This is a genomic window from Cellulomonas sp. EB106-03-03-XG116 (assembly GCF_058792015.1).
The window spans coordinates 1-57671 of record NZ_JBYTEP010000008.1 but is presented as its reverse complement, the minus strand read 5'-3'; the positions used below and the strand labels follow the sequence as shown (position 1 = coordinate 57671).

Genomic DNA, 57671 nt, shown 5'->3' with positions numbered 1-57671 from the left:
CGACGTACTCGTTCCCGTCGGGCCACACCGTCGGCACCGCGACGTTCCTGCTCACGGCGGGGTACCTGATCTGGATCCGGAGCCCGCACGTGCGCTCGCTGGTGCTCTGGGCGCTGGCGACCGGCGCGGGCATCCTGCTCGTCGCGGGCAGCCGGCTGTACCTCGGCTACCACTTCCTCACCGACGTGACCGCGGGCTTCGCGCTCGCGGTCGCCGTGCTGGGCCTGGTCGTCGTGGTCGACCGGCGCCGGGCGGTCCGCGCCGCGCGCATGACGGCCGGCGCCGGGGGCGACGACGCGGGGGCCACGCCGGCGGGCTGAACCCGCCGGCGCGCGCCCGAGCGGCGCCCGTCCCGTCCGCGCCCCCCGCGCCCGCCCCGTGCTCAGCCGGGCAGCTCCGCGCGCCGCCGCAGCCGCCCGTCCGCGCCCAGCTCGACCACCGTGTCCAGCCCGATCCGCTCCAGGAACGGCCGGTCGTGGCTCACCACGAGCAGCGCCCCCCGGTACGCGTCGAGCGCCTCCGCGAGCTGCGCGACGCTCGCGAGGTCGAGGTTGTTGGTCGGCTCGTCGAGGACCAGCAGCTGCGCCGGCGGGTCCGCGAGCAGCAGCCGCGCGAGCGCGACGCGGAACCGCTCGCCGCCGGACAGGGTGCGGACCGGCCGGTCGACGGCGTCGCCGCGCAGCAGCAGCCGGGCGAGCTGGTTCCGCAGCGTCCCCGGCGGCGTCCCCGGTGCGGCGGCCTGCACCGCCGTGAGCGCGCCGGCCTCGTCGTCCAGCCCGTCGAGGCGCTGCGGCAGGTACCCGACCGCCCCGGTGAGCAGCCGACCGTGCGGCCGGCCGGGCAGCGGGGCCGTCCCGCGGACCAGCTGCTCCAGCAGGGTCGTCTTGCCCGTGCCGTTCGCGCCGACGAGGGCGACGCGCTCCGGCCCCTGGACGACCACCGTGCTTCCGCCGTCGACGTCGGCGAGCTCGGCGATCCGCCGGCCGCGCGGCACGCCGGGGTCCGGCAGCGCGAGGTGGATGTGCTCGTCGTCGCGCACGCGGGCGTCGGCGGCGTCCACGGCGGTCTGCGCCGCGCGGACCCGGTCGTCGAGCGTGGACCGCAGCGCGCCCGCGGAGTTCTGCGCCCGGCTGGCCCGGTTGCCCGCGAGGATCTTCGGGATGCCGCCGTCCCGCTGGGTCGCGCGGGCGGTGCGGGCCCGCCGGGCGAGCGTCGTCTCGGCCTCGGCGCGCTGCCGCCGCTCGGCCCGCAGCGCCTGCTGGGCGGAGCGCGCGGCCTGCTCGGCGGCGGCCTGCTCCGCCTCCCGGTGCTCCTGCCAGGCGCTGTAGGTCCCGCCGAACGTCTCCAGGGTCCCGTCGTGCAGCTCGGCGATCCGGTCGACGTGCTCGAGCAGCTCCAGGTCGTGGCTGACGACGACGAGCGTCCCCGGCCAGGTGTCGACGAGCTCGGCGAGCCGGGCGCGGGTGGGCCGGTCGAGGTTGTTGGTCGGCTCGTCGAGCAGCGTGACCGCGGTGCGGCGCAGGCGCAGGCCGGTGACCGCGATCAGCACGGCCTCGCCGCCGGACACCTCGGCCACCCGCCGGGTGAGGTCGGCGGCCGAGAAGCCGATCCCGTGCAGCGCCTCGTCCGCGCGGGCCTCCACGTCCCAGTCCTCGCCGACGGCGTCGAAGTGCCGCTGGTCGACCTCCCCGGACTCGATGGCGCGCAGCGCGGCGAGGGTGCGGTCGATGCCGAGCAGCTCCGCGACGGTGGTGTCCCGCGCGAGCGTGAGCGTCTGGGGCAGGTACCCGACGTCGCCGACGACCTCGACCGCGCCGGAGGTGGGGGCGAGCAGGCCGGCGACGAGGCGGAGCAGCGTGGACTTGCCCGAGCCGTTGCGGCCGACGAGGCCGGTGCGCCCGGCGGTGAACGTGCCGTCGAGGCGGTCGAGGGCGACCGTGCCGTCGGGCCACTCCAGGGTGACGCCGCGCAGGGTGACGGTGGGGGAGGGGGACATGGGCGTGCTCTTCTCTCTCCCGGCCCGTGGGCGGGGAGGGCTGGTCGGCGTGGGCGACCGGCCGGGGCGCGCGCTGCGCGACGGCCACGCGCGGGGCGTGCCGGGGCGGGCGGCCGGGCGGTCGCGCACCGGGTCGGGTGCGGCGCCGGACGTGCGGGGGCTCGTCGCGGCGCGGTCGACGCCCGTGGCGGGCGGACCGGCGCTGCGCGTCGGACGACGGGGCGAGCCACCGGCGGTCCGGTGGCTAGGCTCTGTCGACCTCGATCGTCTCCACGGGGCGACCGTAGCACCGGCCCCCGCGGCGGGCCCAGGCCTTTTCCGCGCCCCGCGCCCCGACGCGGCCGGCCCGGCCGGCCGGCTGATGCGGGGTCAGCGCGGCGGCCCGGCCGGCGTCGCCCGCCCCCGCCACCAGGCCGCCCTGCGCCCCGCCGCCCGCCACGGCGCCTGCTCCGGCCAGTGCAGCACCACGGACCGCCACCCGCGGGCGAGCCGCCGGCCCATCCCGCGCGGTGACCGCAGCGGCCGGGCGGAGATCGACACCGCCAGGCCGGCGTCGTACCGGACCGACCCCGGCGGCAGGTGGAAGCTCAGGTCCAGGTCGTCGTGCACGTCGGCCTCCCGGTGCACCGCGTGGCGGGCGGACCGCCACGCGGTGGCGCGCACCGCGCACGCCGACCCGAACACCGGGGGACCGCCGAGGGCGAGCCCCGCGAGCACGAAGTACGCGCGCATGTAGAGCAGGTGCACCAGCGCGCTCCCCAGCCCGCCGACCGCGCCGAGCCGGAACCGCCCCGGCCCCGTCACCGCGACGCACCCGGGGTCGTCCGCGAGGAGGGCCTCGACCCGCGCGAGCCAGCCCGGCGGCAGCACGGTGTCGGCGTCCACCCGCGCGATGACGTCGCCGGTGGCGGCGTCGTACCCGGCGGCGGCCGCCGGCCAGATGCCGCGCTCGGCCTCGTGCACCACCCGGGCGCCGGCGGCCGCGGCGACCCGCGCGGTGGCGTCCCCGCTCGCGTTGTCCACGACGACCACCTCGTCGGGCAGCCGGGTCTGGGCCGCGAGGGACGCGAGGCAGCGCGGGAGCCGGTCCTCCTCGTCCCACGCGGGGACGACGACCGAGATGCGCAGCGGGGGGCGGCCGGTCACCGGCGCGGCCCTGTCGGATCAGCGAGCACGCCCCATCCCCGCACGACCGGGGCCGCGCGGCAACCGGGGCGCGGACCGGGACGGCGACCGGTGCCGTCGAGGCGGGCGAGGGGGGCAACCTGCTCGGGGCCGACGGCGGCCCGTCCCCGCCCGGGTGGGCGTCAGGCAGGCCGGTCCGGCGGACCGGGCGCGCGAGCCGCCGCCTGCCCGCCCGGCTCCCGCCCGCCCGGCTCCGGCCCACCCGGTGACCACCCGCCGCGGGACCGTCCCCGCGCGGCGGCCGCCGCGTCCAGCGCCCGTCCCAGCAGCGCCACCAGGTCGCCGCGCGGGACGGTGGCGGCGCGCAGCCGCGGCGGCACCAGGCCGGCCCGCAGCGCCCCCGCCCCGGCCCCGGCAAGCCCCAGCCCGAGCAGGACGGGCCACGTCGCCTGCCACAGCGTGACGGTGTCGAGGGCGGGCACCGACAGCACCGGCACCCACCGGCCGGCCAGGTACCAGGTCGCGACGGTCCCCCCGAGGCAGAGCACGACCCAGGACACCAGGCCCACGTCGGCGCCCACCGGCCCGGGCCGGACGTGCCGGCGCAGGATCGTGGCGGTGCGGACCAGGATCAGCGTCGAGACCGTCGCGACGAACGGCAGGGCCACGGTGATCACGGCCAGCTCCGGGCCGTCGGCGAGGGCGCGCTTGGCGGCGTACTTCGCCACCGCGCCGCTGCCGAACGGCGCGCCGACCACGGCGAGGGCGAGCACGGCGGCGCCCGCGAGGACCAGCCCGCGCAGCCGCCCGCCCCCGTGCCGCTGCCAGATCTGCACGGACAGCACGAGGCCGCCCTTGGCCATCCCGTGGTGCACCGCGTAGACGACGGCCGACAGCGCGCACGCCCGCGCCAGCCCCGGGATCGCGAGCGCCACCCCCACCAGCACCGTGATGAAGCCCATCTGGCCGACGGTGCTGTAGCCGAGCGACACCTCGGCGTCGTCGTTCAGCACCCCCGGCACGACGGCGAGCAGGCCGCCGGCCAGCCCGACGACCACCAGGGCGGTGCCCCAGCCGGGCAGGGCGACCTCGCCGAGCGGCAGCAGGCGCAGCAGCCCGACCAGCCCGACCTTGACGACGGTGCCGCTCAGCACCGCGCCGACCGGGATCGCCACCGTCGACTCGAGCAGCGGCAACCAGCCGTGCAGCGGGAACGTGGCGGCGCGGATGCCGAACGCGACGAGGGTGAGCGCCACGACCGGCACCAGGACGGGCGACGCCGCGACCACCGCGGGCGCGTCGACCAGCCGCCCGCCGCCCGCCGACAGGACCAGCGCCGCGGCGGCGGCGAGCGCGGCGTCCGAGGCGACGGCCAGCGCCAGGTGCACCCGGGCGGCCGACCGCGCGGCGCCGCCCGCCGGGAGCCGCGCCATCAGCGCGACCGCGACCGTGGTGAGCAGGCACCCGGCGACCAGCGCGAGCACGTCTGCGGCGAGCAGCGCGAGGGCGTTGCCGGTGCAGCAGAGCAGCAGCAGCGCCGTCAGCCGGACGGCGCCGGCGGTCCCCGCCCGCGCGGTGACGACCAGCGCCGCCGCGTACAGCACCGTCGCGACCAGCACCAGGGGGCGCGACAGCGCGTCGACCAGCACCAGCCCGTCCGGGCCCGCGCCGGACACGGTCCCGGTGCCCAGCACGGCCAGCACCGCGAGCGGGAGCAGCGCGATCGGCGCAGCGGCGGCCGTGGTCCGGCGCCGGTCGCCGGCCCGCCCCAGCAGCACGGCGGCGAGCACGGCCGGCAGCGCCAGGGCGCCCAGCCAGAGCAGGTCGGTCGTCACGGCGGCAGCCTGGCAGGGGCGGTCGCAGCCGCGGTCGCGGGCCCTGGCTGGGTAGGTGGCGGCCCAGCCGGTCGGACGTCGCGCTGACCGGACGCCCCGCCGATCGTGCCCTGGACGTCTCCGCGCAGGTGGGAGGACCCTGGGCCCACCGCCCGCACGGGCCGGTGACGGGACCGCGGCCGGGAGGGGGCGGCGCATGAGCGAGGGGATCCGGGCGGACGCGCCCGCGGGGCGGCGCGCGTCGTGGCTGCCCCTGGTCTGCCTGTTCCTGGCGCAGGTGCTGATGGCCTTCAACCTGGCCTCGTTGCCGGTGTCCATCGGCGGCATGGTCGCCGACTTCGGGGTCCCCCCGACCGCCGTGAGCGGCGCGATCGTGACCTACGGCCTGTCGGTCGCCGCCCTGGTGATGACCGGGGCGAAGGTCGGGCAGCGGCTCGGCTGGGTCCGCGCGTTCCGGGCCGTGGTCAGCACGTTCGCGGTGTCGAGCCTGCTCATGCTGCTCGCGCCCTCCGTCGGCTGGGTCATCGCGGCGCAGGCGCTCGCGGGCGCGTCCGCCGCCGTCATCGTGCCCTCGCTGGTCGCGCTCATCGCCCAGAGCTACGTCGGCGACCAGCGGGCCACCGCCATCGGGTCCCTCGGCTCGGCGCGCGCGCTCGCGGGGGTCGCCGCGTTCCTGCTCGGCGGGGTGCTGGGCACCCTCGTCGGCTGGCGCCCCGTGTTCGGCGTCGCCCTGGCGCTGGCCGTGGCGGTGCTGGTGCTGAGCACCCGGCTGCACCCGGTCCCCGGCGACCCGGCGGTCCGGGTCGACGCGGTCGGGGCGGTGCTCGTCGGGGCCGGGGTGGTCCTGGTGTCCGTCGGCTTCCAGAACCTCGACGCGTGGGGCCTGCTGCTCGCCGCGCCGGGTGCGCCGTTCGACGTGGCGGGGGTCTCGCCGGCCCCGGTCCTCGTCGTCCTCGGCGTCGTGCTCGGGCAGGCGTTCGTGCGGTGGACCCGCCGCCGGGTCGCGGCCGGGCGGACCCCGCTCGTCGACCTGTCGGTGCTCGGCGCGCCGCAGGAGCGCGCGGCGGTCTACGCGATGTTCACGGTGGTCGCGCTCGAGGCGGCGCTGAACTTCACCGTGCCGCTCTACATCCAGATCGTGCAGGGGCGCACCCCGCTCGACACCGCCCTGGCGATGATGCCGTTCAACCTCACGGTGCTCGTCGTCGCCACGCTCGTGGTCCGGCTGTACGGCCGGTTCCCGCCGCGCACGATCGCGCTCGCCGGCTTCGGGCTCACCACCGCCGCGCTGACCTGGCTGTCGCTGGTCGTGACGAACAACTGGGAGACGCTGCCGACCGTCCTCGGGCTGGTGGTGTTCGGGGTCGGCCAGGGCGCGCTGGTGACGATCGTGTTCAACGTGCTGGTCACCGCCGCGCCGCGGGAGCAGGCCGGGGACGTCGGCGCGATCCGCGGCACCACGCAGAACCTCGCGTCGGCGGTCGGCACCGCCCTGGTCGGCGCGCTGCTCGTGACGATCCTCGGAATCGGGGTCGGGCGCGCCGTGCTCGCGCACCCGGAGCTGCCGCCCTCGCTGGTCGCGCAGGTCGACCTCGACTCCGTCGACTTCGTCAGCAACGACGACCTCCGCGAGGCGCTGCGGTCCCGGACCGACGCCGACCCCGCGCAGGTCGACGCGGCCGTGGCGGTCAACGAGCAGGTCCGGCTGGACACGCTGCGGGTCGGGCTGCTGGTGCTCGCCGGCCTGAGCGCCGTCGCCGCGCTGCCGGCGAGCCGCCTCCCGCGCTACCGCCCCGGGGAGGACGAGGGCCGGGCGGGCTGATCGGTACGTCCGATCGGGCGAAAACCGCGCAAATCGGACATGCCTGCCCGGGCGCTGGGCTATCAACGGAGCCTCGGGTCGTGAGGCCGGGCGCCGTCGGCCGCCCGGGACGGCCCCCGACCCGGAGGTGGCGATGTCCGTCCCCACGACCGTCCGCGGCCCGGTCCCCGGCGCGCCGGCAGCGGGCGCGGGCGGCGGTCGGCTGCCGGGCCTCGACGGCCTGCGCGGCGTCGCCGCGCTCGTCGTCCTGGTGCACCACTCGCTGCTGCTGACGCCGGCGCTGATGGCGGTGCACGACGACCCGGCCGCCCCGCGGAGCGCGCTCGTCCAGGTCGTGTCGGCGACGCCGCTGCACCTGCTCTGGGAGGGCGAGGTCGCGGTGCAGGTGTTCTTCGTGCTGAGCGGGTTCGTGCTCACGGTCGCCGCGACCCGCCCGTCGCACCGGTGGGGCCCGTACTACCCGCAGCGGCTGCTCCGGCTGTACCTGCCGGTGTGGGCCGCTGTGGTGCTCGCGGTGGCCCTGCGGATCGCGGTGCCCGTCGGCGACCCGTCGGGGCTCAGCCCGTGGCTCGCGTTCCACGGCGACGTCGGTCGGGCCGGGGTCCTCGGCGACCTGCTCCTGCTCGCCGGGCCGGCCGGCTCGACGATGACCGCGCTGTGGTCGCTGCGCTGGGAGGTGCTGTTCTCCCTGCTCCTGCCGCTGTTCGTGCTCGCGGCGACCCGGCTGCGGCACTGGGCGCCGCTGGTCCTCGGGGCGCTCGCGGCCGTCGCCTGGGTGGGTGCCGCGACCGGTCCGGTCGACCAGCCCTACGCGCTCGGCGCGCTCTACCAGCTGCCGCTGTTCGCGCTCGGCTGCGTGCTGGCCGTCGGCCGGGACCGGGTCGCCGCGGTCACCGCGCGCTGGGGCCGGGTCGCCTGGGCGGGCGTGCTCGTCGCGGCGGTGCTGCTCACGACGAGCTACTGGCTGCTGGACCTCGGCGGTGAGCGGGCGGACGTGCCGCTCGGCGCGGTCGCGCTGACCCGGGTCCTCCAGGCGGCGGGCGCGGGGCTGCTCGTGCTCGCGGCGCTCGGGCCGCTCGCCCGGCCGCTGAGCCGGCCGGCGGTGCGCTGGCTCGGCACCCGGTCGTTCAGCCTGTACCTGGTGCACGAGCCGGTCGTCGTCGCGGTCGGCTACCTGACGGGCTGGACCTCGCCCGCGGTGCTGCTGCTCACCGTGCCGGCTGCGCTGCTGCTGGCCGAGGGGTTCTTCCGCGTGGTCGAGCGGCCGTCGCACCGGCTGGCCCGCGCGGTCGGCGGGCGGCTCGCGCGCCGCGCGGAGCCGGTGCGCTGACGGCGCCGAGCCGCCCGGGCCCCGCGCCCGCCGCGCCACGCCGCGCGCCCGGCCCGCGCCGGGCGTCGAGGTCGGTAGTTCCCGCCGAGTTCGGTGCCTGCAACCACCGACCTCGCGACGAACCACCGACCTCGGCACCGCGGTCGGGCCTCTGCCCCGGCGGTCGACCGCCGTGCCCGGCGTCGGGGCGGCGGCGGCCGGGTCCCCGGGCAGCGGGACGACCGTGCCGACCGGGAGCCAGTCCGCCGCGGGCAGGTGGCCGTCGACGGGGGTGTCGGCCCGGTCCGGCTGCCGGCGCGGCGCGCGCACGACGTCGATCCCCGCGACGACGCCGGTGCCGCCCCCGGCGACCGCCCGGCGGGCGGCGGCGAGCACCGGCAGCGCGGCGGCCGCGAGCGCGGCGACCGGGCCGGCGAGCAGGGCGGCGAACCCCGGGACCCACAGTGCCAGGAGCGCACCAGGGACAAGGGGCGCGCGTGCCGAGCGGCTCTCAGGAAGTCCCCATCTCCTGGACGCCCGGCGTTCATCTGCGGCGGCCACACTCGGTGCGGACGACACGCGCGAGAGGGGTGCGGCGGATGCAGGCGGTACGGGACGTGGGCACGCGGTACTCGTGGGTCCAGGTGGAGCACCCGGTGTACGTCGTCGACTTCCTGGCCTCGGCGGGCGCACCCGCGGAGCGCTGGCGGCTGGTCGACGGCGGCGACGTGCTCGAGGTGCTCGAGTGGGTCGGCCGGCACCAGCGCGGCCGGGCCGTCGCGGTCAGCCTGGAGGTCGAGGACGTGGGCGGCTTCTCGCTCGTGCAGCTCACGCCGGCCGAGGGGCTGCGGCAGGTCGCCGGCTGGTGATCCCGCCGCGCGGGTCGGGCGCCGGTCAGGTGCCCGTCAGCGCGCGCAGCAGCGGCGGGCCGAGCAGCAGCCCGAGCAGGAACGCCCAGCCCGCCGTGAGCCGGCGCTCCGGCGCGGTGAGCCCGCGGCGGTCCCAGGCCGGCGTCGGCTCCAGCGCGAGGTAGGCGATCGCGACCGGCCACGCGTGCACGCCCAGCCAGAACCACGCCCAGCGCGTCGCGAGCCGCGGCTCGGGTCCGGCGATCAGGGTGAGCGGCAGCGCGACGAGGGCACCGAGCCCCAGGTACAGCTGCCACGCCGGGCTCGAGCGCGTGGGGAGCTCCTCGACCTGCCGCACCTCGACGTCCCGCGGTGACGCGGCCGCCGCGGCGAGCAGCCGGCGGCCCTCGTCGACCGGCTCGTCCGAGATCGAGTCGAACCGGTAGGTCGCGCGCCCGGGCCGGCCGTCGCCGGTCCACGCCACCCCGACCCCGCCGATCGTCGGGACGGTCGGTCGCTCGATGGTCATCGTCGCGACCTCGCCCGCGGCCAGCGCCGCCTCCAGCTGGTCCGCCGTGCGGTCGACCGGGCGCAGCGTCGCCTGCACGGCGCCCGCGGCGAGCACCGCGAGCAGCACCAGCCGCACCACCAGGTGCAGGCGCGACGACGGCCGCACCGGGCGCCCGGCCGGGAGCGTGGCGGCGGGGACGAGGACGCTGGTCACGGTGCTCAGCGCGAGGCGAGCAGCGCGGTGAGCGGCGTGCCGAGCAGCAGGCCGATCAGCAAGCCCCACCCGCCCGTGAGCCGGCGCCCGGGCGCGCGGGCCGGCTCGCGCCGCCACGCCGCCGTCGGCTCCAGCAGCAGGTAGACGACCGCCGCCGGCCAGACGTAGGCGACGAGCCAGAACCACGCCCACCGGGTCGCCAGCCGGGGCTCTGGGCTCGCGATGATCGTCACGGTCAGCGCGACGAGCACTCCGAGCGCGAGGAGGGCGTCCGGGGCGTCGTACGAGCCGAGGCCCGACCGGTCGGCGCCCGCGGGCCGCAGCAGCGCGTAGGCGACCGAGGCCAGCACCACGACGAGCAGGACCAGGCGCGCCGCGAGGTGCGCGGTCGACGACGGCGGCACGAGGCGCGGACCCGGTGCGGCCGGAGGTGGCGGTGGCGGGGCGGTGGGCAGGCTCATCACCGCCACGCTAGGCCAGCGACCCGCCGCCGCGTGCGGCTTCCGCGGCCCGGATCCGGCTCCGCTCCGCCGGCCCGATCCCCGGGTCGGTCGAGCGCGTCAGGCGTCCGCGCCTGCGCCCGGCTCGGCCTCCGACCACGACCCGGCGACGTTCACCGCCGAGCGGGCCGACCGGGCGGTGCGCGCCGGGGTCGCCTCCGTGCTGGGCGGGGTGACCGGCGTGGTGGTCTGGGTCGACTGAGGCGTCAGACCAGGCCGACGCGCGCGAACCCCTCGACCAGACCCTCGGCCTGCGGCCCGGCCACGACCAGGTCGGCGACGGCCAGCACCCGCGGGTCTGCCCCCTCGATGGCGACACCGGTCCCGGCGTGCTCGAGCATCTCCAGGTCGTTGAGCCCGTCCCCGAACGCGATCACGTGCTCGCGCGGGACGCCGAAGTGCGCCGTGACCGCCTCGATGCCGAGCGCCTTGTGCACGCCGACCAGGTAGATCTCGCCCGCGGACTCGCCCATCGCGGCGATCGAGCTGGGCAGGATGCCGAGGCGGTCCCCGAGCTCCGCGCCGAGCTCCGGCCACGGGACCGCCGCGCCGAAGTAGGTGATCTTGGCGAACGAGCAGGAGCCGAGGTCCTCGCGCGTCTCCAGCGCCTTGAGGATCTCGAGCGGGCTCGCGGCGCCGTCGGTGCCGCCGTCGGCGCGGCCGAAGTGGCCGCCGAGCAGCTCCCCGAGCCGGCGGTCGACGCCGGGCCGGCCGTACAGCGCGCCGGGCGCCTCCAGGAGGTAGGCGGCGTCGTGCCGGTCCAGCACCTCGACGGCCCGCGCCGCGAGGTCGGGCGGGAACCGCTGGTCGCGCAGCACCACGCCGTCGACCTCGACGTAGCCGCCGGCCGACGCCACGACCCCGTCGAACCCCGCCGCGCGGACCCGCTCCGGGAGCATCGACATCGGGCGGCCGGTGCACAGCAGGACGCGGTGCCCGTTGGCCCGGGCGGCGCGCACGACCCGCTCGTGCCCCGGGGGGACCTCGCCGTGGTGCGCGTAGGTCCCGTCGACGTCGAGGAACACGTACCGGGGGGCCGAGGGCGCGGGAGTCACGCCCCCATCCTCCCGCACCCACCGCGGGCTACGGGTGTATGGCAAAAACCTACAGGGTGTAGGTTGTAGGTCGTGACGCGCGCCGGACTGACCCCCGCCCTCGTCGTCGCCGACGCCGCGGCGCTGGCCGACGAGGCCGGTTTCGACGCGCTCACGCTGTCCGCCGTCGCCCGGCGGCTGGGGGTGCAGACCGCCAGCCTGTACGCGCACGTCCGGGACCGCGGCGCGCTGCTCGACGGCGTCACCGCCCTCGCGATGGCCGAGGTGGCGGCGCGGATCGCCACGGGGATCGCCGGGCGGTCGGGCCGGGACGCGCTGCGCGGGTACGCCGACGCGTTCCGCGACTACGCGCGCGAGCACCCCGGCCGCTGGGCGGCGATGCAGCGCCGCGCGGGCCCGGCCGCCGTCGCCGCGCCGTCGGCGGTGGACGTCGTCGCGCTCACCGACGCCCTGCTGCGCGGCTACGCCGTCCCGGCCGACCAGCGTGTGCACGTCATCCGGCTGCTCGGCAGCACCATCAACGGCTTCGTCCAGCTCGAGCGCATCGGCAGCTTCGACCACAGCGCGCCCGCCCCGGCGGACTCCTGGGGCCGGACGGTCGACGCGCTCGACTCCCTGCTGCGGGCCTGGCCCGCCCCCGACACCGAGGACACCCCCGCATGATCGACGTCCCCCCGACCGACCTCGCCGCGCTGGTCCGCGGCGCCGCCTGGACCGAGCGCACCGCGCGCGGGCTGCGGCCGCACCGGCTGCCCGCGTGGGTGGGCCGGCAGCTCGGCGACCCGCAGCTGGCGGCGATGGAGGCGCAGCCCTCCGGCGTCCGGCTGGCGTTCGCGACCGAGGCCACCGCCGTCGAGGTCGTCCTGCACCCGACCCGCCTGGCCTACCGGCAGGTCGAGCGCCCGCGCGGCGCCGTCGACCTGGTCGTGGACGGGGCCGTGCTCGCGAGCGAGCCGCTGACCGGCGGCGACGCGATCGAGACCGACCTCGCGACGGGGGCGTCCGCGCTGCTCCCCGGCGCGCCGCAGACCGTCGTGCTCGCCGGCCTGCCCGCGGGGGACACGACGGTCGAGGTGTGGCTGCCGCACAACGAGTCGGTCGAGGTCGTGGCCCTGCGGGCCGACGCGCCGGTCCGCCCCGCGCCCGACGACCGCCCGGTGTGGGTGCACCACGGCTCGTCGATCAGCCAGGGCTCCAACGCGGCGACCCCGGCCGGCACCTGGCCGGGGGTCGCGGCGCGGCTCGGCGGGGTCGACCTGCGGAACGTGGGCCTGGGCGGCAGCGCGCTCGTCGACCCGGCGACCGCCCGCGTGATCCGCGACGCGCCGGCCGACCTGATCAGCGTGGCGCTCGGCATCAACGTCGTGAACCTCGACGGCATGCGGCGGCGGACGTTCGAGGCGGCGGTGCACGGGTTCCTCGACACCGTGCGCGACGGCCACCCCGACACCCCGCTGGTGCTCGTCACGCCGATCTTCTGCGGGATCCACGAGGACACCCCCGGGCCCGGGGCGTTCGACCCGGCCGAGCTCGCCGCGGGCCGGGTGCGGTTCGTGGCGACGGGCGGGGACGACCTGTCGAACGGCCGGCTCACCCTGCGGGTGGTCCGGGACGCCCTGGCCGCCGTGGCGGGGCGCCGGACGGACGACCCGCACCTGCACCTGCTGGACGGGCTGTCGCTGTACGGCGAGGCGGACGCCGCGGCGCACCCGCTGCCCGACGAGCTGCACCCGGACGCCGCGACGCACCGGCTGATCGGCGAGCGGTTCGCCGCGACGGCGTTCGCGGCGGGCGGGCCGCTCGGGGCGCCGCGGGGCTGACGCCGGCCGGGGCCCCGGCGGGACATCCGGTCGCCGAACCGGCCACGCGGGCGCGCTCCGGTCGGTAGCGTCGACGCCGGGCCGCCCGCACCGGAGGCGCCCCGCCCCCCGGGGCGGCACCGGGACGACCCGACGGAGGACCGTGAGCGCGATCAAGCCCTGGCACGTCACGCTCGCGGTGGTGGTCGTGCTGACGGTCTCCGCCGTCGTGTGGTTCGCCGTGAGCCTGGTCCGGGCCGCGCGCCGGCGCTGACCCGCAGGTCTCAGACCCGGAACGCCGCGATCTGCGTCGCCAGGTCGCGCGACGCGTCCGCCACCCGCGCCATGTCGCCGTCGACGCGCGCCAGCGTGCCCGCGCTGAGCTCCGCCGCGGCCGCGACCGACCCCAGCCCCGCCGCGATCTCGCCGGCCCCGGTGGCCGCCTCGGCGACGCCGCGGGACATCTCGGACGTGGTCGCCGTCTGCTCCTCGACCGCGGAGGCGATCGTCAGCTGGTAGTCGTTGATCCGGCCGATGATGCGCGAGATGCCGTCGATCGCGTCGACCGCCCCGGTCGTGTCGCCCTGGATCGCCTCGACCCGGCGGGCGATGTCCTCGGTGGCGCGGGCGGTCTCGGTCGCGAGCTCCTTGACCTCGCCCGCGACGACCGCGAAGCCCTTGCCGGCCTCCCCGGCGCGCGCGGCCTCGATGGTGGCGTTGAGCGCGAGGAGGTTGGTCTGCTCGGCGATGGACGTGATCACCTTGACGACGTCCCCGATCTCCTGGGAGGAGGCGCCGAGGCGGGCCACGGTCGCGTTCGTCGCGCTCACCTCGGACATCGCCTCCGTGGCCACCTTCGCGGCCTGCGTCGCGTTCTGCGCGATCTCGCGGATGCTCGCGCCCATCTGCTCGGCGCCCGCCGCGACCGCCTGCACGTTCCGGGACACCTGCTCCGCGGACGCGGAGACGGCGCCGACCTGCGCGCTGGTCTCCCGCGCCGCGGCGGCGCCCTCGGCCGCGGCGCCGCGCAGCGAGCCGACGGTGGCGTCCGAGCCCTGCGCGGTGCGGGCGACCTGGCCGACCAGCGCCGACACCGCGGCCACCGCGTCGTCGAGCGCCTTGCCCGCACGGGAGATCTCGCCGCCCGCGTCCAGGCCGGTGCGGCGCGTCAGGTCGCCCTGCGCGAGCGCGGCCGCGACCTCGGAGATGCGGCCGGCCGGCCCCGCGATGTCCCGGGTGACCTTGCGCCCGGCGTACGCCGCGAACGCCGCGGACAGCACCCCGAGCCCCACGAGCACCGCGCGGCCCTGCTCCTGCTCGGCCTGCTGCCGCGCCTGCAGGTCCTGCACCCGCTCCTCGGCCGAGGCCTGGATCTGGTCCGCCAGCGTCAGCACCTCGTCGTACGACGCGCCGGCGGCGCCCTCGTTGATGGAGGTCAGCGCGGCCGCGTAGTCCGCGGGGTCGCCGGTCGCGAGCAGGGCGACCACCTCGTCGTCGCCCGCGAAGAAGGAGTCCCAGGCGCCCGCGAGCCCGTCGAACGCCCGCTGCTCCTCGGCCGTCGCTCCGGTGGTGTCGAGGTCCGCGAGCCACGCGCGCACGTCCGCCCCGGTCGCGAGCAGGCTGCTGCGGTTGTACGCCGAGTCGGCCAGCGCCGCCTCCGGTCCCTGGGCCGCCGCGTCCGCGACCACCAGGCCCTGCCACCCGGTGGCGTCGGCGATCTGGAACCGCGCCTCCTCGGCCAGCCGCAGCACCCGGTCGGCGTCTGCGATCCGCTCGGCGTAGGACCGCTGCACCTGCGCGGTGACGACGCCCAGCGCGATCGCGACGACGATGAGCGAGGTCAGCAGCCCGAAGACCGCCGCCATGCGCGCGCCGATGGACTGCCGGTTCCAGCTGCTGGTCACGGGACCGCCGTTTCGGGTGGGGGGTGGGTCGGACGCCGCCTCCCATCGGCAGCGGCGCGGTGCGCGGGAGAGGTCCGCCCGGGTGAACCCCGCCGCCCCCGGCGACGTAGCGTGGGGAGCCGTGCCCTCAGAACGCGGATTCGGTCCCCGGTTCGTCGCGCCGGTGCTGATCGGCCCCGTCCTGAACCCCATCAACACCACGATGATCTCGGTCGCGCTGGTGCCGATCTCCCGGGACCTGGGCATCCCGACGTCCCGCGCGATCTGGCTGGTCGCCGGCCTGTACCTCGCGAGCGCGGTCGCCCAGCCCGTGATGGGCCGGTTCGCGGACCTGCTCGGCCCGCGCCGGGTCTACACGGCCGGCCTGGTCGGCGTGCTGGTCGCCGGGGTCCTGCCGCTGCTGTGGTCCGGGTTCGGCGGCGTGCTCGCGGCGCGGGTGCTCATCGGGCTCGGCACGTCCACCGCGTACCCGTCGGCGATGACGCTGATCAGCGACCAGTCCCGCCGGGCGGGCCGGCCGACGCCGCCCGCGCTGCTGTCCGGCCTGTCGATCGCGAGCCTCACCACGTCCGCGGTCGGGCCGGTGCTCGGGGGCGTGCTGATCGCGGCGTTCGACTGGCGGGCGATCTTCCTGGTCAACGTGCCGCTCGCCCTCGTCGCCCTGGCGATGACGGCGGCCTGGGTGCCGCGCGACGACGAGCGGCCGCGGCGGGAGGCGCCGGGGCCGCGCGCCGGCGTCGACGTGCTCGGCATCGTGCTGTTCGCGACCGGCCTCGCGGCGCTGCTGGTGTTCCTGCTGGAGCTCGCCCGCCCGCTGTGGTGGCTGCTCGCCGCCGCGGTGCTGCTGCTGGTGGCGTTCGTGCTCTGGGAGCGGGGACGGGCGGCGCCGTTCGTCGACGTGCGGATGCTCGCGCGCAACGGCGCGCTGACCCGGACCTACGCGCGGATGTTCCTCGTGTACCTCGCCGCGTACTCCGTGGTCTACGGGTACTCCCAGTGGCTCCAGGGCGCGGCCGGCTACGACCCCGACGCCGCCGGGCTGCTCCAGCTGCCGACGGCGGTGCTCGCCGGGCTGGCGTCCGTCGCCGTCGCGCGGAACACCCGGCTCCGGCCGCCGCTGGTCGTCGCCGGGGCGCTGGCGGTGACCGGCGGCACGCTGCTGCTCGTGCTGACCTCGGCGTCGCCGGTGTGGCTGCTGCTCGTGGTGGCCGCGGTGTTCGGGGTGCCGCAGGGGCTGGCGTCGGTGTCGAACCAGGCGGCGCTGTACCGGCAGGCGCCGCCGGACCAGATCGGCACCGCCTCCGGGCTGTCCCGGACCTCGGTGTACCTCGCCGCGATCGGGTCGTCCGCAGTGATCGGGCTCGTGTTCGGGGAGCAGCCGACCGACGCGGGGCTGCGCGCGATCGGCTGGCTGGTGCTCGCCGCGGGCGCGGGCGCGACGGTCCTGGCGGCGGTGGACCGGGCGCTGGGGCCGCGCCGGGGGTGAGCGCGCGGCGTGAGGACCTCACGCGCCGGCGTCGTGCCGGGCGAGCACCCGCAGCCCCGCCGCGACCTCGGAGCCAAGGTCCGTCGACGGGTCCAGGAGCCACTGCGCCTGCGCGCCGTCCCACAGCGCCACCAGCTGCCGGCCGAACCGCTCCGGGTCCACGTCGGGGTGCGCCCACCCGGCCGCCTGGAGCTCGCGCAGGATCTGCGCGTAGCTCGCGACGGTGCGCCGGGTGCGCTCGGCGAGCCAGGCGTGCGCGGGGTGGCCGGGGTCGAGGCCCTCGGCGCACATGCTGGCGAACAGCCGGACGACGTGCGGGTCGGAGTGCTGGGCGCGGATCGCCGCCGCGAGGGTGGCCTCCGGGTCCGGCACCTCGGCGAGCCCCGGCGTACCGGGCTCGGGGCGCAGGCGGGCGTCCGCGTGCTCGAGCGCCGCGACCAGCAGGTGGTCCCGGGACGGGAACAGGTGCAGCACCTGGGCCTCGGTGAGCTGCGCGCGCCGGGCGACCTCCGCCATCGTCAGGCTCCGGTGACCCGCCTCGACGACCAGCTCGTGGGCGACGCGGCCGAGGGTCTCGACGCGGCCGCGCGTCTTGCCGTACGGGCCGCGCCGGGGGCGGGTCTCGGTGGGCATGCCGACACCCTAGCGAGGCCCCGACCTCCCCTCGACAGCGAAAAACAAGCAGGCTAGATTTTCGACCCGCCACGGCGCCGCGCACCCCGCGCACCGCCCCCGGAGCGAGGAGCCCGCCGGTGATCGAGGTCGCGGTCGTCGAGGACGAGGACGTCGCCGTGCAGCGCCTGACCGCCGCGCTGCGCCGGTACCAGGCCGAGCGCGGCGTCCCGCTGCACGTCAGGCGGTACACGGACGGCACGGGGCTGGTCGCCGGGTACCGACCGGGGACGGACCTGCTGCTCCTGGACGTCGGGATGCCCGGGCTCGACGGCCTCGCCGCGGCCGAGCTGGTCCGCCGCCGGGACCCCGACGTCGCGATCGTGTTCGTCACGAACGCCGCGGCGCAGGCGGTCCGGGGCTACGCGGTCGGGGCGCTCGGCTTCCTGCTCAAGCCCGTGCCGTACGACGCGCTGGCGCGCGAGATCGACCGGGCCGTGGAGCGCGCGCGGTCCCGCGCGGACGCCACGGTCGACCTCGTGGCCGAGGACGGCCCGCTGCGGCTGAGCACCGCCGACGTCGTCTGCCTGGAGGCCTCCCGGCGCCGGGTCGTGGTCGACACGCTCGACGGCCGGTACGCCGTCGCCGGGCCGCTCAAGCAGCGCGAGCGCGACCTCGCCCCGCACGGGTTCTTCCGCTGCCACCACGGCTACCTGGTCAACCTGCGGCACGTCGTGGCCGTCCGGCAGGCCACCTGCCGGCTGGTGACCGGGCGCGAGGTGCCGGTGAGCCGGCCGCACCGCGCCGCGTTCCTCGCCGCCCTCACGGACCGGCTGGCGGCGCGGGGCGCCTGACGCGCGACAGGTTGTGCGCCGCGCGACGCGAGTTGTTCCCCGGCCCCGGGCCGGACCCGGTCCCGGTGCTTCGATCGCCGCGCACCCCCAGGGCGTCGCAGTCGACGACCCGTGAGAGATGAGGTCATCGATGTCCACGAAGCAGCCCAGGCGGCTGTCGACACCCGTCGCGGTCGGCGCGTACGTCCTGTGCGCCGCGCTCGCCGGCGGGCTCGTCGTCGGCAACGCCTACGCCACCACGTACTCCGACCTGATCTCGGTCTACCTCGACCAGCCCACCCAGAAGGTGGTCTCGGCCGACGGCACCGACGCCGAGTACTTCACCTCCGGCTTCACGTCCGACGACGACCGGCAGGCGCACCTGGCCGACGTCGGCACCCGGATCTCCGCCGGCGGCATCACCCTGCTGGAGAACGACGGTTCCCTGCCGCTCGCCGGCGACGCGCGGATCAGCGTGTTCGGCCAGGACGCGGTCGACCCCGTCTACGGCGGCGGCGGTGCCGGCTCCGTCGACACGTCGAAGGCCGTGACCCTGGAGCAGTCGTTCGCGGACGCCGGGTTCGAGGTGAACCCGACGCTGTGGGACTTCTACGAGTCGGGCCCCGGCCAGGACTACCGCAAGACCACGCCCGACGTGTACGGCGAGGGCGCGTTCGCGGTGAACGAGGTCCCGCAGGGCGTCTACACCGACGAGGTCCGGGCGTCCTACGCGGACTACGCCGACGCCGCGGTCGTCGTGCTCGGCCGCTCCGGCGGCGAGAGCAAGGACCTGATCGCGACCGGCGGCGCCGGCGACGGCACCTACCTCCAGCTCACCGCGGAGGAGCGGGACCTGCTCGCGGCCGTCACCGACGAGTTCGACACCGTGGTCGTCCTGCTGAACACGCAGAACCCGGTCGAGCTCGGCTTCCTCGAGGAGTACCCGGTCAGCGCGGCGCTCTGGGTCGGCTCCTTCGGCCAGACCGGCGCGGCCGCGGTGGGGCAGGTGCTCTCCGGCGAGGTGAACCCGTCGGGCGCGCTCGTCGACACCTACGCCTACGACTCGACGAGCGCCCCGAGCATCGCGAACCTGGGCTCGTACGACCTCACGAACTCCGAGGTCGACCGCGGGGACAAGTACATGGTCTACGCCGAGGGCGTGTACGTCGGGTACCGGTACTACGAGACCCGGTACGAGGACACGGTCCTCGGTGCCGCGGGCGTCGGCGACTTCGACTACGCCACCGCCGTGCAGTACCCGTTCGGCTACGGGGGGTCGTACACGACCTTCGACTGGTCCGACTACGCCGTGACCGAGGGCGACGACGCGTTCGAGGTCGCCGTCACGGTCACCAACTCCGGCGACGCCGCGGGCCGGGACGTCGTGCAGGTCTACCTGCAGCAGCCGTACACGGACGAGGACCGCGCGCACGGCGTCGAGAAGCCCGCCGTCGAGCTGGCCGGGTACGCCAAGACCGCGTCGCTGGAGCCGGGCGCGTCCGAGACGGTCACCGTCGAGGTCCCGCGCGAGCTGATGAAGTCCTACGACGCCGACGGCGCGGGCACCTACGTCGTCGACGCGGGTGACCACTACCTCGCCGCCGGCACGGACGCCCACGTCGCGCTGAACAACATCCTCGCCGCCAAGGGCTTCACGACGGCCGACGGCATGGACGCGGACGGCGACGCGGCGTTCGCCTGGTCGACGACCGTCGACGCGCGCGACGCCACCACCTACGCGGTGTCCGCCGAGACCGGCGCGCCCGTGACCAACCAGTTCGACGACGTCGACCTGCGGACCTACGACGAGGGCTTCACCTACCTGAGCCGCTCCGACTGGACCGGCACCTGGCCGACGACCTACGCCGACGGCGCCTGGGCGGCCCCCGACGCGCTGCTCGCGGACCTGGAGATCCCGGACGTCGAGGACCCGGACGCCGAGCTGCCGGCCACCGGGACCGTGAGCGAGGAGTACGGCGAGCTGTCCGCCGCCACCCTGGTGGGCGAGCCCTACGACTCCCCGTCGTGGGACGCGCTGCTCGACCAGATGACGGTGACCGAGCTCGACGCGCTCACCCGGATCGGCGGCTACGCCACCAAGCGCGTCGACTCGATCCAGCTCCCCGCGACCGTCGACAAGGACGGCCCCGCCGGCATCTCCGACACCCTCGTCGGCGGCCAGGGCGGCATGGGCTACCCGCCGGCGGTCGTCCTGGCGTCGTCCTGGGACGACGCGCTCGCGGAGGAGTTCGGCGCGGCGATCGGCGAGGACTCCCTCGACCTCGGCGTCGCGGGCTGGTACGGCCCGGCGGCCAACATCCACCGCTCGCCGTACAGCGGCCGGAACTTCGAGTACTACTCGGAGGACCCGGTCCTGTCGGGCGCGATGAGCGCGGCGGTCGTCGAGGGCGCGCAGTCGAAGGGCGTCCTCGTCTTCATGAAGCACTTCGCGCTCAACGACCAGGAGACCGACCGCATCGGCCTGGCCACGTTCGCCGACGAGCAGGCCGTCCGCCAGCTCTACCTGGCGCCGTTCGAGATGGCGGTCCGGGACGGCGGCGCCCGCGGCATGATGGCGTCGATGAACCGCCTCGGGGCGACCTGGAGCGGCGCGCACGCCGGCCTGATGACCGGCGCGCTGCGCGACGAGTGGGGCTTCGAGGGCGTCGTCGTCACCGACCAGGCCTCGTTCGAGGTGTTCGCCTACGAGGACCTGCGCGCGGGCCTCGACGCCGGCACCGACCTGTGGCTCAACACCGACGCGACGCTGTGGAAGCTGACCGACGACCAGATGACCCCGTCGGTCGTCGCCGACATGCGGCGCGCCGCGCACCACATCGCCTACGCGGTGACCGCGTCCAACGCGATGAACGGCCTCGCGGCCGACAGCCGGCTCGTCGCCGTGACGCCGCCGTGGAAGTGGGCGCTGTACGCGGCCGACGTCCTCGTCGGGCTGCTGCTGGTCGGCGCGGTCGTGCTGGTGACCCGGAGGCTCGTGCGGCAGCGTCGCTCCGGCGGCGGGACGCCGGGTGCGCCGCGGCCGGCGACCCGCGTGGACGAGGGCGCGCCGGTGAGCTGACCCGGCTCACCGCCGGCGACGGCAGCGGGTCGAGGTCGGCACCCCCGGGTGCCGACCTCGACCCGTCCCTGCTGAGATCGCGCCGGGGCTACCGGAGCGGCACCCGCAGCACCCGGTCGTCCCCCGCGCGCGGGGTGCCGCGGCCGTCGGTGTTGCCGGTGACCACCCAGAGCGACCCGTCGGGCGCCGCGACCGCGTCCCGCAGCCGCCCGTAGGTGCCCGCGAACAGGTCGACGGCCGTGCCCGGCGCCGCGGTCGGCACCGCGCGCAGCACCGAGCCCTTGAGGTTCGCCACGTACAGGGTCCCGTCGAGGAAGGCGACGCCGCTGGGGCTCGCGGCGTCGGGGGTCCACTGCTGGACCGGGTCGACATATCCCTCGCGCCCGGCGATCCCCTCGACCACCGGCCAGCCGTAGTTGGCGCCCGGGGTGATCACGTTGAGCTCGTCCCAGGTGTCCTGGCCGAACTCGGTCGCGTACAGCGCGCCGTCGTCCGACCACGCCAGGCCCTGGACGTTGCGGTGCCCGAGGCTCCACACCGGGGAGCCCGGGAACGGGTTGTCCCCGGGGACGGCGCCGTCCGGGGTGACCCGGAGGATCTTGCCCGCGAGCGACCCGGGGTCCTGCGCCGCGTCCCGCCGGCCGGCGTCGCCGGTGCCGACGTAGAGCATCCCGTCGGGCCCGAACGCGATCCGGCCGCCGTCGTGGTTCGCCGCGGCGGGGATGCCGTCGAGCACCGGTTCGCGCGGCCCGAGCCCCAGCGCACCGGGGTCGCCCTCGACCGGGAACCGGTCGACGCGGTTGCCGTCGGCGGTGGTCGCGTAGGCGTAGAGGTACCCGTCGGCGACGGCCAGGCCCAGGAGGCCGCCCTCGCCGGACGGGGCCACGTCGGGCACGGTCCCGACGACGCGGGTCCCGCCGTCGCCGGTCGGCTCGAGCACCTCGGCGCGCTCCCGCGTGCTGATCAGGGGGGTGTCGCCGAGGAAGGCCACCGACCACGGGACGTCGAGCCCCGTGAGCACGTCCTCGGGCGCCGCGGTCGGGGTGGCGACCGCGCCCGGCGGCGCGGGGGTGGCCGGGTCGGTGGGCTCGGCGGCAGGCGGCGGGGTGCACGCCGCCGCGAGGACCACCGCGAGCAGGGCGGCGGCCGCGGCGAGCCGTGTGCGGGTCATCGGGCCTCCCGTCGTCGGGGCGGTGCGGTCGGCTGCGGGCGGTGCGGGGGCCTGCGGTCGCCGCCCCGGCCATCGTCCCCGCCGCGCCCGGGACGCGCGCGCGGACGGGCTGCACGGGAGACGTGGAGATCCCGGGCAGGGCCGCCGGCCCCGCGCGGGACCGGGACCTAGGGGACGGGGGAGGGCGGCCGACCCGTGCGACCCTGGTGCGGACACTTCGAGGGGGGCACACCCGAAGGAGTCAGCCTGATGACGACTCGCCCGACGACGACACGCGCCCGCTCGCGCCGCACCCCGTCCGGCCTCGCCCGGGGGCTGCGCGCGGCGCTCGTCGCCTGCCTCGTCGCCCTGCCGCTCGCCGCGTGCGGCGGCGCGGACGCACCCGGTGACGACGGCGACCAGGTCGGGTACGGCGGTGGAGCCGAGGGCGTGGTGGCCCCGGCGCTCGCGGACGTCACCGCACCCGCGGCGGCCGACGCGACCGGCGGCATCCCGATCAGTCAGGCCGGCGTCGGGGTGGCGGGCACCGGCGACGTCGTCGTCGACGTGTACGCCGACCCGTGGTGCCCCTGGTGCCAGCGGTTCGACGAGCAGTACTCGGACGCGCTCATGGACCTGGTCGACCAGGGCGGTGTCACCGTCGTGCACCGGCCGCTCGCGTTCCTGGACGCCCGGTTCGGCGGCACGTACTCGACCCGCGTCGTCAACGCGCTGGCCGTCGTCGCCGACGAGTCCCCCGAGCACTACGTCCAGGTGCTGCACGCGCTGATGGCCGCCCAGCCGCCGACCGACCGGCCCGCGGGCCTGCCCGACGAGGAGATCGCCCGGATCGCCGTCGAGGCCGGCGTGCCGGCGGGCGTCGCGGAGCGGTTCACCGCGGTGCGGCCGACCCCGTACGAGGTGACGACCGCGGGCGGCGGCACCGAGGAGCGGACGGCGACGTCCCGGGTGTTCGCGCCGTGGGTCGCCGCCGCGACGCACCAGGCCGCGCTCGACCTGGCGGAGGTCCGGGTGCCGACGATCCTGGTCGACGGCGTGCCGGTCGACGACTGGACGGAACCGGGCAGCCTCACGGACCTGGTCGCCGCGGCCGTCGCGGCGCGCGGGTGACGGCGGGTCCCGCACCCGGTCAGCACCCCGTGCTGCGGCCGTCAGCCGTGGGTCACTCGGTGGCGCTGCGCCTGGCGGACGCCGTCGTCGTGCGCGGCGGACCGTGCAGCTGCGCGTCGACGACGGCCTGCAGCTCGCCGGCCGACGGCAGCGCGGCCCGGGCGTCCGCCGGGAGGCCCTGGTAGTCGGCCACGGCGACCGGAGCGCTCGTGGAGGCCAGGGCGTACTTCACGGCCGACTCGTCGCGACCCGTGCACAGCAGGATCCCGACGGTGGGTCGGTGGATCTCGGGGCGGCGCACGAGGTCGTCGACGGCCGCGACGTAGGCACCGAGCTGCCCCAGGTGGGCAGGGGAGAAGTCCCCGACCTTGAGCTCGACCACGACGTAGCGCAGCTGCTCCACGTGGAACAGCAGCAGGTCGATGACGAACTCCCCGCCGTCGCCGATCCTGAGGTGGTACTGCCGGCCGATGAGCGCCATCCCGCGTCCGAGCTCCATCAGGGTCTCCTGCAGCCGGTCGATCAGCGCCTGCTCGACGTCGCGCTCCCGGCGGGTGGGCACCAGGCCGAGGTGCTCGAAGACGTACGGGTCCTTCACCAGCTCGCGCGCGAGGTCGGAGTCGACCGGGTCGAGGGTGTCGGCGAAGTTCGCCGGCGCGGCCCCGACGGCGGCGCGGGTGCCGACGGCGATGTGGTGCAGCAGCACGCTGCGCGACCAGCCCTCGTCGACGGCTCGAGCGGCGTACCAGTCGCGGTCGTCCCGGGTCTTCAGGCGGTCGAGCAGCACGGTGACGTGCCCCCACGGCAATCGTCCAACAGCTTGTTGGACGAACTCGGACTCGGTGGGCCACGCCTTGGCGGCTCTCCGCATGTAGAGGAGGTTCGCGCGCGACCAACCGCGCTGCTCGGGAAACTCCCGCTTGAGGTCGGCGGCGAGCCGCTCCACGACACGCGAGCCCCACCCGCGGACGTCCTGACGGTCCAGGATGTCGCGGCCGATCGACCAGTACAGCCGCATCACCTCGGTGTTGGCGGCCCGGGCCGCGCGGAGCTGCGTCTGGCGGACCCGGAGCTTGAGGTCGGCCAGGAGGTCCGCATACCCCGACGGCTCGACATCGGTCCCGGTGCTGTCGCTCACACACCCGATCCTGCACGTCGCGATCCGCCACCTAGGTCGCGGTGGGATGGCCGAGAGGGTGCCTCCGTCGCACCGGTCCGGTCCTGGCGTCAGGACGCCGGGCTCGCGAGGTGGCGGGTCGGCAGGCCGTCGAGCCGCCGGTACAGCCACGCGGTGGTCGCGAACCCGACCGGGTAGGCGAGGGCCAGCCCGACGAGGCACACCATCGACCCGGCCGACCCGAGCAGCGCGACGGCGAGCACCAGCAGGATCGTCGTCCCCAGGTGGCGGCTCGCGAGCCGGGCGCTCTCCCGGATCGCCGCGACCGGCCCGAACCCGCGGTCGAAGGACAGGTACACCGCGTACTGCCCGAGCAGGGCGATCACCAGGCCGGGCAGGTAGAGCAGCAGCAGACCGACCCCGGTCAGGAGCGCGAGCAGCAGCGCGGTGGCGACGGGGCGACCGAGCCCGCGCGGCGTCCAGAACTCGCGAGCGCCGAAGGGCCGGCCGTCCACCAGGGCGAGGCCGAACCGCGCCCCGAGCACCTGGACCAGCACCGTGACCGCCTGCAGCGCGACGACCGCGGTGAGCAGCCCGACGAGCGTCGCGGGCGTGACGGCCCAGCTCGTCCCGATCACCTCCGCGCCGGTCCGGGAGCCTGCGGCCTGCGCCTCGACCTGGGCGCGGAGGTCGTCGACCAGCACGGCCAGCACCGGGACGTAGACCGCCGCCACCCCCGCGATCAGCAGGACGACGGGTACCGCGAACAGGCCGATCGCCGCGCCGAGGCGCGCGCGGACGGCCTCCCAGCCGAACCGCAGGGCGTCGCCGACGCCGGGCTCGGGCGGCGGGCCCCACGGCGGGACGGGCGCGGTCGGATCGCTCGGCACCGGTGCTCCTCGGGGTCGTGTCCGCCCCGCGCGGGCGGCCCGCCCCGGACGCTACCGCGCCCCGGGAGCCCGCCCGGTCAGCCCAGCAGCCCCACCACGTACCCGACGAACAGCAGCAGCGCGAAGACCACCACCACCCCGACCAGCGCGTACACCAGCCAGTTCGTGCGGCGGCTCGGCAGGTCGGGCTCCTGGAACGCCGCGCCGGACGTGCTGGACTCGCCGGGCGGGGTGTCGCCGGGGGCGACGCCGCCGCCGGGCTCCAGGCCGGGCGTGTTCTCCGGGTCCGGGTCGGGGGTGCTCGTCATGCGGCCACGCTAGGCACGGGTGCCGCGACCGGCGACCGGGGAGCCCCGCCGCAGGTCGCGGGGCCGCCCTCGCGCGGCGCGAGGGGCGCGCCTAGCGTGGGTCGCACGCGGGCGTCGCGTGACGAGGGGGTCATCATGTCGAGCAGCGAGACCGGGGGCACCACCGGGACCCCGGACAAGGACTACAACCTCATCTGGTTCGCGGAGGCGTGCCTGAGCAACGTCCTGCGGCTGGAGCAGTATGCGGAGGACGCGGACCGGGCGGGGGACACGGAGCTCGCGGAGTTCTTCCGGCGGGCGCAGCACGAGAGCCGCAAGGGCGCCGAGCAGTCGAAGGCGATGCTCGCGCGCCGGCTGCAGGGCTGACGCCCGGCGGTCGTCAGGCGGTGAGGCCCCGGGTCCGGATCGCCTCCGCGACCTCCTGCACGAACCGGTCCATCCGGACCAGCACGTCGCGGTCCCACGGGTCGACGGCCTCGGAGTACAGGTTGAGCGCGATCGTGGTGTCGGCGTCGACCTGCGCCGGCAGGGCGGCGGCGGACCGGAAGCCGGCGTCGGCCGCGGCCGTGCGCCACGCGGGCCAGCGCGTCTCCGCCAGCACGTCCGGCACCAGCTCGCCGCGGAGCTGCTGGATCGCCAGCACGCACGGCCCCTCCGCCGTCTCGACCTCGGTGCGGTCGCAGCGGGCGGCGCGCTCGCTGCTGCTCGCGACCTGGTCGAGGAGCTGGTGGTCGCGGAGGATGATGCTGCACGCGGTCGGGACCCCGACGCGGACGGTGGCCTCCGCCGCGTAGGCGTCCAGGACCGCGGACAGCGGGTCGAGCTCGGCCGACGCGCTCATCGGGTGCCTCCTCCGGCATCTGGGGGAGACGCACTGTCTCACACCCCCGGGCCCAGGTGTGAACCGGCCGGTCAGGCCCGCTCGATGGCGAACGCGGTGAGGAACCCGAGCGCCGTGATCAGGCCGGTGAGCAGGTGCGCCCGCTCGAACGCCTCGGGGATCATCGTGTCCGCCAGCATGGCCAGGATCGCCCCGGCGGCGACCGCGGTGATCGCCGCGACCGTCCCCGCCGACGCGTCCCGCAGGAGCAGCGACCCGACGAGCGCGGCGAGGCCGCTCCCCACGGCGATGCCGGACCACACCCCGAACACGTACCCGGCGCCGCGGCCCGCGCGCTTCATCCCGGCGGCGCTCGACAGCCCCTCCGGCACGTTCGAGATGAACACCGCGGCCAGCACCCCGACCCCGACGCCCTGCCCGCCGAGCACCGTCAGCCCGAGCACCACCGACTCCGGGACGCCGTCGAGCAGCGCCCCGATCGCGATCGCCGCGCCGCTGCCGGCGGTGTCCTGCTCCGACGGCTGCTGGTCGCCGGACCGCTTGCGGTGCCGGGCGCCGCGCCGGGCGAGCGCGAGGTTCGCGGCGACGTACGCCACCGCCCCGCCGAGGAACCCGCCGACCGTGGGCAGCAGGCCGCCGGCGCGCTCCGCCTCGTCCACCAGCTCGAACGCCAGCGCCGAGATCAGCACGCCGGCGCCGAACGCCATGATGCTGGCGACTACCCGCTGAGGGACGCGGACGAACCACGCGACCAGGGCGCCCAGCACCAGCGCGGCGCCGCCCACCAGGCCACAGACGCCGGCCTCGAGCCAGACGGGCACGGTCAGGCCTCCCGGGCCGGGCGCGCGGCGGGACGGGGCTCGGCGGGACGGGGCACGGCGGCCTCCGGTGGTCGGCGGCGCCCCGGGCGACCGCAGGGCGCCGCCACGCTAGGCCCGCGCCGGGCGGACGGCGACCGGAGCGCTACAGCGCGCTGCTCAGCTCGTACCGGTCGCCGCGGTACGCGGACACCGTGTACTCCAGCAGCCGCCCCCGCCACGTCGAGGTCCGCACGAGGTGCAGCACCGGCGACCCCTCGGGGAGGTCGAGGTGCACGGCGTCCCCGGGGTCGACCAGGCGCGCGGTGATGATCTGCCGGCCGCCGTCGAACACGATGCTGTACCGCTCCGCGAGCACGGAGTAGAGCGAGCGGTCGGTGAGGTCGACGTCGGCGAGACCGGGGACGACGTCGGCGTTGAGGTGCACCCGCTCCAGGGCGACGGGCTGGTCGTCGGCGGTGCGCAGCCGGACGATCTTCAGCACGGGGTGGCCGCGCGGCACGTCCAGCACGCTGCTCAGCCAGTCGTCCGCCGGCAGCAGGCCGCCGCCGAGCGTGCGCGCCCCGGAGGAGTAGCCGCGCTGCTGCATGTCGTGCGTGAACGACGTGAGCTGGATGGGCAGCCGGATCGTCGGCTCGTTCACGAAGGACCCGCGGCCCGGGACCCGGCGGATGCGGCCCTCGTCGACGAGCTCGGACAGCGCGCGCCGGGCGGTCATCCGGGAGACGTCGAGCCCGTCGGCGAGCTCGCGCTCGGAGGGGACGGGGTCGCCCGGCGCGAGGTCGCGGTCGATGTGGTCGACCAGCACCGACTTCAGCCACGCGTACTTCGCCACCGACGGCGGCGGCGCGCCGACGACCTCGCGGGTCAGAGGGGTCACGGCTGTCCTTCCGGTGCGGCCGGCGGCTGCTCCCGCCGGCGTCGCCCATTGTGCAGGTCGGGGGCGCGCCCGCGGGCGGCTCGCGCTCAGATCGACGGCACGAGGGCGCGGAACCGCTCCTGCAGCCGGGCGTTGTGGTCCGCGGGGGCGCCCGTGTTCGCGCTGCGCCACGTCGGCAGGTCGGGCTCGGCGTCGAGGGCCGCGACCAGCACGAGGTTCCAGCACAGGGCGTTGGCCAGCGAGGACAGGGGCGCGGTGCGCGGGTCGTCCGGCGGCCAGGCCGCGTCCCCGGGCGGCGCGCCGGTGTCCAGCACGACGTCGGCGAGGTCGGCGAGGCGGCGCCCCGCGCGCAGCGGCGCCGCGGCGGACGCGGCGACCGAGGTCACGGCGACGACCCGGGCCCCGGCGGTGCGGGCGGCCTGCGCGATCTCGACCGGGTACGGGTTGATGCCGGAGCTGGAGAACACCACCAGCCCGTCGCCGGCCCGGATGCCGGCCTCGGCCGCGACCCGCGCGCCCAGCCCGGGCCGGCGCTCGGCGTCGGTGGACGCGGCGGCGCCGTTGAGCGGCAGGACGTCCGGGTGCCACAGCGGGTTGACGAACGGCAGCCCGCCCGCGCGGAAGAACGTCTCCAGCACCCCGGCGAGCGAGTGCCCCGCCCCCGCGGTGTGCAGCACGCGCCCGGCGCGGGCGACCTCGACGACCACGCCGGCGGCGGCGCGGACCGCCTCGGCGTTCTCGGCGGCGACCCGGCGCAGATGCGCGTCGACCAGGGCCCCGTAGCCGGCGACGGCGTCGCTCACCGGGCCACCGCCCCGGCGAGGAGGTCCGCCAGCCCGTCCGCCGTGGCGGACCGGAGGTCGGCGGCGAGCCCCGCGCCCAGCGCCGTCGCGAGCGCGCGCAGCACGTCGAGGTGCGCCTCGGCGTCGGCGGTCGCGAACGCCAGCACCAGGTCGACGGGGTCGTTGGCGGGGTGCCCGAACACGACGGGCTCGCCCAGCCGGACCAGGGAGACGCCGGTGCCGGTGGCGCCCTCCTCGGGCCGGGCGTGGGCGAGCGCGAGCCCGGGCGCGAGCACGATGTACGGCCCGCGCTCCCGCACCGACGCCACGCAGGCCTCGGTGTACCCGGGCCCCGCGACGCCGAGGTCGACCAGCAGGTCGCCCGCGAGCCGGACCGCGGCGGACCAGTCGTGCGCGGACGCCACGTGCCGGGCGCGGGTCGGCGCGGCGGTCACAGCCACCCCGCCTCCTCCAGCGCGGGCCGCAGCCGCCGCTCCAGGGCCTGGTCGTCGACGAAGTCGTCCACCACGACGTTGACGGTGGCGACGCCCGCGAGGTCGTCCATGTGCATGCCCTGGCCGACCAGGACGTCGGGGGACTGGCTCTTGGCGGTGGACAGGTCCGTGTTGTCGACCCGCGCCTCGACGCCGAGGCGCTGCAGCACGGTCTCGCAGGTCATCCGCAGGATGAGGCTGGTGCCCATGCCGAGACCGCAGACGGCGAGCACGGTCAGGGGGACGGGGCGGTCGGGCATCGGGTGCTCCTCGGGTCGGGGGTGGCGGGGTCGTCGGGTCACCCGTCAGGGGCGGACCAGGTCGTCGTCGGCGGGGGCGGCGGGCGCCGCCGCGGCGGCGAGCCGCTCGGCGCGGGCTGCGCGCCGGCCCAGGACGGCGAGCACGACGACGGAGGCGGCGAGCACGGCGCCGGCGACGACCCAGACCCCGGCCGCGCCCAGCGGCTCCAGCACGCCGCCCACGGCGACCAGCACCGCGGACACGACGTACCAGTCCGGGTCGGCGAGGGTCGCGAGCTCGGGCGCCGTGCCGGAGAACACGCCCCAGAACACCCACTGCCCGACGGCGAGGACGACCCCGTTCAGCACGCCGCCGAACACGGCGCCCCGCCAGCCGGCGACCGCGTTGCCGAACACGCCGCCGGCGCCGCCGCCGAAGAACAGCATGATCATCGGCGGTACCAGCACGAACCAGCCGGCGGCGGCGAAGACCCCGAGCAGGACCAGGAACGTGGCGGTCGAGGCGAGGAAGCCCACCATGACCGCGGTGGTCGCCTTCGGGAAGATCACCGGGATGTCGAGCGCGGGGCGTGAGCCCGGCAGCAGCTTGTCCGAGATGCCCTTGAAGGACGGCACGATCTCGGCCAGGAACATCCGGACGCCGAACAGCAGGATCGCGATGCCGCCCGCGAACCGCAGCGCCTGCATGACGCCCCAGGCGAAGGGGGCGAGGTCGTCGCCCGCGACGGCGGCGACCGTCTCCGGGTCGGCGAACGCCAGCGCGACGAGCATGATGACGCCGACGACGAGGGCCGTGGCGACGTTCATGTCCTTGAGGAACGCGACGCCGCGGGGCATCCGGAGCTTCTCGGTGTCGTGCTTCACCGGGTCGCCCAGCCGGAGCGCCTTCGCGCCGTACCCGGTCGCGAGCGCGAGGGTCGAGGTGGTGTGGGCGAGGCCGAACTGGTCGTGGCCCATCACCCGGCGCATGAGCGGGGCGATCCACAGCGGCTGCAGCGTGAAGTAGCAGGCGAGCACGACGGAGCCGGCGCCGACGAGCGTCCAGCGGTCGAGGTCGCCGAACGCCTCGACGAAGCAGGCGGCGACGACGATGCTCATCCAGAGCATGAGGTGGCCGGTCAGGTAGACGTACCGGGCGGACCGGAACAGCCGCACGAGCACCAGGTGCAGCACGAAGCCGCCCGCGATGATGAGCGGCGCCGCGGCGCCGGGGCCGGCGAGGAAGTCGTCGAGCGTGGTCGTCGCCGCGGGGGGTTCGACCCCGACGGCGCTGGACACCACCGCCTGGAAGCTGGCGAGCCCGCCGACGAAGACGTCGATCCCGATCGTCATGATGACCACGCCGATGGCCGCCCGGAGCGTGCCGCCGATGACGTCCTCGGCCGGCTTGCGCTGGAGCAGCAGCCCGACGAGGGCGATCAGGCCGATGAGGATCGGGACCTGGCTGAGCAGGTTGTCGGCGACGCCCTGGAGGATGTCCTGGACCATGGCACGCGTCCCTTCGCGGGGTGGACCGGTATAGACCGGACCATACCGGGATGCGCGCGCGGTGGACAAGACCCGGCTCGCCCCGGATCAGCCGCCCGTCGACTCCCGCACGATCACCCGCGGCGTGACGGTCTCCACCCCGCCGGGGTCCCGGCCCTCGAGCCGCGCGAACAGCCGCTCCGCCGCCCGCCGCCCCATGAGCTGGAAGTTCATGTCGATGCTCGTCAGCGCGGGACGGCACCCCGCGATCATCGGCTCCCAGTTGTCGAAGCCGATGACGGCGACGTCGTCGGGCACCCGCACCCCGCGGTCGTGCAGCGCGTCGAGGACGCCGCGGGCGATCTGGTCGCTGCCGCACACGATGGCGTCGACGTCCTGCTCCAGGAGGGCCGCCACGCAGGAGCGGCCCCACGCCTCGGACCACGAGCCGTACCGCACCGGCCCGACCCGCTCGAGCCCGTGCTCGGCCAGGGCGGCGTCGGCGCCGGCGGCGCGGTCGGTGGCGGCGGCGTAGGTGATGTCGCCGGAGACGTGGGCGATGCGGCGGCGGCCGGTGGCGAGGAGGTGCTCGACGGCGATCCGGCCGGCGGTGACGTTGTCGGGGACGACCGACGCGTCGGCGGGATCGGTCGAGGGGGCGTACGTGTAGACGACGGGGACGGGAAGGTCCCGGCCCAGCGGGGCGCGGGCGTCGGTCTGCGAGCCGACGACGATCAGGCCGTCCACCCGGCGGCCGAGCAGGGTCGACAGGTGGTGCTGCTCGCGGATGGCGTCGCCGCGGGAGTCGCAGAGCAGCACGCTCGACCGGCCGGCGCCGAACGCGTCCTCCGCGCCCATGAGGATCGGCAGCGAGAACCGGCCCTCGAGGTCGTGGGTCAGCAGGCCGACGGTGCCGGTGTGCCCGTCGAGCATGGCCCGGGCGAGCGCGTTCGGCGTGAACGACAGCCGCTCCGCGACGTCGAGGACCCGGCGGCGGGTGTCCGGGCTGACCTCGGCCTTGCCGTTGATCGCCTTGGACGCCGTGGCGACCGAGACGCCGGCGAGCTGCGCGACGTCGCGCAGCGTGACCTGGCGACGGCCGGGTGCGTCGGTGCTCATGGATCCCCCTGTCCTGGTGCTGGGAGGCAGCGTACGCCGAAACCGTGACGCACCGGCACCCCGTTGACGCCGCCAGAACCGCAGTGCTAGCGTCCCGAAAAGCGTTTCGGCGACTTTCGTCCGGGACGACGCACCAGCGATGGCCGTGGCACCGATGCCCGGCCACCGACCGCACTCGACGAGGAGACCGGTCCGCATGAACGCACGACGCACCCCGCTCATCGCCCTGGCCGCCGTGGGCGCGCTCGGGCTCGCCGCCTGCTCCGGCGGCACCAGCGCCGGGGGCGGGGGTGGCTCCACCTCCGGTGGCGAGGGCGGCGGCGACGGCGTCGTCACCGTCTGGCACTACTTCTCCGACCCCAACCAGGTCGCGCTCATGGACGCGTACAAGGAGAAGTTCGAGTCCGAGAGCGACGCGACGGTCGAGAACGTCTACGTCCCCTACGACCAGATGAACTCGAAGCTCGTCTCCGCCGCGGGCGCCGGCACCGGCCCGGACGTCGTGGTGTTCAACGGCGCCGAGGCCGCGACCCTCGCGCTCGGCGGCGTGCTCGCGCCGCTCGACGAGCAGTGGGCCGACTTCGCCGACGCCGCCCAGTTCCCCGACTCCGTGCTGCACAGCGTCGACGACCAGCTGTACGCGGTCCAGGGCTACGTGAACCTGCTGGGCCTCTGGTACAACCAGGACATCCTCGACGAGATCGGGGTCGAGCCGCCCACCACGATGGACGAGCTCGAGGCCGCGATGGCGGCCGCGAAGGACGCCGGCTACGGCGGGATCACGCTGTCGGGTCTGCCGCAGTCGCAGGGCGAGTGGCAGGCGTACCCGTGGATCAGCGACGCCGGGTTCGACTACGAGAACCTCGACGCCGACGCGCTGGCGTCCGGGTTCGAGCGGGTGCGCGGCTGGGTCGACAACGGCTGGCTGACCCAGGAGGCGGTGACCTGGGACCAGACGGTGCCGTTCCAGCAGTTCGCGGCGGGGAAGACGGCGTTCGCCCAGAACGGCAACTGGCAGATCGGCACCGCCGAGTCCGACGCCGACTTCGCCTACGGCGTCGTCCCGCTGCCGCTGGGCGACGCGGGCCAGGTGTACCTCGGCGGCGAGGGGGAGGGCATCGGCGCGCACGCCGACGACCCGGAGCTGGCCTGGGAGTACCTGCAGAGCACGTACCTCGACGCGAAGGGCCAGGAGCTCGCCCCCGACCTCGTCGGCTCGATCCCGTCCCGCGCCGACACCGCCCAGGCCGACGTGGTGACGAGCAACGACCTGCTCGACCCGTTCGCCCGCACCATCGCGGACTTCGGCGCCAGCTACCCGGCCGCGTCGATCCCGCCGGCCGCCGTCGCCGACGTGCAGCTCACCGTCGGCCAGGCCTGGTCCGCGGTCATCGGCGGGCAGCAGGCCCCGCAGGCCGCGGCCGACCAGGCGGTCGCCGCGCTGACGAGCCAGATCGGCTGACGAGACCACCATGTCCGCACCCGTCACCACCGCGCCCGCGCGGCAGGCGAGGGCCGGCACCGCCCCGACGACCCGGCGTCGTCGGGGCGGCAGCCGGATCGTGTTCCTGCTGCCCGCGGCCGTGTTCCTCGGCCTGTTCAGCCTGTACCCGCTCGTCCAGCTCGCCCGGATGGCGGTCAGCCAGGTCACCGCCGCCACCCTGAACGCCGACTGGGTGGTCACCGGCCTCGACAACGTGCGCCGCGGCTTCGAGACCGGGCAGACCGGCCCCGCGATCAGCCGCACGCTGGTGTTCGTCGTCGTGGTGACCGTGCTCGGCATGCTCGTCGGGTTCGGCGCGGCGGTCGCCCTGCGCACCACGGGCCGGTGGTCGGCCTGGCTGCTCGCGCTCATGGTGTTCGTCTGGGCGCTACCGCCGGTGGTGAACGGGTCGGTCTGGAAGTTCCTGCTCAACGACGCCGGGCTGATCAACACCGTGCTCACGAGCACCGGCCTGCGCGACACCCCCGTGCCGTTCCTCTACGACCAGCACTGGGCGTTGTTCTCGGTGGCGTTCGTCAACGCGTTCGCGGTCATCCCGTTCAACACGCTCGTGTTCCGGGCCGCGCTCATGACGATCGACCCCGAGGTGTTCGAGGCCGCGCAGCTCGACGGTGCCAGCAAGTGGCAGCAGATCCGGCACATCATGGTGCCGTCGGTCCGCCCGACCACGCTGGTGCTGCTGATCCTCACCCTGGTCTACGGGTTCCGGTCGTTCGACTTCATCTACGTGATGACGTACGGCGGCCCGGGCACCGCGACCAACACCCTGCCGTTCCTGGGCTACCTGCAGGCCTTCGTCCGCTACGACTACGGGCTCGGCGCGGCGACCTCCGCGCTCGCCGTGGTCGGCGTGCTGGTCCTGGCCGTGGTGTACGCCCGGAGCATCAAGCGCGAGGAGGCGGACGGATGAGCGTCAAGGCCGGTCCGCTGGCGGTCGCCGCCAAGACCCTGCTGACCCTGATGTACGGGGTGCCGATCCTGTGGATCCTGCTCACCTCGGTGAAGTCGTCGGACGACGTCTTCGACCCGGGCCGCACGTTCCTGTTCCGCCCGGTCACCACGGCGTACGTCGAGGCGCTGAGCGGCGACCTGGCCCGGGCCCTGCTGCAGTCCGTGATCATCGCGACCAGCACCACCGCGCTGGTCCTGGTGATCGCGATCCCCGCCGCGTACGGCCTGGCCCGCACCCGCGGGTGGCTGCCCACGGTGGCGCTCGGCCTGCTGATCGTGCTGCAGATGATGCCGCAGACGGCCACCGTCATCCCGCTGTTCCAGGCGTTCTCCGGCTGGCGGCTGCTCGACACCACGATGGCGGTGGTGCTCGCCGACGCCGCGCTGCTGACCCCGTTCGCCACCCTGCTGCTGCGGCCGTTCTTCCGGGCGGTGCCGCCGCAGATCGAGGAGGCGTCGTCGATCGACGGCGCGGGCATGCTCCGGACGTTCTGGTCGGTCGTGCTGCCCGTCGCCCGCAACGGCGTCGCCACCGTCGGCACGCTGACCTTCCTGCTGGCGTGGGGCGAGTTCCTGTACGCCGTGAACTTCTACCTGACCCCCGGGCAGTACCCGCTGTCCGCGCTGCTCGCGCAGCAGGTGAGCGCCTTCGGCATCAACTGGCCGGGGCTCATGGCGCTGGCCGTGCTCACCTCGATCCCGATCCTCGTCGTGTTCAGCAGCACCTACCGGCTGCTGCGCGACGGCCTGACCGTCGGCGCGGTGAAGTGACCGCCGCCCGCCCGCGCCCTGGAGGCGACATGTCCGACACGTCCACGACCACCGTCGACCGCACGGCGCAGCACGGCCGCCCGCTCGTCCCCTCCGCCGCCCGATGGCGCCCGCTCGGCATCGACGAGGTCCGCCTCGACGGCGGGTTCTGGGGGGAGCTGCAGGAGCGCAACGCGACCGCGATGATCGCCCACGCCGAGCGCTGGGTGGAGCAGATGGGCTGGGCCGGGAACTTCGACCTCGCCGCAGCCGGCACGCTCCCCGCGGGCCGCCGCGGCCGCGAGTTCTCCGACTCGGAGATCTACAAGCTGCTCGAGGCGATGTCCTGGGAGGTCGGCCGCACGGGCGACGCCGACCTCGACCGCCGGCTCCGGGCGCTCGCGTCCCGGGTCGCCGCCGCGCAGGAGCCGGACGGGTACATCTCGACGATGTTCGGCCGCCCGGGCCAGGGGGCGCGGTGGTCCGACCCCGAGTGGGGCCACGAGCTGTACTGCATCGGCCACCTGATCCAGGCGGGCGTGGCCCGGGCGCGGACGCACGGCGACGACGAGCTGGTGCAGGTCGCGGTCCGCGCAGCCGACCACGTGTGCGACGTCTTCGGGCCGGAGGGCCGGCAGGGCGTCGACGGGCACCCGGAGATCGAGCCCGCGCTGGTGGAGCTCTACCGGCTCACCGGCGAGCGGCGGTACCTGGACCAGGCGCGGCTGTTCGTCGAGCGGCGCGGCCACGGCGTGCTCGACGACATCGAGCTCGGCCGGTCCTACTTCCAGGACGACGAGCCGGTGCGGGAGTCGACGACGCTGCGCGGGCACGCGGTGCGGGCGCTGTACCTCGCGGCCGGTGCCGCGGACCTCGCGGTCGAGGACGGTGACGACGAGCTGCTCGGCGCCGTCACGCGGCAGGTGCGCTCCGCGCTCGCCCGCCGCACCTACCTGACCGGCGGCATGGGCGCGCACCACGAGGGCGAGTCGTTCGGCCTCGACTTCGAGCTCCCGCCGGACCGCGCCTACGCGGAGACCTGCGCCGGCATCGGGTCGGTCATGGCCAACCACCGGCTGCTGCTGCAGTCGGGCGACGCCCGGCACGCGGACGCCGTCGAGCGGACGCTGTTCAACGTGCTCGCCGCCTCGCCGTCGGCGGAGGGGACCGCGTTCTTCTACACGAACCCCCTCCAGCAGCGGGTGCCGGGCGACGTCCCGGACCCGGAGGTGGCGAGCCCGCGGGCGTCGTCCAGCCTGCGGGCGCCGTGGTTCCACGTGTCCTGCTGCCCGACGAACGTGACCCGGACCGTCGCGTCGCTCGCGGCCTACGTCGCCAGCACCGACGACGCCGGCGTGCAGCTGCACCAGTACGCCGCGGGCACCGTCGCGACGACGGTCGGCGGCGAGCCGGTGCGGCTGCGGGTCGAGACGGGCTACCCGCACGACGGGCGCGTGGTCGTGGTCGTCGAGGAGGCCCCGGCGGCGTGGACGCTCACGCTGCGCGTCCCGGCGTGGGCGGACGGCGCCACCGTGGACGGCCGTCCGGCCGAGCCGGGGTACGTGACCGTCGACGGACCCGCCGCCGGCGGCCGCGTCGAGCTGGACCTCCCGGTCGCGCCGCGGTTCACCGTCGCCGACCCGCGGGTCGACGCCGTCCGGGGCCAGGTCGCCGTCGAGGCGGGACCGCTGGTCTACGCGCTCGAGTCCGTCGACCTCGGCGCGGACGTCGGGCTGGCCCGCGTCGACACCGGGATCCCGCCCGAGGTCCACGACGGCGCGGTGACCGTGCACGCCCGCACGGTCGACGTCCCCGAGGGCGACTGGCCGTACGCCGACCGCCCCGCGCAGGCCGGTGCGGACGAGCCGCGCGCGGTGCCGCTGGTGCCGTACCACGCGTGGGGGAACCGCGGGCCGTCGACGATGCGCGTCTGGCTGCCGGTCGGGTGACCCGCCCGGGCCCCCGCGGCCCGGGCGCCGCCCTCGCGCGGCCTACGGTTTCCGGCGCGCCCCACGCCGATCGGCGGTGGCGACGCCGGAAACCGTAGGCCGCGTCGCCGCGCGCCGCCGCACGCCGCCGCGCGGGCGCCGCTCGCGTGGGCTCATCCCGCGCGGGTGGCGCCGCGCCGCGAGGCACCTCGCTACCGTCGGGCGCGTGTCCGCCACAGGCTCGACCGACGTCGCGGCCGTCCCGACGCGGGACCTCGCCCGGCTGACGCTGCTGGGCGCGCTGGTCGGGCTGCCGGCCGGCGTGGTCGCGTTCGCGTTCGTCGGCGCGGTGCACGTGCTCCAGGACCTGCTGTGGACCGAGCTGCCCGAGGCGCTCGGCACGGACGGGCCGCCCTGGTACCTGGTTCTCGGGCTGCCGGTCGTCGCGGCGGTGCTGGTCGCGGCCGCGCGCCGGCTGCCGGGCGACGGCGGGCACGACCCGGTCGAGGGGCTGAGCATGGCGGCGCTGCCGCCGGTCTCCGTGGCCGGCGTGGCGCTCGCCGCGCTGGCCGGGCTCGGCTTCGGGATCGTCCTGGGCCCCGAGGCGCCGCTGATGACGCTCGGCGGCATCGTGGGCGTGTGGATGACGTCGTGGACGGGCGTCACCGGCCGCGCGCGGGGGCTCCTCGGGGTCTCCGGCGCCTCGGGCGCGATCTCGACGCTGTTCGGCGGGCCGCTGGTCGCCGGGGTCATGCTGCTCGAGGCGGGGGCCGGGGCCCTCGCGGCGGCGGCGCTGCTCCCGCCGCTGGCCGCCGCGGCGGTGGCGTACGTGCTGGTCACGGGGTTCGGCGACTGGGCGGGCGTGCCCGTGACGGGGCTGGCCGTGCCCGACCTGCCGGAGTACGACCGCGTCCGGCCCGGGTCGCTGCTGCTGGCGCTGGTGGTCGGCGTCGTCGCGGCCGTCGTCATCACCGGGGTCCGGCGGCTGGCGCGGGCGCTCCGGTCGACCGCCCCGCGGATGGGCCGGCTGCCGCTGCTGCTCGCGTCGGGGCTGGCCGTGGGGGCGCTCGCCCTGGCGGCCGGGGCGCTCGGGGCCGACCCGCGGGACGTGCTGTTCTCCGGGCAGTCGTCGATCCCGGCGCTCGTGGCGGAGGAGTCGGTCGGCGTCGTGCTGGTGCTCGTGGTGGCGAAGGGGCTCGCCTACGGGATCAGCATGGGCGGCGGGTTCCGCGGCGGGCCGATCTTCCCCGCGATCTTCCTGGGGGTCGGGCTGGCCTCGGTCGCCGTGGCGGCGCTGGACGTGTCGCCGACGCTCGCGGTGGCCGTCGGGGCGGCCGCGGGGATGGCGGCGACCAGCCGGCTGCTGCTGTCGGCGGTGATGTTCGCGGCGCTGCTCGTCGGCCGCGCCGGCCTGGACACGGCCCCGGCCGCGGTGGTGGCCGCGGCGGCGGCCCTGCTGACGGTCCGCCTGCTGGACCCGCCGCCCCGCCCGGCCTGACCCGGCCCCGGGCGGAGACGAGTGGAGCGCCCTGCCGCGACACGCCGGGCGTGTCGGGCAGGACGCTCCACTCGAGGGTCGCGCTGGGCCGAGGGATCAGGCGCGGTGCGCCGGCTCGCCCTCCGAGGGCACGCCCTCGTCGGGGTCGGCCGAGGTGCGGTGCATCGGGTGCGGGTGGCTGCGCTCGAGCGAGGCGCCCTCCACGTCGACGTCCGGCAGGATCCGGTCGAGCCACCTCGGGATCCACCAGGCCCACTTCCCGGCCAGGTGCATGACGGCCGGGATCAGCAGCATGCGGACCACGAACGCGTCGAGCAGCACGCCGAACGCCAGGCCGAAGCCGAGCGGCCGGATGATCGACGACTCCGCGAAGATGAAGCCGGCGAACACCGACGCCATGATGATCGCCGCCGCGGTGACGACGACCCGGCCGGCGTGCAGGCCGCGCCGGACCGCCACCCGCGGGTCGACGCCGTGGGCGTAGGCCTCGCGCATGCCGGACACCAGGAACAGCTGGTAGTCCATCGCCAGGCCGAACAGCACGCCGGTGACGATGATCGGCAGGAAGCTGAGCACCGGGCTGGGGTCGTGCACCCCGAAGACCCCGCCGAGCCAGCCCCACTGGTAGATCGCCACGACGCCGCCGAACCCGGCGAACAGCGACATGACGAACCCGAGCGTCGCGGTGACCGGCACGAAGATCGACCGGAACACGATGATGAGGATGATCAGCGACAGGCCGACGACGATCGCCAGGTAGCCCGGCAGCACGTCGGACAGCTTCTCGGAGACGTCGATGTTGGCGCTCGCGGTGCCGGCGACGCCGAGCTCCACGTCGCCCTCGATCGGCGACGAGTCGCGCAGCGCGTGCACGAGGGCCTCGGTCGACTCGCTGTTCGGGCCCTCGGTCGGGACGACCTGGAACGCGAGCACCGTGCCCGCCTCGTTCGAACCGATCGGGGCGACCGCCACGACGTCGTCGTGCGCCGCGAGCTCGGTCCCGATGCGGACCTGCTCCGCCGTCAGGTCCTCCTCGGACACCGCGTCCGGCAGGTTCGCCACGACCAGCAGCGGGCCGTTCACGCCGGCGCCGAACTTGTCCGCCGTGATCTGGTACGCCCGGTACTGGGTCGACTCGGGGGACTCCGACGAGCCGTCCGGCAGACCGAGCCGCATCGACAGCGCCGGGATCGCGATGATCAGCAGCGCCGCGACGCCGGCGACCAGCGTGAGCACCGCGCGGGAGGTCTTCATGGGTGTGGTCGGGACGGCCTCGGGCTCCTCGTGGCCGACCGTCGTGCGCTTCTTCTTCGGCAGCACCTTGAGGCCGATGCGGGACAGCAGCGCCGGGGTCAGCGTGATCGCGATGAGGATGGCGACCAGGATGCAGATGGCGCCGACGGTGCCCATCAGGCCCAGGAACGGGATGCCGGTGACGTTGAGCGCCAGCAGCGCGACCAGGACGGTGGTGCCGGCGAACACGACCGCGTTGCCCGCGGTGCCGTTGGCCAGGCCGATCGACTCCTCGAGCCCGACCCCGTCGCGCAGCTGGCGGCGGTGCCGGTTGAGGATGAACAGCGAGTAGTCGATGCCGACCGCGAGGCCGAGCATGATGCCGAGCACCGGGGTGACGGACAGCATCTCGACGGCGCCGGACAGCGCCAGCGACGCGACCGCGCCGATGCCGACGCCGACCAGGGCCGACAGGATCGGCAGCCCGGCGGCGACCAGCGAGCCCAGCATGACCAGCAGCACGATGCCGGCGACCACCACGCCGATGACCTCGCCCGGGCCGAGCACGCTCGGGATCTCCTGGGTCAGGTCGGACGACAGCTCGACGTCCACGCCCTGCAGGTCCGCGGACTCGAGGGCGTCGACGACGGCCTCCTTGGTCTCCGGGGCGATCTCGAACTGCGCGTCCTCGAACGCGATGGTGCCGACCGCGGCGGTGCCGTCCTCGGAGACGAGGCGGATGCCGGAGGACAGCTCCAGCAGGTCGGCGCCGGCCTCGAGCTGGGCGCTCTGCGCCTCCAGCTCGGCGAGGCCGTCGGTCAGCTGCTGCGCCTGCGCGTCGAGCTGTGCCTGCTGCGCGTCGATCTCGGCCTGGCCGGCGTCGAGCTGGGGCTGCACCGCGGCGAGGGCCCCCGCGGCCTCGGCCTGCGCGCGCTGGGCGTCCAGCTGGGCCTGCGCGGCGTCGATCTGCTGCTGGCCGGCGTCGACCTGGGCCTGGCCGGCCTCGAGCTGGGCCTGGCCCTGCGCGATCTGGTCGCGGCCGGAGGTGACCTGGGCCTGCTGCTCCTCGAGCTGGGCGGTGGTCTGGAACGGGTCGGTGGCGCCGGTCACGCCGTCGACGTCCGCCAGGCCGGCCAGCGCGTCGGTGATCGCGGTCTGCTGGGCGTCGGTGAACGGGGCGTCGTCGGCGGTGTGGAAGACGACGGTGCCGCTGCCGCCGCTCGCGGCGGGGAACTCGTCGGCCAGCTGCTCGGTCACGCGCTCGGTGGCGGTGCCGGGGATGGTGACGGCGGAGGTGAGCTGGCCGCCGAACGCGAAGTACGCGCCCACGGCCAGGGCGAGCACGACGACCCAGGCCGTCACGACGGCCCAGGCGCGGCGGGCCGAGAAGCGCCCGATGCGGTAGAGGAGTCCTGCCATGGTCCCTGTTCTCTCGGTGGTGGTGGGAGTGCGGGGCGTCAGTGCTCCGGCATGTACCCGGCTCGGACGCTCTGGATGAGCCGGTCGACGAGGGCGTCCCACTGCGCGCGGGCGTCCGGCGCGGCGGGGTCGGTGGTGGTGCACCAGTGCATCGCGATCACGGCGACGCCGTGCACCAGGGAGGAGACGAGCAGCCGGACGTCCAGCAGCTCGGCACGCGGGTAGCGGCGGACGAGCTCGGCCGACAGGTGGTCGGCGACCCGGGAGAACGCCTCCTGCGCGAGCATGTTCGCCCGCGGGTCGTCGCCCTCGGCGAGCGGGCCGAGCGCGCCGGCCAGGTAGGTGATCGCGGGCGGCAGGTCGGCGCCGCGGAGGGTCTGGGCGAGCTCGTCGAACATCGACGCCCGGGTGCCGTCGCCGACGGGGGTCGCGCTGGCGACGGCCTGGACCTGGTCGATGACCACGCCGAGCCGCTCGGTGCAGGTCGACAGCACGACGTCCTCGAGCGACCCGAAGTGGTTGAACACGGTGCGCCGGGAGACGTCGGCGCGCTCGGCGAGCTCGTCGACGGTGAACTGGGCCGTGCCGCGCTCGGCGATGAGGGAGTCGGCGGCGTCCAGGATCGCGCGGCGGGAGCGCGCCTTGAGCGCCGCCCGCCGGTCGGTCCCCGCCGTCTCCGCCGTCTCCGTGGTCACGCGGACGACCGTAGGCACGTGGGTGCACTCTGTGCAACCGTGCACGGGGTGCAACCGGGCGGGTGTGGCTCAGGTCACGAGGCCGGCGCGGTGGGCGAGCGCGGCGGCCTCGAGCCGGGTGCGGCAGCCGAGCTTGGCGAGCACCCGGCTGACGTGGGTCTTCGCGGTGGTCTCGGACACGGTCAGCGCGTCGGCGACCTGCTGGTTGGACCGGCCCCCGGCGAGGAGCACCAGGACCTCGCGCTCGCGGGCGGTGAGCAGGTCGAGCCCGGGCGGCGCCACCGGCCCGCTGCCGGGCGCGGGTCCCTCGGGCGCGGCCACCGACGCGGCCAGCACCCGGCGGGTCACCTCCGGCGCCAGCACGCCCTCGCCTGCGGCGACCCGGCGCACCGCGTCCACCAGCTCCGCCGCGCCGACCGACTTGAGCAGGAAGCCGACGGCGCCCGCGCGCAGCACCCCGAAGAGGTGCTCGTCGAGGTCGAAGGTCGTCAGCGCGACGACGGCGCCGAGGCCCTCGGCGACCACCCGGCGGGTCGCCTCGATGCCGTCGGTGCCGGGCATCCGGACGTCCATGAGCACGACGTCGGGACGCAGCGCGCGGGCGTTCGCGACGGCCGCGGCGCCGTCGGCGGCCTCGCCCACGACCGTGATGTCCGGCGCCTGGTCGAGCATGAGGCGCAGGCCCGCGCGGATGGCGCCGTGGTCGTCGGCGAGCAGGACGCGGACCGTCATCGGGCGGCCACGGTCGGGTCGGCGGGGGCGGGGGTGACGCGGGTCGTCGAGGGCCCGGCGCGCCCGGCGGGCCCGGCTGCGGGGGCCGCGTCGCCGAGCGGCAGCACCGCCCGCACCCGCCACCGGGCGCCGTCGGGCCCGGCGGTCACGTCACCGCCGAGGGAGCGCGCGCGCTCGCGCATGGTGAGCAGCCCGGTCGCGGACCCGAGGGCCGCCCGGCGCGGTCCGCCGGCCCGGCCCGCGTCACCGGCGCCCGCGTCGCGGGGGGCCCCGTCGTCCGCGCGCGCGCCGCCCGCAGGCCGGAGCGCGCTCACGACCTCCACCTCCAGCGCGTCGTCGTCGGCGGCCACCCGCACGTCGACCCGCCCCCCGGCGGGCCCGTGCGCGGCGGCGTTCCGCAGCGCCTCGGCCGCGATCCGGTGGGCCGCCTGGTCGACCACCGCCGGCAGCGCAGGCAGCGGCCCAGCGGCGAGGTGCACGTCCAGGCCCCGGCCCTCGGCGTCGGCGACCAGGTCGGGCAACCGGTCCAGCCCGGCGGCCGCCCCGGCCGGTGGGTCGCCCCCGCCCCCGCGCAGCACGAGCACCATCGACCGCATCTCGGCGAGCGACGCGACCGCCTCCGCGCGGACGGCGCCGAGCGCGGCCCGGTCGCGCCCGGCCTCCGGGGCCCCGGCGAGCGCCGCCTCGGCGTGGATCGCGATCGCGGACAGCCGCGAGGCGACCACGTCGTGCAGGTCGCGGGCCATCGCGGCGCGCTCCTCCCGCACGGCGGCATCCCGGTCGAGGTCCGCGATCCGCTCGACGTCGGCGGCGTGCGCCCGCGCGAGGTCGGCCTGCCGGCGCTCCAGCGCGGCGCGGCGGGCCTCGAACGCGGCGGACTCCGTCCGGATCCGCACGTCGGCCGCCCACCACAGCGGCGTGACCAGCACGGCGGCGGCGAACAGCAGCGCCTGGGCGGCGTCGCGGAGGCCGTCGCCGAGGACGCCGCCCGCGACCGCCGCCGCGGTCGTCAGCACGGCCACCACGGCGACGAGCCCGCGCCGGCCGCGCGCCGGCAGGTGCACCCCCGCCGAGTACAGCGCGTCCCACAGCACCAGCAGCAGGCCGACCGAGCCGCCGGCGACCAGGCTCCCGGCGAACGCGCCGGTCGCCACGAGCAGCACCGCCAGCGGGTGCCGGCGCTTGGCGGCGAGCGCGGCGCAGCCGACCACCAGGAGCGCGGCGTGCAGGGCGTCCGCCGCCGGTCCGTCGGCCGCGGGGGCGGTGCTCGTGACGCCGAGGCCGAGCAGCAGCAGCCCGACGCCGAGGTACACCAGGGCGACGCCGCGGTCGTCGAGCCGCGGCCACCGGGCGGGTCGTCGCGGAGGCATGCGGCCATCCCAGCACGGACGTCCCCCGGGCGGGTCCTCCGAACGGACGACCCCGGCCCGCGGGATCGTGCGGACGGCCGACGACCGCGCCCCCGCCGCGCGGGGAGGCTGCCCGGCATGGACGCCCTGCGCGAGAATCCCGTCGCCCTGCTCGTCGTCGCCTGCGAGGTCGCCTTCTGGGTGTTCCTCGCCGCCGCGGTCGTGGCGCGCTACGTGCTCCGGCGCCGCCGCCTGTCGACGGTGCTGCTGCTCTGCGAGCCGCTGCTCGAGGTGGTGCTGGTCGTCGCGACGGTCGGCGACCTGCTCCGGGGCAGCGAGGCGACGTGGACCCACGGGCTCGCGGCGCTGTACCTCGGCTTCACGGTCGCGTTCGGGAAGCGGACCGTGCACGCCGTCGACGCCTGGGTCGCGCACCGGTTCTTCGGCGGCCCCGAGCCGGTGCGGCCGCCGAAGCACGGCCCGGTGCGGGTCCGGTACGAGTGGGCGCTGTGGCTGCGGGTGCTGCTGGCCTGGGCCGTCGCGTGGGCCGTGCTCGGCGTGCTGCTGCTGGTCTCCTCGGGTGCAGGGGAGGCCGCGGCGCAGCAGCGCGAGGTGCTGCTCGGCTGGGGCGGCCGGGCGACGGTCGTCCTGGTCGGGTGGCTGGTGTTCGGCCCGGTGTGGGAGACGCTGACGCCCGCGCGGCGCGAGGAGGAGCCCCGCGCGGGCGACGGCGCTCAGCCCGCGAAGATCCGGCGGTAGGTCTCCGGCGGGAGCTTGGGGTTCCGGTGCTCGTCGCACAGGCCGTTGGTCTCCAGGCCCGTGTCGGTGAGCTGGGTGTAGCAGTAGCCCTGCAGCACGGTCGACGCGCGGACGGCCCCGACGATGTCGGACAGCCGCGCCTCCAGGTCCTCGGTCGACCGGGCCTCGGAGTAGCCCCAGGACCCCTCGGGCGCGCCGGGCGCGTACGAGACGCCGCCGAACTCGGTCAGCAGCACCGGGACCGTCCCCGGCTCGGGCGCCGGGCCGCCCACCCACATGCGCCGCCCGGCGGGGCCGACGCCGTCGAGCGCCTCCGCCACGGCCGCCGCGTCGGCGTACCGCGGGCCGAGGACGGCGCCGCTGTCGGCGTAGTCGTGCACCGTGAGCAGGTCGGAGGACGTGTGCTCCCAGCCGTCGTTGGAGATGACCGGGCGCGTCGGGTCGAGCGCGCGGGTCAGCTCCGTCAGCGCCCGGCTGTACGCCTGCTGCGCGGGGTCGTGCGCGACGTGCTGCACGCCCCACGACTCGTTGAACGGCACCCAGGCGATGATCGACGGGTGCGACACGTCCCGCCGCACGACGTCCAGCCACTCGCGGGTCAGCTGGGCGACCGCCTCGTCGCTGAACCGGTACGCGCCGGCCGTCTCCGACCACACCGCGAGCCCGAGCACGTCGCACCAGTACAGGTAGCGCGGGTCCTCGACCTTCTGGTGCACCCGGACCGCGTTGAAGCCGAGGTCCTTGGTCAGCTGCACCTCCGCGCGCAGCGCGTCCGGGCTCGGCGGGGTGAGGTGCGACTCCGGCCAGTAGCCCTGCTCGAGCACGGAGCGCAGGTAGAACGGGCGGTCGTTGAGCAGCAGCGTCGCGCCCTCGGCCGCGACCGAGCGCAGGCCGCAGTAGGACTCCAGGCGGTCGAGCTCCGCGCCGTCCGCCGCGAGCAGGACGACCTCCGCGTCGATCAGCACCGGGCTGTCCGGCGACCAGAGCAGCCGCTCGTAGAGCTGGCCGTTGGCCTGCCGGGGGATCGCGACGGACACGTCGGCGACCGACCCCTCGACCGGCACCTCGGCCGCGCCCAGGTCCTCCCCGGCCCGGGTCAGCCGGATGCGCACCCGGCTGCCCGCCGGGGCGGTCGCGCGGAGCCGGACCTGGGCCGTCATCCGGCCGCCGGGCACGTCCGGCCGCCAGGCCACGTCGGCCACGGCCACCGCCGGCACCCGCTCCAGCCACACCGTCCGCCAGACGCCGGAGGTCCGGTGGTACCAGATCGCGTGCTGCTCGGGCTGCCAGTCCTGCTTGCCGCGGGGCTGCTCCACGTCGGTGCGGTCGTCGGTCGCGCGCACCACCACGACGTGCGCGTCGGGCGCGGTCGCCGGGTCGAGCAGGTCGGTGACGTCGACGGAGAACGGCGTCTGGCCGCCCTCGTGCCGGACGGCGTGCCGGCCGTCGACCCAGACGTCCGCCTCGTGGTCGACCGCGCCGAGGTGCAGCAGCAGCCGGTCCGCGCCCGCGCCCGCGCCGAGGTCCGCGGGCGCCGCGAACGCCCGCCGGTACCAGAGCGCCGCGTGGTCCCCGTGGTCCCCGATCCCTGAGGCGGTCGACTCCGGCGGGAACGGCACGACGATCTCGCGGTCGAACCGGCCGGCCGCGTCCGGGGCGTGCCAGCGCTCGCGCAGCCCGGCGTCGGCGTCGTCGAACGCGAAGGCCCACGGCCCGTCGAGCGACCACCAGCGGTCCGGGCGGACGAGCTGGGGGCGGGGGTGCAGGCCGCGGTCGGCTGCTGACGTCGTCGTCATGGCGGTCCTTCGGGGTCGCGGGAGTGCTGGCCAGGTCGCGCACCGCCATGTTGCCACGTGGCAAACGCGCGCGTCACGCCACGTCGCGGTGCGTGTCGGTGCCGGGGCGCGTGCGACGCGGCGGTCAGGAGGCGGCGGTCGACTCCCGGCCGACGACCGCGTGCGGCACCGTCACGTCCTGGGCGGGCCCGGCCTCCTCGCCGAGCTGCACCCGCGTCACCAGCCGGCCGACCGCGGCCCGCGCGATCGCGTCCCGGTCCGGCCGCACCGAGGACAGCGACGGCGTGGCGAACCGCGCCTCCTCGACGTCGTCGAACCCCATGAGGGCCACGTCGTCCGGCACCCGGACCCCGCGGGTCAGGCACGCGCGGAGCGCGCCCGCCGCCAGCACGTCGGTGAAGCAGAACACCGCGTCCGGCCGCGGGTCCTCGTCCAGCAGGGCGGACATCGCGGCGAACCCGGCGGAGCGCTCGTAGGCGTCGACGTACCGCATGAGCCGCGGGTCCGCGGGCAGCCCGGCGTCCGCCAGCGCGAGCCGGTAGCCCGCCTCCCGCTGGCGTCCCGTGCGGGCGGCGGCGCCCGGCTCGAGCCCGATCGCCGCGATCCGCCGCCGGCCCGCCGCCGCGAGGTGGGCGGTCGCGTCGCGGGCCGCGGCCACGTTGTCGATGTGCACGTGGTCGAAGGAGGTCGGGACGGTCCGCTCGCCCAGCAGCACCACGGGCCGGTCCGGGTCCGCCGCCGCCAGGTCGTCCGGCGTCAGCGCCAGCGGGCTGAGCACCAGGCCGTCGAACAGCGCGCCGCGCGGGCCGCGGAGCAGCAGCTCGCGCTCGCGGTCCGGGTCGCCGTCCGTCTGGTCGACGACGACCGTGAACCCGGCGCGGGTCGCCTCGCGCACCACGGCGCGGGCCAGCTCGGCGAAGTACGGCTGGTCCAGTGCGGGCACGACGAGGCCCAGCAGGCCGGTGCGGCCGGTGCGCAGCGACCGGGCGGCCGCGTTCGCGCGGTAGCCGAGCCGGTCGATGACGGACTGCACGTGCGCGCGGGTCCGGGGGGCGACGTGCGGGTAGCCGGTGACGACGTTCGACACGGTGCGCGGGGACACGCCCGCCGCCCGGGCCACCTCCTGCAGCGTCACCGCCGCCCTGCGCGCCATGCGGGGCACCCTAGCGCGGCGCCCCGCGCGGCCCCGCCGGCCCCGCGGGCCCCGCCCTCGCCACCGGCCCCGCCCGTGCGCGACGGGGTAGCCGACGCGTCGAGGGGGTAGCCGCCGTCTGCTCGCTCGACGCGTCGGGTACTCCCTCGGCGAGCAAGCCGGGTCGCGGGGTGGCGGGTGCCGAGCGCGGGGTGGCGGGTCGCGGGCGTGGGCGCCGGGGCTGGTCGGGGCGTGGGCGCCGGGGCGAGACGACCTGCGGGCGTCGGTAGGGTGCGGCTGTGCCGTCGCGCCCCATGCCGTCCGTCGCGGTCCCGCCGCAGGAGGGGACCGCCGCCGGGGCCCGCCGCGGCGGGGCGGTCGTCGCGCTGCTCGCCCTCGGCGCCGTCGGGGTGGCCCAGGTCGCGACCGCGGCGGTGCTGCCGGCGCTGACCCGGCAGCTCGGGCTGGCGGACTGGCAGGCGGGCGCCGTGACGTCGCTGTCCGCCGCCGTGGTCGTGCTGTCGAGCCCGTGGTGGGGGCGGCGCGCCGACCGGCGCGGCCCGCGGCCGGTGCTGCTCGCCGCGGTGCTGGCCGGGGCGCTGGGGGCGGGGGTCGTCGCCCTGGTGCTCGCCGCCGGCCCCGCCCACGCCGGCTGGGCCTGGGCGCTGCTGCTCGTCGCGCGGGGCCTGGGGATCGGGGCCGCCGTCGCCGCCGCCGGGCCGGCCGCCCAGGTGGTGCTCGTCGCCCGGTCCCGCACCGAGGCCGAGCGGGTCGGCTGGATCGCCCGCGCGGGCGCCGTCCGGGGGCTCGCGACGGCGGTCGGCGCGGGGCTCGCGGCCGCGCTCGCGGGGCTGGGCACGGCGGTGCCGGTGCTCGCGACGGTGGTCCTGCTCGTCGGCGTCGTGGTCGTCGTGCTCGCGGCCGGCCGCCGGCTCGGGGACCGGGGCGCCGCGGTGGACGCCCCGGCCGGCGTCGCGCCCGACCGGTCCGGCGCCGACCGGCCCCGCGCCGCCCGGCTCGGCGGCCTCGCCGTCCCGGGGGTGCGGGCGGCGGTCGTCGCCTCGGTGGCGGTGTTCCTGGCGCTCGCGCTGGTCCAGGGCAGCGTCGGCTTCCTCGTGCAGGACCGGTACGGCCTGCGCCCGGCGCCCGCCACGGCGCTGACCGGCGCGCTGCTGCTCGCGGCGGGCCTGGGGTCGATGCTGACCCAGGGCCTCCTGGTGCCCCGCCTGCGGTGGGCGCCCTGGCGGCTGGTGCGGGTGGGGTCGGCCGTCGCCCTCGCGGCGCTCGCGGTCTACCTCGTGCCGGTGCCGGCGCCCGTGCTCGTCGGGGTCGCGGCGGTGTTCGGCGCCGCGGTGGGCGGCGCGGCGGCGGGGTGCACGTCGGCGGCGTCGGTCGCCGTCGGGCCCGGCAGCCAGGGCGACGTGGCCGGCCTCGTGAACGCCGGGAACGCGGCGACGTTCGTGCTCGGGCCGCTGCTGGCCACCTCGGCCTACGGGCTGCGGCCGGAGGCGCCCGCCGTCCTCGCGGTGCTGGCCTGCGCGGTGGCGCTGGCCGCGGCGGCACGGAGCGGCCGGTGACCCGGTGATCCCCGCGACTCCCGCCGCCCCGGCGCCCCGGGGCGTGCCGCGCGTGCCGACGTGGGCGGTGCCGCGACCGCGCCCGCTCGCCCTGCTCGACCCGGACGCGTCCCTCGCGGTCCTGCACGGTCCCGCGGGCGCGGGCAAGACCCTGCTGCTCGCGTCCTGGGTGCGCGAGGGCGTGCCGGCGGGTCGCGCGGTCGTCTGGCTCGACGCCGAGGCCGCCGGCCCGGAGCCGTGGTCCGCCCTGCTCGAGCAGGTCGCCGGGGCCGGGCTGCTGGCCGACGGGCCCGCCGACGCGGCGCGCGGGGCCGTCCGGCGCGGGGGACGGGGGGTCGCGGCCGAGGTGGTCCGGGCGCTCCGGGCGATGTCGGGGCGGGTGCTGCTGGTGCTCGACGGGTACGAGGCGATCTCCTCGCCCCGGGTCGACGACGACCTGGTCGAGGTGCTGGCGGGGACCGACCTGCTGCACGTCGCGGTCACCACCCGCTCGGCGCAGGACCGGCTGCTCGCCGCCGCCTCGCTGCGGCTGGACGCGGTGGCGCTCGGACCGGACGAGCTGCGGCTGGACGACGCGGAGGTGGCGGACGTGCTCGCGCGCGCCGGCCAGGACCCGGCGGCGGCGCACCGGGTGCGCGAGGCCGGCGACGGGCTCGGGGTGCTGGTGCGGACGGTCGCCCTCGCCGCCGCGGCCGGGACCGTCGACCTGCGCACGGCGTCGCACCGCGACCTGGTCGACGTCGCGGCCCGCGGGGTGCGGGCCGTGCTGGAGCGCGACCCGGGCGACGAGGCGGTCCTCGCGGCGGCGCGCCGGGTCTCGGTCGCCGCGACGGTGCCGCCCGCGCTCGCCGACGCCCTCGCGGGGGACGGCGGGGCGGCGCTGCTCGCGCGGCTCGAGCGCGACGGGCTCGGCGCGTGGGAGGAGGCGGCCGCGGTCCCGGGCAGCGCCCCGGCGGCGGACGGGCCGGAGCTGAGGCTCACCCCGGTGGTCCGCGCGGCCCTGCGCGCCGACCTCGAGCGCGCGGAGCCCGAGGCCGTCGACGGGCTGCTCCGCACCGTCGTCGACTGGGGCCTGGAGGCGGGCCGGTACTACCCGGCGCTGCACGCCGCGGCCGAGACCGGTGACGTCGACCTGGTGACGACCGTCGTGATGCGCGTCTGGGGCGCCGGGCAGCGGACGAGCGCGGAGGACACGATCCGGGTGCTGGAGCGGCTGCCCCGGACCGCGGTCGCCGGTCGCCCGGCGCTGGCGCTGCTGCTCGCGCTGCTGCACAACACCCGGGCCGAGCACCGGGCGCGCGCGCTGGAGTGGCTCGCCGTCGCCGCGGGCGGGGCGGTGCTGCACCTGCCGCGGGCGAGCACCGCGGAGCGCGCGGTGCTCCGCTCCGCGGAGAGCGTCGCGATGCGGCTGCTGGGCCGCGGGGGCCGCGCCCGGACGGCGGCGCTCGCGGCCGTGGAGCACCTCGCCGCGACGCCGCCCGGGGCGGACGCGACCGTCGACGGGCTCCGGGCGCTGCTGCACCGGCAGCTCGGCACGTCGCTGCTCACGGCCGGCGACGTGGAGCGGGGTCTCGCGGTGGCCGCGGGCGGGCTGGCGCACGAGCGGACCGGCTCGCTCGGGGCGTTCACGGCGCAGGCGCTCGCGGCCGGCTTCCTCGCGGTGCAGGGCGACGTGGCCGGGGCGCGCACGGCGGTCGCCGCCGCCGCGGCCACGGAGCCGCCCCGCCGCCCCGAGACCGCCTACCGACGGTCGCCGCTCGACCTGGGGCGCGTCCACCTGGCCCTGGAGGACGGCGACCCGGCTGCCGCGGTGGCGCTGCTGGACGACCTGGCCGACGAGCTGCGGACGAACGAGTTCTGGCCGGCGTTCGCGGAGGCGCGGGCGACGGCCGACCTGCTGCTCGGGCAGGCGGTCGCCGGCGAGGAGGCGCTCGCGTCGGCGCTGCACCGGGGCCGGCGCGCCCCGACCACCGGGTACTGGCGCGCGCGGCTCGCCGCGTCCCGGGCGGTGCTGGCCCTCGCCGCGGGCCAGCCCGAGCGCGGTCTGCAGCTCCTCGAGCCGGTCCGCGGTCCGCACGCCGCGGTGCGGGTCGCGCGGGGGCGGCTGCTGCTGTCCGTCGGGCGGCGGGACGAGGCGCGGGCGCTGCTCGCGGCACCGGACCTGCCCGACGAGGGACCGCGCCTGCGCGCGGCCCGGCGGTTCCTGCTGGCGGCCGCGACGGCGCCGGGCGCGGAGGTGCGCGGCGCCGCGGGCGATGCGGGCGACGACGCGGCGGCCCGGCTCGACGCGCACCGGGAGGTGGCGTCCCGGGCGCTGCGCGAGGCGTGCGCCGTGGTCGCGGTCGGCGGCTCGCGGACGGGCTGGCTGCTCGTGAGCCCGGCCGAGCGCGCGGCGGTCGCCGCGCTGGGGGCGCCCGACGCCGCCACCGCCGACGCGCTCGCGGTGCTCTCCGGACTGCCGGCGCCGGTCCCGGACGTCGCCCCGGGCTCCGGGCTCACCGAGCGCGAGCTCGTCGTGCTCCGGCACCTCGCGGACGACGCCGGGCTGGCCGAGGTCGCCACCCGGCTGCACGTCTCGCACAACACCGTGAAGTCCCAGGCCCGGACCGCCTACCGCAAGCTCGGCGTCCGCAACCGCGCGGACGCCGTCGCGCGCCTGCGGGAGCTCGGCCTGCTCTGACGCGCGGCCCCCCGCGGGGCCGTCCCGCCCGCGCGGGCCCATCGCCGACCCGGCCCGCGGCCCGCCGGGCCGTCGCGGCCTTTCACCCCGGTCCTCACCTCCCCGGCCCCGTCCGCTCTCCCGATCCCCGATCCGCCGGACCAGGGCGCGCGACCGCGCCCGTTCCGCCGGCGCAGTCGAGGGATGGGTACGGGGATGAGCTGGGGATGGGGCGCGCGCGGCGCGTCACGGGGGATGCTGGAGCGGCTGACGGCGCTCGCGACGGTGGTGGCGCTGCTGCTGGTCAGCGCGGTGCTGGCGGTCGCCGTGCCGCAGGCGGCGAGCGCGGCCGAGGGCGACCGCGGCACGCTGGCGGTGCGCAAGACGGCGTCGGCGACCACGGCGCGGCCGGGCGACGGCGTGACGTGGACCGTCGAGGTGACCTGCGAGTCGATCGTCGCGATGTGCGCCGACGTCGCGCTCGAGGACGCCGTGCCGGAGCCGTTCGTGCTCGACGCGGACGGGGTCACGGTGCAGGCCGAGCAGACCGGCCAGGCGGTCGTGTCCGTCACCGGCGGGACCGCCCGGGTGGCGTTCCGCGAGACGGACCCCAGCCACCCCGGCGTCGTCGGCCTCGCGGCCGGGCAGAGCGTGAGCGTCCTGCTCCGCACCACGCTGCCGGCGGGGACCCCGCTGTCCTGGGACGGCCGGTCGGTGACCAACACCGCCGCCGTCACGGCGAGCAACGCCGACCCGGTGAGCGCCCCGGCGACCGTCGGGGTCGTCGTCCCGGTGACCCCGAGCGTCGCGGTCACCAAGCGCGTCGCCCCGGCCGACCAGGTCGCGGGCGACCCCGGCGACGTCACCGTGACGCTGGGCGCGCAGAACACCTCGCCCGTCGCGGCCACGGCGCTGACCGTCGCGGACCCGGCCGCCGGCACGCCGGCCGCGTTCGGCCCCGGCACGCCGCTGGTGCTCCGCGGCCTGGGTGCCTGGACGGCGCCCGAGGGCGCCACGTCGGTCGCGGTCGACCTGACCACGCCGGGCGGCACCGTCACGGTCGGCCCGTTCGCGCCCGGCGCGGCGCTGGACGCGGGTGGCGTGGACCTCGCCACGGTCTCGGGCGTCGTGCTGCGGTTCGCCGGGGACGGCGCGGCCGAGGGCACCATCATCGCCGGCGGGGCCGCGGGCTCGGTCGCGCTGGTGCTCGGGCAGGCGGGCACGGCCGACCGGGGCGCCACCACGCGGGTCCCCAACACCGCCTCGGCGGCGCTGACGACCCCGCGGGGCGACGCGACCGGCACCGCCTCGGCGACCTTCCAGATCAACCCGGTCACCGTCGAGGTCGCGGCCGGCAAGACCTTCGACGGCGCGGCCCGCGCGGAGGTGGTGGCCGGGCAGCCGTCGGTCGTCCGGCTGACCGCCCGCAACGCCTCGAACACGGAGCTGTCCGTGCTGCGGGTGGCGGAGCCGTCCACCGCAGGGGCCGGCCCGCTCGGCGAGCCGGCGGCCGGGCTGCTCGGGTTCGACGGGTTCGGCACCGACGGCTCGGGCGCCGTCGACGCGGCCGCGTGGCCCGCCGGCGCCACCGGGGCGACCGTGACGTTCCTCGGCACCGGGGCCGGCGCCCCCGTCGACGTGGCGCCGCCGGCCGGCGGGGTCACCACCTGGCCGGCGCCGCCCGCCGGTGCCGTCGTGACCGGCTTCGTCGTCGAGTACCGCGGCACGCTCGCGCCCGGCGCCGCGGCGACCGTGCCGTTCCGGGTCGCCACCGACGCCGCGTGGTCGCCGGTGCGGACGTTCACCAACGAGGTGGCGGTCGACGGCGAGGCCGCGGACGGCACGCCGGCCGCGGAGCGCACCGCGTCCGCGCGGCTCACCGTGCTCCCGCGCCAGGTCGTGACCACCGCGAGCAAGACGCTCACCCAGCAGGTGCAGGGCGCCCCGCTGCCGGGCGCGCCCGGGCAGGAGCTCGTCGCGACGCTGACTGGCCGGGTCTCCGCCGACACCACCGTCCCGGTCGGGTCGCTCGTGATCGAGGACGCCGCCGGCGGGGACGCCGGGTCGACGCTCTGGGACGCGGCCGCGCTCGACCGGGTCGGCTCCGTCCAGGTCCCGGCCGGCTCGCGCGCCGAGGTCCTGGTCCGCACCGGCGGCACCTGGGCCCCGCTCGCCGGGCCCACCACGGACGCCGCGGCGCTGCTCGACCTCGACGTCCCGGCGGGCGCGGACGGCGTGCGCGTCGTCTACACGCCGACGGGCGCGTCCCTTCCGGTCGACGGCACGTTCACGCCGCGCGTCGCCCTGGTGCTGGCGCTCGACGAGGCGGTCGCCCCGGGGACCGCGCTGCGGAACGAGGTGGCGGTCGAGGCCGCCGGCACCGGTGTCGGGTCCGGGCTCACCGGGCCGTCCGACGCCGGCGACGCCGTCACGTTCGGCCCGGGCGACGCCCCGGTGGACATCCGCCGGGTGGACGCGAGCAAGTCGTGGCGGGACGCGTCCGCGCTGATCGGGGCGGACAACGCCGAGCCGGGCGCGGACCGGCCGGCCAACCGGATCACCATGCGGGTGCAGAACGTGTCCGGCGTCCCGGTCGGCTCGCTGCGGCTGGTCGACCCGGACCCGGCGACCGACGACGGCAGCACGTTCGAGCACGTCGACCTCACGCGCCTCGCGGTGACGACCCCGGCCGGCGCCGGCGCGCTGCGGGTCGTGCTCCGCGGCGCCGACGGCGGCGTGCTGCACGACCTCGGCTCGGCGGCCGCCGTCGCGGCGCTGTCGGCCGCGGACCTCGCGGACGTGGTGTCCGTGGAGGCCCGCGCCGACGGCACCCTGCCGGACGGCGCCGCGCTGGTCGTCGTCGCGGACACGGTGCTGCGGGCGGAGACCCGCGCCGGCGTGCCGATCACCGGCACCGCCGAGGCGGCCCCGTCGACGACGCTCACCAACACGCTGGTCGGCGACCTCGGCCCGGGCACCCCCGCCGACGTCGCGCAGGCGGCCACGGTGCTGTACCCGGAGGCGCTGCAGCCGCTCGACGGCGCGCTGGCCAAGTCGGTCTCCCCGGACGCCGGGACGCGGTACGCCGCGGAGGACCGCACGGTGCGGCTGTCGCTCAGCGCGCGCCGGGTCAGCGACGAGGCCGTCAGCCGGCCGGCCACCTACGTGCTGGAGGACACGTCCGAGGCGTTCTGGGACGCGTTCGACCTGGTGGGCCTCGAGGCCCTCGCCGGGGTGACCGCGGCCGACGGCGCGGGCTACACCGCCGCCGTGCAGTACCGCGTCGACGGCGCGTGGACCGCGCCCGTCACCAGCGCGCTGCCGGCCGGCGTCAGCACCACGATGCCGCCCCTGCCCGACGGTGCCGCGGCGCTGCCGGGCGGCGCGTCGGCGGCCGACGCCACCGGGGTGCGGGTGACCTTCCAGGCGCCCGCGGGGTCCTGGTTCGCGAACCGCCGCGTCGGCGGGTTCGAGGGCCCCACCGCGGTGTTCGCGCTGAGCCCGCGGTCGACCCTGCGGAGCACCGGCGCCGAGGTGCCGGCCGGGACGCTGACCAACGAGGTCACCGGGACCGTGCAGGCGGAGCGCCAGCCGGCGCCCGTCGTGCTGGACCCGGCCGTGGCGACCTACACGGTCACGGACGGCGTCGTCGACGCCACCGTCACCAAGACGCCCGCCACCACCACGACCGGCCCCGGCTCGCGGCTGCCGTTCCGGCTCACCGCGACCAACACCGGCACCGCGCCGGTCGTGGACCCCGTGCTGGCCGACGTGCTGCCCGCGGACGCCGCCGGGCCGCAGCTCGTCTACGACCCCGACGCGTACGGGGCCGCCGCGGTCGCGGTCACGCCGGGCGACGCGGCGATCGCGACGGCCGAGCCGTCCGTGGTGGTCGACGGCGGCGAGATCCGGGTGACCTTCCCGCCCGGCACGCGGCTCATGCCCGGCGAGCAGGTGGCCGTCACGGTGCCGCTCGCCGTCCGCGCGGGGACCCCCGCCGGGTCCGTGCTGACCAACCGGTTCGTGCTCTCCGGCGCGGGCGGGCTCACCCGGGAGGCCACCGCGCGCGTCGACGTGGTGGCGCTGCCCAACTACCTGCGGGTCAAGGACGTCGCCGAGGACCTCGCGCCGGGCGCCGCCCCGACCGGGGTGGTGAACACCTCGGCGAGCGGCCAGGAGTGCGTGTCGGCCGACGGGTTCTACCGGACGCCCTGCCTCGTGCGCACCCAGCCGGGCGGGACCGAGACCTGGCGGCTGCGGGTGACCAACACCGGCAACCTGCCGACGGCGAGCGCCACCCTGGTGGACGTGCTGCCGTTCGCGGGCGACACCGGCACCTCGCGGTCCCAGAGCAGCAGCGCGCGGGGGAGCGTGTGGGCCACCGAGTACCTCGGCGACCTGCGGCTCACCGGCCTGCCGGACGGGGCGACCTCGTCCGTCTCCTACCTGCTCGACGGCGCGAGCTGCACCTACACCGGCGACCCGCGCTCGTCCGACCCGTTCGGGGCCGGCTGCGCCGCCGACGTGTGGACCCCCGCGGACCAGGTCGACGACCTGTCCCGGGTGCGCGGCCTGCGGGTGGACCTGGACCTCTCGGCGGCGAACCTGCAGCCCGGCGAGACGGTCACGGCGACGTTCCGGACCCGGTCCGCGACGGCCTACGACACCGCCGCGGCGGACGTCGACGCCCCGGCCTGGAACACGATGGTGGTCACCACCGCCAGCGTGACCCCCTCCGGGGTTGAGCACGAGACGCTGGAACCCAACCGGGCCGGCGTCGCCGTGCACCGGACGTTCGCCCTCGGCGACCGGGTGTGGCTCGACGAGGACCGCGACGGCCGCCAGGGCCCCGGGGAGCCGGGCGTCGGCGGGGTGACCGTCCGGCTGTACGCCGCCGGGTCGGATGAGCCGGTCGCCACGACCACCACCGACGCGGACGGGCGGTACGGGTTCGACCTGCTGCCGGCCGGGACCTACCGCGTGCGGTTCGTCCTCGACGGCGCGCTCGCGGGGCGGTACGGGTTCACGGCCGCCCGGCAGGGCGACACCGCGGAGGACTCCGACGCGGACGCCGCGGGCTGGACGCGCGAGGTGGTGCTCGGGGCCGGCGAGCCCCGGGTGCGACCGGTGCTGCCGTCGGACGGGGTCGGGGCGGACTACCTCGACCCGACGGTCGACGCGGGGCTCGTCCGGGTCCTCGGGCCGTCGCTGCCGGGCGACCCGGGCGACCCGGGCGACCCGGCGGGCCCGGGTGCGGGCGGTGGCCCGGCGGACGGGGTGGCCGGCGTGGTGGTCGCCGCCGGGGGCGGTGCGCTCGCCGTCACCGGCACGAGCGCCGGCCTGCTGGCCGCGGCGGCGGCGGTGCTCCTCGGCCTCGGGGGCCTGGCGCTGAGCGCCCGGCTCGCCCGCCGGCGGGGCTGACCGTCGGCGCGCGCCGCGCTCCCCCGGGCCTGTCTCTTCTACACACCTCCGAGCCCACAAGACATGGCGCCTGATCTGGGGGGG

46 protein-coding genes (1 of these 46 running past the window's edge) are annotated in these 57671 nt (G+C 77.1%); 20 read left to right on the top strand and 26 right to left on the bottom strand.

Translation table 11 applies throughout. The features are described from left to right. Positions 1–320: the final stretch of a phosphatase PAP2 family protein gene (locus AC3WUG_RS05535; protein WP_492326748.1), read on the top strand. It extends 472 nt beyond the left edge of the window; only the last 320 of its 792 coding nucleotides appear in the window; its start codon lies off the left edge, out of view; the stop codon is at positions 318–320. A gap of 62 nt (positions 321–382) precedes the next feature. On the opposite strand, the gene AC3WUG_RS05530 is transcribed toward AC3WUG_RS05535, so the two are convergent. The 3 genes from AC3WUG_RS05530 to AC3WUG_RS05520 form a co-directional block, all read right to left on the bottom strand. Further along, positions 383–1996, bottom strand: a complete 1614-nt coding sequence (locus tag AC3WUG_RS05530; protein WP_492326747.1) for an ABC-F family ATP-binding cassette domain-containing protein — start codon at positions 1994–1996, stop codon at positions 383–385. A 369-nt stretch (positions 1997–2365) separates the two neighbouring features. Further along, entirely contained in the window at positions 2366–3142 is a 777-nt protein-coding gene (locus tag AC3WUG_RS05525) for a glycosyltransferase family A protein (RefSeq protein ID WP_492326746.1), read from the bottom strand. Positions 3143–3303: 161 nt separating this feature from the next. Continuing rightward, positions 3304–4956, bottom strand: a complete 1653-nt coding sequence (locus AC3WUG_RS05520) for a proton-conducting transporter transmembrane domain-containing protein (protein WP_492326745.1) — start codon at positions 4954–4956, stop codon at positions 3304–3306. A gap of 196 nt (positions 4957–5152) precedes the next feature. Between AC3WUG_RS05520 and AC3WUG_RS05515 the strand changes: the two genes are divergently transcribed. The 3 genes from AC3WUG_RS05515 to AC3WUG_RS05505 all read left to right on the top strand — a co-directional run bounded on the left by AC3WUG_RS05515 (position 5153) and on the right by AC3WUG_RS05505 (position 8956). Further along, a complete protein-coding gene (locus AC3WUG_RS05515) occupies positions 5153–6778 on the top strand; it encodes an MFS transporter (protein ID WP_492326744.1) in 1626 nt (541 codons plus the stop codon). 133 nt (positions 6779–6911) lie between these two features. Beyond that, a complete protein-coding gene (locus tag AC3WUG_RS05510; RefSeq protein ID WP_492326743.1) occupies positions 6912–8108 on the top strand; it encodes an acyltransferase family protein in 1197 nt (398 codons plus the stop codon). A 578-nt stretch (positions 8109–8686) separates the two neighbouring features. Further along, entirely contained in the window at positions 8687–8956 is a 270-nt protein-coding gene (locus tag AC3WUG_RS05505) for a hypothetical protein (RefSeq protein WP_492326742.1), read from the top strand. 25 nt (positions 8957–8981) lie between these two features. Here the strand turns inward: AC3WUG_RS05505 and AC3WUG_RS05500 are convergent, their stop codons facing one another. From AC3WUG_RS05500 to AC3WUG_RS05490, 3 genes are all read right to left on the bottom strand, one after another. Beyond that, positions 8982–9659 carry a hypothetical protein gene (locus AC3WUG_RS05500; protein ID WP_492326741.1) on the bottom strand — a complete coding sequence of 226 codons (678 nt, stop codon included), beginning with the start codon at positions 9657–9659 and terminating at the stop codon, positions 8982–8984. 5 nt (positions 9660–9664) lie between these two features. Further along, entirely contained in the window at positions 9665–10120 is a 456-nt protein-coding gene (locus tag AC3WUG_RS05495; protein ID WP_492326740.1) for a hypothetical protein, read from the bottom strand. 245 nt (positions 10121–10365) lie between these two features. Then, the gene (locus AC3WUG_RS05490; protein WP_492326739.1) at positions 10366–11214 is read right to left on the bottom strand and encodes an HAD hydrolase family protein; all 849 of its coding nucleotides are present in this window, start codon (positions 11212–11214) and stop codon (positions 10366–10368) included. 72 nt (positions 11215–11286) lie between these two features. Between AC3WUG_RS05490 and AC3WUG_RS05485 the strand changes: the two genes are divergently transcribed. Both AC3WUG_RS05485 and AC3WUG_RS05480 read left to right on the top strand, forming a co-directional pair. Beyond that, positions 11287–11877: a TetR/AcrR family transcriptional regulator gene (locus tag AC3WUG_RS05485; RefSeq protein WP_492326738.1), complete on the top strand. Its 591-nt coding sequence runs from the start codon at positions 11287–11289 to the stop codon at positions 11875–11877. Beyond that, positions 11874–13034 (top strand): GDSL-type esterase/lipase family protein, encoded by a 1161-nt coding sequence (locus AC3WUG_RS05480; protein WP_492326737.1) that lies wholly within the window; start codon positions 11874–11876, stop codon positions 13032–13034. The genes AC3WUG_RS05485 and AC3WUG_RS05480 overlap by 4 nt, the downstream gene beginning before the upstream one ends. Before the next feature lie 263 nt (positions 13035–13297). Here AC3WUG_RS05480 and AC3WUG_RS05475 read toward each other — a convergent pair whose 3' ends face one another. After that, complete coding sequence (locus AC3WUG_RS05475; protein ID WP_492326736.1) at positions 13298–14917, bottom strand: methyl-accepting chemotaxis protein; 1620 nt, start codon at positions 14915–14917, stop codon at positions 13298–13300. Between the two features lie 121 nt (positions 14918–15038). Between AC3WUG_RS05475 and AC3WUG_RS05470 the strand changes: the two genes are divergently transcribed. Continuing rightward, the gene (locus AC3WUG_RS05470; protein ID WP_492326735.1) at positions 15039–16403 is read left to right on the top strand and encodes an MFS transporter; all 1365 of its coding nucleotides are present in this window, start codon (positions 15039–15041) and stop codon (positions 16401–16403) included. A gap of 18 nt (positions 16404–16421) precedes the next feature. Here AC3WUG_RS05470 and AC3WUG_RS05465 read toward each other — a convergent pair whose 3' ends face one another. Next, on the bottom strand, positions 16422–17036 hold the full coding sequence (locus AC3WUG_RS05465; RefSeq protein WP_492326734.1) for a TetR/AcrR family transcriptional regulator: 615 nt from the start codon (positions 17034–17036) through the stop codon (positions 16422–16424). A gap of 119 nt (positions 17037–17155) precedes the next feature. On the opposite strand from AC3WUG_RS05465, the gene AC3WUG_RS05460 reads away from it, so the two are divergent. Both AC3WUG_RS05460 and AC3WUG_RS05455 read left to right on the top strand, forming a co-directional pair. Beyond that, positions 17156–17869, top strand: a complete 714-nt coding sequence (locus AC3WUG_RS05460) for a LytR/AlgR family response regulator transcription factor (protein ID WP_492326733.1) — start codon at positions 17156–17158, stop codon at positions 17867–17869. 130 nt (positions 17870–17999) lie between these two features. After that, on the top strand, positions 18000–20927 hold the full coding sequence (locus AC3WUG_RS05455) for a glycoside hydrolase family 3 protein (RefSeq protein WP_492326732.1): 2928 nt from the start codon (positions 18000–18002) through the stop codon (positions 20925–20927). An 88-nt stretch (positions 20928–21015) separates the two neighbouring features. Here the strand turns inward: AC3WUG_RS05455 and AC3WUG_RS05450 are convergent, their stop codons facing one another. Further along, positions 21016–22098, bottom strand: a complete 1083-nt coding sequence (locus AC3WUG_RS05450; protein WP_492326731.1) for a PQQ-dependent sugar dehydrogenase — start codon at positions 22096–22098, stop codon at positions 21016–21018. Between the two features lie 249 nt (positions 22099–22347). Here AC3WUG_RS05450 and AC3WUG_RS05445 point away from each other — a divergent pair, with 249 nt between their 5' ends. Then, on the top strand, positions 22348–23208 hold the full coding sequence (locus AC3WUG_RS05445; RefSeq protein WP_492326730.1) for a DsbA family protein: 861 nt from the start codon (positions 22348–22350) through the stop codon (positions 23206–23208). Positions 23209–23260: 52 nt separating this feature from the next. Here AC3WUG_RS05445 and AC3WUG_RS05440 read toward each other — a convergent pair whose 3' ends face one another. From AC3WUG_RS05440 to AC3WUG_RS05430, 3 genes are all read right to left on the bottom strand, one after another. Next, on the bottom strand, positions 23261–24346 hold the full coding sequence (locus AC3WUG_RS05440) for a PDDEXK nuclease domain-containing protein (protein WP_492326729.1): 1086 nt from the start codon (positions 24344–24346) through the stop codon (positions 23261–23263). Between the two features lie 89 nt (positions 24347–24435). After that, positions 24436–25215 (bottom strand): hypothetical protein, encoded by a 780-nt coding sequence (locus AC3WUG_RS05435; RefSeq protein ID WP_492326728.1) that lies wholly within the window; start codon positions 25213–25215, stop codon positions 24436–24438. 77 nt (positions 25216–25292) lie between these two features. Next, the gene (locus AC3WUG_RS05430; RefSeq protein ID WP_492326727.1) at positions 25293–25523 is read right to left on the bottom strand and encodes a DUF6480 family protein; all 231 of its coding nucleotides are present in this window, start codon (positions 25521–25523) and stop codon (positions 25293–25295) included. 135 nt (positions 25524–25658) lie between these two features. Between AC3WUG_RS05430 and AC3WUG_RS05425 the strand changes: the two genes are divergently transcribed. Continuing rightward, positions 25659–25889 (top strand): hypothetical protein, encoded by a 231-nt coding sequence (locus AC3WUG_RS05425; RefSeq protein ID WP_492326726.1) that lies wholly within the window; start codon positions 25659–25661, stop codon positions 25887–25889. Positions 25890–25902: 13 nt separating this feature from the next. Here AC3WUG_RS05425 and AC3WUG_RS05420 read toward each other — a convergent pair whose 3' ends face one another. From AC3WUG_RS05420 to AC3WUG_RS05385, 8 genes are all read right to left on the bottom strand, one after another. Next, entirely contained in the window at positions 25903–26364 is a 462-nt protein-coding gene (locus AC3WUG_RS05420) for a GAF domain-containing protein (RefSeq protein ID WP_492326725.1), read from the bottom strand. Positions 26365–26435: 71 nt separating this feature from the next. Continuing rightward, entirely contained in the window at positions 26436–27185 is a 750-nt protein-coding gene (locus tag AC3WUG_RS05415; RefSeq protein WP_492326724.1) for a ZIP family metal transporter, read from the bottom strand. A gap of 142 nt (positions 27186–27327) precedes the next feature. Beyond that, the gene (locus tag AC3WUG_RS05410) at positions 27328–28062 is read right to left on the bottom strand and encodes a GntR family transcriptional regulator (RefSeq protein ID WP_492326723.1); all 735 of its coding nucleotides are present in this window, start codon (positions 28060–28062) and stop codon (positions 27328–27330) included. A gap of 86 nt (positions 28063–28148) precedes the next feature. After that, on the bottom strand, positions 28149–28865 hold the full coding sequence (locus AC3WUG_RS05405; RefSeq protein ID WP_492326722.1) for a sugar isomerase domain-containing protein: 717 nt from the start codon (positions 28863–28865) through the stop codon (positions 28149–28151). Further along, on the bottom strand, positions 28862–29305 hold the full coding sequence (locus AC3WUG_RS05400; protein WP_492326721.1) for a PTS sugar transporter subunit IIA: 444 nt from the start codon (positions 29303–29305) through the stop codon (positions 28862–28864). Before AC3WUG_RS05400 ends, AC3WUG_RS05405 begins: the two co-directional genes overlap by 4 nt. Then, a complete protein-coding gene (locus AC3WUG_RS05395; RefSeq protein ID WP_492326720.1) occupies positions 29296–29598 on the bottom strand; it encodes a PTS sugar transporter subunit IIB in 303 nt (100 codons plus the stop codon). Before AC3WUG_RS05395 ends, AC3WUG_RS05400 begins: the two co-directional genes overlap by 10 nt. Before the next feature lie 45 nt (positions 29599–29643). Further along, on the bottom strand, positions 29644–31086 hold the full coding sequence (gene ulaA, locus AC3WUG_RS05390; RefSeq protein ID WP_492326719.1) for a PTS ascorbate transporter subunit IIC: 1443 nt from the start codon (positions 31084–31086) through the stop codon (positions 29644–29646). An 87-nt stretch (positions 31087–31173) separates the two neighbouring features. Then, a complete protein-coding gene (locus tag AC3WUG_RS05385; RefSeq protein WP_492326718.1) occupies positions 31174–32184 on the bottom strand; it encodes a LacI family DNA-binding transcriptional regulator in 1011 nt (336 codons plus the stop codon). 196 nt (positions 32185–32380) lie between these two features. Here AC3WUG_RS05385 and AC3WUG_RS05380 point away from each other — a divergent pair, with 196 nt between their 5' ends. The 5 genes from AC3WUG_RS05380 (at position 32381) to AC3WUG_RS05360 (ending at position 38815) form a co-directional block, all read left to right on the top strand. Next, positions 32381–33646, top strand: coding sequence for a sugar ABC transporter substrate-binding protein (locus AC3WUG_RS05380; RefSeq protein ID WP_492326717.1), 1266 nt, complete (start codon positions 32381–32383; stop codon positions 33644–33646). Between the two features lie 10 nt (positions 33647–33656). Continuing rightward, the gene (locus tag AC3WUG_RS05375) at positions 33657–34598 is read left to right on the top strand and encodes a carbohydrate ABC transporter permease (RefSeq protein WP_492326716.1); all 942 of its coding nucleotides are present in this window, start codon (positions 33657–33659) and stop codon (positions 34596–34598) included. Beyond that, positions 34595–35410 (top strand): carbohydrate ABC transporter permease, encoded by an 816-nt coding sequence (locus AC3WUG_RS05370; protein ID WP_492326715.1) that lies wholly within the window; start codon positions 34595–34597, stop codon positions 35408–35410. The genes AC3WUG_RS05375 and AC3WUG_RS05370 overlap by 4 nt, the downstream gene beginning before the upstream one ends. A gap of 29 nt (positions 35411–35439) precedes the next feature. Next, positions 35440–37338, top strand: coding sequence for a glycoside hydrolase family 127 protein (locus tag AC3WUG_RS05365; RefSeq protein WP_492326714.1), 1899 nt, complete (start codon positions 35440–35442; stop codon positions 37336–37338). 205 nt (positions 37339–37543) lie between these two features. Continuing rightward, entirely contained in the window at positions 37544–38815 is a 1272-nt protein-coding gene (locus tag AC3WUG_RS05360; protein WP_492326713.1) for a chloride channel protein, read from the top strand. 96 nt (positions 38816–38911) lie between these two features. Here AC3WUG_RS05360 and AC3WUG_RS05355 read toward each other — a convergent pair whose 3' ends face one another. From AC3WUG_RS05355 to AC3WUG_RS05340, 4 genes are all read right to left on the bottom strand, one after another. After that, on the bottom strand, positions 38912–41467 hold the full coding sequence (locus AC3WUG_RS05355) for an MMPL family transporter (RefSeq protein WP_492326712.1): 2556 nt from the start codon (positions 41465–41467) through the stop codon (positions 38912–38914). Positions 41468–41505: 38 nt separating this feature from the next. Then, positions 41506–42162, bottom strand: a complete 657-nt coding sequence (locus AC3WUG_RS05350; protein ID WP_492326711.1) for a TetR/AcrR family transcriptional regulator — start codon at positions 42160–42162, stop codon at positions 41506–41508. A gap of 69 nt (positions 42163–42231) precedes the next feature. Continuing rightward, complete coding sequence (locus AC3WUG_RS05345; RefSeq protein WP_492326710.1) at positions 42232–42894, bottom strand: response regulator; 663 nt, start codon at positions 42892–42894, stop codon at positions 42232–42234. After that, complete coding sequence (locus AC3WUG_RS05340; protein WP_492326709.1) at positions 42891–44264, bottom strand: sensor histidine kinase; 1374 nt, start codon at positions 44262–44264, stop codon at positions 42891–42893. The genes AC3WUG_RS05345 and AC3WUG_RS05340 overlap by 4 nt, the downstream gene beginning before the upstream one ends. A 117-nt stretch (positions 44265–44381) precedes the next feature. Between AC3WUG_RS05340 and AC3WUG_RS05335 the strand changes: the two genes are divergently transcribed. Then, positions 44382–45002 carry a hypothetical protein gene (locus AC3WUG_RS05335; RefSeq protein ID WP_492326708.1) on the top strand — a complete coding sequence of 207 codons (621 nt, stop codon included), beginning with the start codon at positions 44382–44384 and terminating at the stop codon, positions 45000–45002. Here AC3WUG_RS05335 and AC3WUG_RS05330 read toward each other — a convergent pair. Then, positions 44978–46798 (bottom strand): glycoside hydrolase family 2 protein, encoded by a 1821-nt coding sequence (locus tag AC3WUG_RS05330; RefSeq protein WP_492326707.1) that lies wholly within the window; start codon positions 46796–46798, stop codon positions 44978–44980. The genes AC3WUG_RS05335 and AC3WUG_RS05330 overlap by 25 nt on opposite strands. A gap of 124 nt (positions 46799–46922) precedes the next feature. Then, the gene (locus AC3WUG_RS05325) at positions 46923–47951 is read right to left on the bottom strand and encodes a LacI family DNA-binding transcriptional regulator (RefSeq protein WP_492326706.1); all 1029 of its coding nucleotides are present in this window, start codon (positions 47949–47951) and stop codon (positions 46923–46925) included. 278 nt (positions 47952–48229) lie between these two features. Between AC3WUG_RS05325 and AC3WUG_RS05320 the strand changes: the two genes are divergently transcribed. The 3 genes from AC3WUG_RS05320 to AC3WUG_RS05310 all read left to right on the top strand — a co-directional run bounded on the left by AC3WUG_RS05320 (position 48230) and on the right by AC3WUG_RS05310 (position 57587). After that, positions 48230–49507, top strand: a complete 1278-nt coding sequence (locus AC3WUG_RS05320; protein WP_492326705.1) for an MFS transporter — start codon at positions 48230–48232, stop codon at positions 49505–49507. A 67-nt stretch (positions 49508–49574) separates the two neighbouring features. Then, positions 49575–52187 (top strand): helix-turn-helix transcriptional regulator, encoded by a 2613-nt coding sequence (locus AC3WUG_RS05315; protein ID WP_492326704.1) that lies wholly within the window; start codon positions 49575–49577, stop codon positions 52185–52187. A gap of 195 nt (positions 52188–52382) precedes the next feature. Next, positions 52383–57587, top strand: a complete 5205-nt coding sequence (locus AC3WUG_RS05310) for an SdrD B-like domain-containing protein (protein WP_492326703.1) — start codon at positions 52383–52385, stop codon at positions 57585–57587. Positions 57588–57671: the final 84 nt, after the last annotated feature.

Excerpts from the sequence above, each read along its gene's own strand:
- AC3WUG_RS05530 (WP_492326747.1), bottom strand. The coding sequence starts at position 1,996 with ATGTCCCCCTCCCCCACCGTCACCCTGCGCGGCGTCACCCTGGAGTGG.
- AC3WUG_RS05515 (WP_492326744.1), top strand. The coding sequence starts at position 5,153 with ATGAGCGAGGGGATCCGGGCGGACGCGCCCGCGGGGCGGCGCGCGTCG.
- AC3WUG_RS05510 (WP_492326743.1), top strand. The coding sequence starts at position 6,912 with ATGTCCGTCCCCACGACCGTCCGCGGCCCGGTCCCCGGCGCGCCGGCA.
- AC3WUG_RS05505 (WP_492326742.1), top strand. The coding sequence starts at position 8,687 with ATGCAGGCGGTACGGGACGTGGGCACGCGGTACTCGTGGGTCCAGGTG.
- AC3WUG_RS05495 (WP_492326740.1), bottom strand. The coding sequence starts at position 10,120 with ATGAGCCTGCCCACCGCCCCGCCACCGCCACCTCCGGCCGCACCGGGT.
- AC3WUG_RS05480 (WP_492326737.1), top strand. The coding sequence starts at position 11,874 with ATGATCGACGTCCCCCCGACCGACCTCGCCGCGCTGGTCCGCGGCGCC.
- AC3WUG_RS05465 (WP_492326734.1), bottom strand. The coding sequence starts at position 17,036 with ATGCCCACCGAGACCCGCCCCCGGCGCGGCCCGTACGGCAAGACGCGC.
- AC3WUG_RS05455 (WP_492326732.1), top strand. The coding sequence starts at position 18,000 with ATGTCCACGAAGCAGCCCAGGCGGCTGTCGACACCCGTCGCGGTCGGC.
- AC3WUG_RS05450 (WP_492326731.1), bottom strand. The coding sequence starts at position 22,098 with ATGACCCGCACACGGCTCGCCGCGGCCGCCGCCCTGCTCGCGGTGGTC.
- AC3WUG_RS05445 (WP_492326730.1), top strand. The coding sequence starts at position 22,348 with ATGACGACTCGCCCGACGACGACACGCGCCCGCTCGCGCCGCACCCCG.
- AC3WUG_RS05430 (WP_492326727.1), bottom strand. The coding sequence starts at position 25,523 with ATGACGAGCACCCCCGACCCGGACCCGGAGAACACGCCCGGCCTGGAG.
- AC3WUG_RS05425 (WP_492326726.1), top strand. The coding sequence starts at position 25,659 with ATGTCGAGCAGCGAGACCGGGGGCACCACCGGGACCCCGGACAAGGAC.
- AC3WUG_RS05420 (WP_492326725.1), bottom strand. The coding sequence starts at position 26,364 with ATGAGCGCGTCGGCCGAGCTCGACCCGCTGTCCGCGGTCCTGGACGCC.
- AC3WUG_RS05395 (WP_492326720.1), bottom strand. The coding sequence starts at position 29,598 with ATGCCCGACCGCCCCGTCCCCCTGACCGTGCTCGCCGTCTGCGGTCTC.
- ulaA (WP_492326719.1), bottom strand. The coding sequence starts at position 31,086 with ATGGTCCAGGACATCCTCCAGGGCGTCGCCGACAACCTGCTCAGCCAG.
- AC3WUG_RS05385 (WP_492326718.1), bottom strand. The coding sequence starts at position 32,184 with ATGAGCACCGACGCACCCGGCCGTCGCCAGGTCACGCTGCGCGACGTC.
- AC3WUG_RS05380 (WP_492326717.1), top strand. The coding sequence starts at position 32,381 with ATGAACGCACGACGCACCCCGCTCATCGCCCTGGCCGCCGTGGGCGCG.
- AC3WUG_RS05375 (WP_492326716.1), top strand. The coding sequence starts at position 33,657 with ATGTCCGCACCCGTCACCACCGCGCCCGCGCGGCAGGCGAGGGCCGGC.
- AC3WUG_RS05370 (WP_492326715.1), top strand. The coding sequence starts at position 34,595 with ATGAGCGTCAAGGCCGGTCCGCTGGCGGTCGCCGCCAAGACCCTGCTG.
- AC3WUG_RS05365 (WP_492326714.1), top strand. The coding sequence starts at position 35,440 with ATGTCCGACACGTCCACGACCACCGTCGACCGCACGGCGCAGCACGGC.
- AC3WUG_RS05355 (WP_492326712.1), bottom strand. The coding sequence starts at position 41,467 with ATGGCAGGACTCCTCTACCGCATCGGGCGCTTCTCGGCCCGCCGCGCC.
- AC3WUG_RS05345 (WP_492326710.1), bottom strand. The coding sequence starts at position 42,894 with ATGACGGTCCGCGTCCTGCTCGCCGACGACCACGGCGCCATCCGCGCG.
- AC3WUG_RS05340 (WP_492326709.1), bottom strand. The coding sequence starts at position 44,264 with ATGCCTCCGCGACGACCCGCCCGGTGGCCGCGGCTCGACGACCGCGGC.
- AC3WUG_RS05335 (WP_492326708.1), top strand. The coding sequence starts at position 44,382 with ATGGACGCCCTGCGCGAGAATCCCGTCGCCCTGCTCGTCGTCGCCTGC.
- AC3WUG_RS05330 (WP_492326707.1), bottom strand. The coding sequence starts at position 46,798 with ATGACGACGACGTCAGCAGCCGACCGCGGCCTGCACCCCCGCCCCCAG.
- AC3WUG_RS05325 (WP_492326706.1), bottom strand. The coding sequence starts at position 47,951 with ATGGCGCGCAGGGCGGCGGTGACGCTGCAGGAGGTGGCCCGGGCGGCG.
- AC3WUG_RS05310 (WP_492326703.1), top strand. The coding sequence starts at position 52,383 with ATGAGCTGGGGATGGGGCGCGCGCGGCGCGTCACGGGGGATGCTGGAG.